Annotated in this window: 40 protein-coding genes, 1 tRNA gene, 1 pseudogene and 1 riboswitch (1 of these 43 cut by a window edge); of the genes and pseudogenes, 26 read left to right on the plus strand and 16 right to left on the minus strand. The window is 52.8% G+C overall.

What is annotated here, in order from left to right; translation table 11 throughout:
• Window positions 1–494, minus strand: partial view of a hypothetical protein gene (locus tag ON072_RS08030; RefSeq protein WP_025011259.1) — the 5' portion only. 1009 nt of this gene lie to the left of the window's left edge; 494 of the gene's 1503 nt are visible here — the first part of the coding sequence; its start codon is at window positions 492–494; its stop codon lies beyond the left edge, outside the window.
• A 222-nt stretch (window positions 495–716) separates the two neighbouring features.
• Window positions 717–4436, minus strand: a complete 3720-nt coding sequence (gene metH, locus ON072_RS08035; RefSeq protein WP_144380474.1) for a methionine synthase — start codon at window positions 4434–4436, stop codon at window positions 717–719.
• A 241-nt stretch (window positions 4437–4677) separates the two neighbouring features.
• On the opposite strand from metH, the gene ON072_RS08040 reads away from it, so the two are divergent.
• The 10 genes from ON072_RS08040 to ON072_RS08085 all read left to right on the plus strand — a co-directional run bounded on the left by ON072_RS08040 (window position 4678) and on the right by ON072_RS08085 (window position 14880).
• A complete protein-coding gene (locus ON072_RS08040) occupies window positions 4678–5421 on the plus strand; it encodes a histidine phosphatase family protein (protein WP_261753122.1) in 744 nt (247 codons plus the stop codon).
• Window positions 5422–5509: 88 nt separating this feature from the next.
• Window positions 5510–5646: riboswitch (cobalamin riboswitch) on the plus strand.
• Between the two features lie 99 nt (window positions 5647–5745).
• Complete coding sequence (locus ON072_RS08045; RefSeq protein ID WP_144380476.1) at window positions 5746–6654, plus strand: ABC transporter ATP-binding protein; 909 nt, start codon at window positions 5746–5748, stop codon at window positions 6652–6654.
• Window positions 6651–7721, plus strand: coding sequence for a FecCD family ABC transporter permease (locus ON072_RS08050; RefSeq protein WP_234519380.1), 1071 nt, complete (start codon window positions 6651–6653; stop codon window positions 7719–7721). The genes ON072_RS08045 and ON072_RS08050 overlap by 4 nt, the downstream gene beginning before the upstream one ends.
• A gap of 17 nt (window positions 7722–7738) precedes the next feature.
• Window positions 7739–8803 carry a nicotinate-nucleotide--dimethylbenzimidazole phosphoribosyltransferase gene (gene cobT / locus ON072_RS08055; RefSeq protein ID WP_071237202.1) on the plus strand — a complete coding sequence of 355 codons (1065 nt, stop codon included), beginning with the start codon at window positions 7739–7741 and terminating at the stop codon, window positions 8801–8803.
• A complete protein-coding gene (locus ON072_RS08060; RefSeq protein WP_101060117.1) occupies window positions 8803–9579 on the plus strand; it encodes an adenosylcobinamide-GDP ribazoletransferase in 777 nt (258 codons plus the stop codon). The genes cobT and ON072_RS08060 overlap by 1 nt, the downstream gene beginning before the upstream one ends.
• Entirely contained in the window at window positions 9576–10172 is a 597-nt protein-coding gene (gene cobU, locus ON072_RS08065; protein WP_101060116.1) for a bifunctional adenosylcobinamide kinase/adenosylcobinamide-phosphate guanylyltransferase, read from the plus strand. The genes ON072_RS08060 and cobU overlap by 4 nt, the downstream gene beginning before the upstream one ends.
• Before the next feature lie 74 nt (window positions 10173–10246).
• Entirely contained in the window at window positions 10247–11893 is a 1647-nt protein-coding gene (locus tag ON072_RS08070; RefSeq protein WP_261753126.1) for a cobyric acid synthase, read from the plus strand.
• Window positions 11883–12497, plus strand: coding sequence for a cob(I)yrinic acid a,c-diamide adenosyltransferase (cobO, locus tag ON072_RS08075; protein WP_144158712.1), 615 nt, complete (start codon window positions 11883–11885; stop codon window positions 12495–12497). The genes ON072_RS08070 and cobO overlap by 11 nt, the downstream gene beginning before the upstream one ends.
• A 908-nt stretch (window positions 12498–13405) precedes the next feature.
• Window positions 13406–13834: a GFA family protein gene (locus ON072_RS08080; RefSeq protein ID WP_208125513.1), complete on the plus strand. Its 429-nt coding sequence runs from the start codon at window positions 13406–13408 to the stop codon at window positions 13832–13834.
• 431 nt (window positions 13835–14265) lie between these two features.
• Window positions 14266–14880, plus strand: a complete 615-nt coding sequence (locus tag ON072_RS08085; protein WP_144380478.1) for an imm11 family protein — start codon at window positions 14266–14268, stop codon at window positions 14878–14880.
• Window positions 14881–15329: 449 nt separating this feature from the next.
• Here ON072_RS08085 and ON072_RS08090 read toward each other — a convergent pair whose 3' ends face one another.
• Window positions 15330–15773: a hypothetical protein gene (locus tag ON072_RS08090; protein ID WP_221054764.1), complete on the minus strand. Its 444-nt coding sequence runs from the start codon at window positions 15771–15773 to the stop codon at window positions 15330–15332.
• Between the two features lie 345 nt (window positions 15774–16118).
• On the opposite strand from ON072_RS08090, the gene ON072_RS08095 reads away from it, so the two are divergent.
• A complete protein-coding gene (locus ON072_RS08095) occupies window positions 16119–17108 on the plus strand; it encodes a transposase (protein WP_221054765.1) in 990 nt (329 codons plus the stop codon).
• Between the two features lie 203 nt (window positions 17109–17311).
• Here ON072_RS08095 and ON072_RS08100 read toward each other — a convergent pair whose 3' ends face one another.
• Window positions 17312–18271 (minus strand): GGDEF domain-containing protein, encoded by a 960-nt coding sequence (locus ON072_RS08100; RefSeq protein ID WP_261753123.1) that lies wholly within the window; start codon window positions 18269–18271, stop codon window positions 17312–17314.
• A 16-nt stretch (window positions 18272–18287) separates the two neighbouring features.
• Window positions 18288–19283 carry a response regulator gene (locus tag ON072_RS08105; protein ID WP_025888766.1) on the minus strand — a complete coding sequence of 332 codons (996 nt, stop codon included), beginning with the start codon at window positions 19281–19283 and terminating at the stop codon, window positions 18288–18290.
• Between the two features lie 365 nt (window positions 19284–19648).
• Here ON072_RS08105 and ON072_RS08110 point away from each other — a divergent pair, with 365 nt between their 5' ends.
• Together ON072_RS08110 and ON072_RS08115 are read left to right on the plus strand one after the other, a co-directional pair.
• Complete coding sequence (locus ON072_RS08110) at window positions 19649–20452, plus strand: crotonase/enoyl-CoA hydratase family protein (RefSeq protein WP_044733709.1); 804 nt, start codon at window positions 19649–19651, stop codon at window positions 20450–20452.
• Between the two features lie 90 nt (window positions 20453–20542).
• On the plus strand, window positions 20543–21046 hold the full coding sequence (locus ON072_RS08115) for a YqhA family protein (protein WP_025010320.1): 504 nt from the start codon (window positions 20543–20545) through the stop codon (window positions 21044–21046).
• Between the two features lie 76 nt (window positions 21047–21122).
• Here the strand turns inward: ON072_RS08115 and ON072_RS08120 are convergent, their stop codons facing one another.
• Together ON072_RS08120 and rapA are read right to left on the minus strand one after the other, a co-directional pair.
• Window positions 21123–22115 (minus strand): DUF3530 family protein, encoded by a 993-nt coding sequence (locus ON072_RS08120; protein WP_144224918.1) that lies wholly within the window; start codon window positions 22113–22115, stop codon window positions 21123–21125.
• A 228-nt stretch (window positions 22116–22343) separates the two neighbouring features.
• The gene (gene rapA / locus ON072_RS08125; RefSeq protein WP_261753124.1) at window positions 22344–25250 is read right to left on the minus strand and encodes an RNA polymerase-associated protein RapA; all 2907 of its coding nucleotides are present in this window, start codon (window positions 25248–25250) and stop codon (window positions 22344–22346) included.
• Between the two features lie 354 nt (window positions 25251–25604).
• On the opposite strand from rapA, the gene ON072_RS08130 reads away from it, so the two are divergent.
• From ON072_RS08130 to ON072_RS08145, 4 genes are all read left to right on the plus strand, one after another.
• Window positions 25605–26999 (plus strand): PhoH family protein, encoded by a 1395-nt coding sequence (locus ON072_RS08130; protein WP_025010322.1) that lies wholly within the window; start codon window positions 25605–25607, stop codon window positions 26997–26999.
• A gap of 146 nt (window positions 27000–27145) precedes the next feature.
• A complete protein-coding gene (locus ON072_RS08135; RefSeq protein ID WP_025888772.1) occupies window positions 27146–30838 on the plus strand; it encodes a response regulator in 3693 nt (1230 codons plus the stop codon).
• A gap of 60 nt (window positions 30839–30898) precedes the next feature.
• Window positions 30899–33304 (plus strand): zinc-dependent metalloprotease, encoded by a 2406-nt coding sequence (locus ON072_RS08140; protein ID WP_144224916.1) that lies wholly within the window; start codon window positions 30899–30901, stop codon window positions 33302–33304.
• A gap of 119 nt (window positions 33305–33423) precedes the next feature.
• Window positions 33424–36207: a M16 family metallopeptidase gene (locus ON072_RS08145; protein ID WP_274626020.1), complete on the plus strand. Its 2784-nt coding sequence runs from the start codon at window positions 33424–33426 to the stop codon at window positions 36205–36207.
• Here ON072_RS08145 and ON072_RS08150 read toward each other — a convergent pair.
• A complete protein-coding gene (locus ON072_RS08150; RefSeq protein ID WP_028780500.1) occupies window positions 36204–38012 on the minus strand; it encodes a protein kinase domain-containing protein in 1809 nt (602 codons plus the stop codon). The two genes, ON072_RS08145 and ON072_RS08150, sit on opposite strands and share 4 nt — an antisense overlap.
• A gap of 228 nt (window positions 38013–38240) precedes the next feature.
• Here ON072_RS08150 and ON072_RS08155 point away from each other — a divergent pair, with 228 nt between their 5' ends.
• A complete protein-coding gene (locus ON072_RS08155) occupies window positions 38241–38588 on the plus strand; it encodes a hypothetical protein (RefSeq protein ID WP_025010325.1) in 348 nt (115 codons plus the stop codon).
• 141 nt (window positions 38589–38729) lie between these two features.
• Entirely contained in the window at window positions 38730–39386 is a 657-nt protein-coding gene (locus ON072_RS08160; protein ID WP_107005546.1) for a thiopurine S-methyltransferase, read from the plus strand.
• Between the two features lie 117 nt (window positions 39387–39503).
• On the opposite strand, the gene ON072_RS08165 is transcribed toward ON072_RS08160, so the two are convergent.
• Window positions 39504–40562 carry a porin gene (locus tag ON072_RS08165; RefSeq protein WP_107005547.1) on the minus strand — a complete coding sequence of 353 codons (1059 nt, stop codon included), beginning with the start codon at window positions 40560–40562 and terminating at the stop codon, window positions 39504–39506.
• Between the two features lie 638 nt (window positions 40563–41200).
• Between ON072_RS08165 and tcdA the strand changes: the two genes are divergently transcribed.
• On the plus strand, window positions 41201–42034 hold the full coding sequence (gene tcdA, locus ON072_RS08170) for a tRNA cyclic N6-threonylcarbamoyladenosine(37) synthase TcdA (protein WP_037436925.1): 834 nt from the start codon (window positions 41201–41203) through the stop codon (window positions 42032–42034).
• A gap of 86 nt (window positions 42035–42120) precedes the next feature.
• Window positions 42121–43350, plus strand: a complete 1230-nt coding sequence (gene pepT, locus ON072_RS08175; RefSeq protein WP_071237150.1) for a peptidase T — start codon at window positions 42121–42123, stop codon at window positions 43348–43350.
• 1 nt (window position 43351) lies between these two features.
• On the opposite strand, the gene ON072_RS08180 is transcribed toward pepT, so the two are convergent.
• Window positions 43352–44983 carry a sensor histidine kinase gene (locus ON072_RS08180; RefSeq protein ID WP_044733716.1) on the minus strand — a complete coding sequence of 544 codons (1632 nt, stop codon included), beginning with the start codon at window positions 44981–44983 and terminating at the stop codon, window positions 43352–43354.
• Between the two features lie 167 nt (window positions 44984–45150).
• Here ON072_RS08180 and ON072_RS08185 point away from each other — a divergent pair, with 167 nt between their 5' ends.
• Window positions 45151–45762 (plus strand): superinfection exclusion B family protein, encoded by a 612-nt coding sequence (locus ON072_RS08185; protein ID WP_044735654.1) that lies wholly within the window; start codon window positions 45151–45153, stop codon window positions 45760–45762.
• 84 nt (window positions 45763–45846) lie between these two features.
• Here ON072_RS08185 and ON072_RS08190 read toward each other — a convergent pair whose 3' ends face one another.
• The gene (locus ON072_RS08190; protein ID WP_071237139.1) at window positions 45847–45975 is read right to left on the minus strand and encodes a DUF3149 domain-containing protein; all 129 of its coding nucleotides are present in this window, start codon (window positions 45973–45975) and stop codon (window positions 45847–45849) included.
• A 271-nt stretch (window positions 45976–46246) separates the two neighbouring features.
• On the opposite strand from ON072_RS08190, the gene ON072_RS08195 reads away from it, so the two are divergent.
• Window positions 46247–47836, plus strand: coding sequence for a bacteriohemerythrin (locus tag ON072_RS08195; RefSeq protein ID WP_025888780.1), 1590 nt, complete (start codon window positions 46247–46249; stop codon window positions 47834–47836).
• A gap of 130 nt (window positions 47837–47966) precedes the next feature.
• Window positions 47967–48053: transfer RNA gene (locus tag ON072_RS08200), tRNA-Leu, on the plus strand.
• Window positions 48054–48398: 345 nt separating this feature from the next.
• Here ON072_RS08200 and ON072_RS08205 read toward each other — a convergent pair.
• Window positions 48399–48753 (minus strand): annotated as a pseudogene (locus ON072_RS08205) (transposase); the annotation flags it as partial.
• Between the two features lie 911 nt (window positions 48754–49664).
• Window positions 49665–50483: an AraC family transcriptional regulator gene (locus ON072_RS08210; protein ID WP_186305345.1), complete on the minus strand. Its 819-nt coding sequence runs from the start codon at window positions 50481–50483 to the stop codon at window positions 49665–49667.
• 254 nt (window positions 50484–50737) lie between these two features.
• Here ON072_RS08210 and ON072_RS08215 point away from each other — a divergent pair, with 254 nt between their 5' ends.
• Together ON072_RS08215 and ON072_RS08220 are read left to right on the plus strand one after the other, a co-directional pair.
• Window positions 50738–51811 carry a redoxin domain-containing protein gene (locus ON072_RS08215; protein ID WP_144377730.1) on the plus strand — a complete coding sequence of 358 codons (1074 nt, stop codon included), beginning with the start codon at window positions 50738–50740 and terminating at the stop codon, window positions 51809–51811.
• A gap of 87 nt (window positions 51812–51898) precedes the next feature.
• Complete coding sequence (locus ON072_RS08220) at window positions 51899–53920, plus strand: protein-disulfide reductase DsbD family protein (RefSeq protein ID WP_274626021.1); 2022 nt, start codon at window positions 51899–51901, stop codon at window positions 53918–53920.
• 164 nt (window positions 53921–54084) lie between these two features.
• On the opposite strand, the gene ON072_RS08225 is transcribed toward ON072_RS08220, so the two are convergent.
• From ON072_RS08225 to ON072_RS08235, 3 genes are all read right to left on the minus strand, one after another.
• Window positions 54085–54732, minus strand: coding sequence for a CatB-related O-acetyltransferase (locus ON072_RS08225; protein ID WP_044733724.1), 648 nt, complete (start codon window positions 54730–54732; stop codon window positions 54085–54087).
• Between the two features lie 297 nt (window positions 54733–55029).
• Window positions 55030–56190: a class C beta-lactamase gene (gene ampC, locus ON072_RS08230; protein WP_101059234.1), complete on the minus strand. Its 1161-nt coding sequence runs from the start codon at window positions 56188–56190 to the stop codon at window positions 55030–55032.
• Window positions 56191–56401: 211 nt separating this feature from the next.
• Window positions 56402–57018: IS3 family transposase (locus ON072_RS08235; RefSeq protein WP_274626022.1), on the minus strand; the 617-nt coding region annotated here is incomplete at its 5' end.

Here is a 57018-nt window from a genome sequence, read left to right on the forward strand (position 1 = left end):
CCCTGGTTGTTTTTATCGCTTGGAGGGAGAGAAGCTGAACCAATCGATATAGGAATTCCCTGTGAAATGGCGGCAATGTTGGCTACGGTTTTTATCGCCGCCATGCCCAACTCTATGGATTTGTCGTCAGCATGGGTGGAAAAGGATTTAAGCAAACCATTGGGATGCATCACCACGTTCATGCCCCAGGCTTTGGAGAAAGCATGTAACTCTGAAGGGTTAATCACGAATACTTTGGTTAGATCAGGATGCCCTGTTTGTTTGACTGTTGCGGTAGTGTTGAAATCAAACTCCAGGGTATCATTGACCACACGACAAAAGACCAATTTATGAGTCAGCGTTACTGTTTGCGATGAAGCCGGCAAATGGTAAACCAAACCTTGCTTGGCCGATGTTGCACCGGGATCGTCATTACTTTTAATGACCGTTGTGGTGAGTGTACTGGTACATCCAGATAGGCAAAGCAAGGCCGCGGCCAAATGCACTGTTCGCATAGTGAATTCCTTTTCAATGAAGTGATGGAGACAACCTCATTAAAAGTAATCCCAGTTTCAGGTTCTTGCAAAAAGCACCAGCTTACGGGCGAAGGAGAGATACAGTAAGTGTTTGATGAGTATGGCTGTTATCAAAAATGTGGAACGGTCTTGAATTCAGGGACCCTCACCCGAATAGGCGAGAGCCCCTGAACAGCTCAGTTGTTCGCTTAAGAGCCTCTTTTACTCAGGATCATAATCCAATACGGGGGCCAGCCATTTTTCGGCTTCGGCGACTGTCATCCCTTTGCGGCGGGCGTAGTCTTCCACCTGATCTCGGCCTATGTTGCTTACCCCAAAATAGCGTGATTGCGGGTGCGCAAAGTACCAGCCGCTGACCGCCGCCGTGGGGTACATGGCAAAGCTCTCGGTAATCTTGAGGTCGATACACTCATCTGGCTTAAGAAGCTGCCAAAGCAGGCCTTTTTCCGTGTGGTCCGGGCAGGCAGGGTAGCCAGGAGCCGGGCGTATGCCCTTGTACTTTTCACGAATAAGCGCCTCGTTATCCAGGTTTTCTTCGCTGGCATAACCCCAGAACTCCTTACGCACCCGCTCGTGCATCCGCTCGGCGAAGGCTTCGGCCAGGCGGTCGGCCAGACACTTGAGCATGATGGCGCTGTAGTCATCGTGGGCCGCCTCGAAACGGGCAATATGGGCATCGATGCCATGGCCGGCGGTGACCGCAAATCCCCCCATATAGTCGGCCACGCCGCTCTCTTTGGGAGCAACAAAGTCAGAGAGACAGAAGTTGTGGTTGCCCACCCGCTCCAGCTGCATCCGTAGATGATGGGTGGTCAGCAACACTTGGCTGCGAGAGTCATCTGTGTAGATCTCTATATCATCGAAGTTGACGCTGTTGGCGGGAAAGAGGCCGATAACGCCCTTGGCGGTGAGCCACTTCTCTTGGATGATTTGCTCCAGCATCGCCTTGCCGTCGGCATAGACTTTACGGGCCTCAGTACCAACGACTTCGTCATCCAGTATTTGCGGGAAATGACCGTGCAACTCCCAGGCGCGGAAAAACGGCGTCCAGTCGATGCGATCGAGTAAGTCCTCCAGCGGATAGTCATCAAACACCTGGATCCCCGGGGTGTTGGGCTTCACCGCTTGATAGTTGGCCCAGTCGTGGCTGCAGCGGTTATCCCGTGCGACCTGCAAGGGCACAATCTGCTTGCGCTTGGTCTGCGACAGGCGCTTTTGGCGCATCATTTCATATTCGCGATAGGTTTCGTCTATGGTGGCCTGGCGGGTTTCATTGTTGATGAGCTTGCTGACCATGGGCACGGCGCGCGAGGCATCGGCGATATAGATGGCGCCGTGGGGGTAATGGGGCGCTATCTTTACTGCGGTATGGATCTTGGAGCAGGTGGCACCACCGATAATCGCCGGCAGGGTCAGACCTTCGCGCTCGAAGGTTTTAACGTTGTGCACCATCTCATCCAGGCTCGGGGTAATGAGCCCGGACATGCCTATGATGTCGACCTTCTCGGCCTTGGCGACTTCGATGATTTTCTCCACCGGCACCATGACACCGAGATCTATCACTTCGTAGCCGTTACAGGCCAGCACCACCCCGACTATGTTCTTGCCTATGTCGTGAACATCGCCCTTGACCGTGACCATCAGCACCTTACCGTTGCTCTGGCCTTCTACTTTTTCGGCTTCGATATAGGGGTTGAGATAGGCGACTGCCTTTTTCATCACCCGGGCGGACTTGACCACTTGCGGCAGAAACATCTTACCGGCGCCAAAGAGATCGCCCACCACGTTCATGCCGTCCATCAGCGGGCCTTCAATCACATCCAGCGGCCGCTTGGCCTGCAGGCGCGCTTCTTCGGTGTCGGCGTCTATGTATTCGGTGATCCCTTTCACCAGCGCGTGTTCCAGGCGTTTGTTGACCGGCAACTTGCGCCATTCGAGATCTTCTTTCTTGCCTGCGCCGCCCGGGCCACCGCGATACTTCTCGGCGACTTCGAGCAGCTGCTCTGTGTTACTGGAGTCGGCAACCGGGCAGGGCAGGTTGAGCACCACGGCCTCTACCTTCTGCTTCAGCTCAGGGTCGATATCGTCATAGATGGCCAACTGACCGGCGTTGACTATGCCCATATCCATACCCGCCTTGATGGCGTGATAGAGGAACACGGCATGAATGGCTTCCCGCACCGGGTTGTTGCCGCGGAAAGAGAAAGAAACGTTGGACACCCCGCCGGAAATCATCGCATGGGGCAGGTTGGCCTTGATATCTGCAATGGCGCCGATAAAGTCCACCGCATAGTTATCATGCTCCTCTATGCCGGTGGCGATGGCGAAGATATTGGGGTCGAAGATAATATCTTCCGGCGGGAAGCCCACCTTATCCACCAGCACCCGGTAGGCGCGGGTACAGATTTCGGTTTTGCGCTCCCGGGTATCGGCCTGGCCCTGTTCATCGAAGGCCATGATGATGGCGGCGGCGCCGTAGCGCTTCACCAGTTTGGCCTGTTCAATAAACTTGGCCTCGCCCTCTTTGAGGGAGATGGAGTTGACTATTCCCTTGCCCTGAATGCACTTGAGCCCGGCCTCAATCACCTCCCACTTGGAGGAGTCTATCATCACAGGCACCTTGCTGATATCCGGCTCGGAGGCGATAAGGTTGAGGAATTTCTGCATCATCTCGACCCCGTTGAGCATGCCCTCATCCATGTTGATATCTATGATCTGGGCGCCGTTTTCTACCTGGTCACGGGCCACCTCCAGCGCGGTTTCGTACTGGCCTTCTTTGATTAACTTGAGAAACCGGGCCGAGCCGGTGACATTGGTGCGCTCGCCCACATTCACAAACAGGCTGTTTGCATCTATGGTCAGGGGTTCCAGTCCGGAGAGGCGACATGCCACCGGCAGCTCAGGCAGCGGCCTTGGTGCATGAAGGCTAACGGCTTCAGAAATCGCCTTGATATGCGCAGGCGTGGTGCCGCAGCAGCCGCCGACAATATTGAGCAGTCCCTCTTCGGCCCAGGGGCCTATCACGCTTGCCATCTCCGCCGGAGTCTCGTCATAGCCGCCGAATTCATTGGGCAGACCGGCATTGGGGTGCGCCGAGACAAAGCACTCGCTGATACGGGAAAGCTCCTCGACATAGGGCCGCAGTTCTTTCGGGCCCAGGGCGCAGTTGAGGCCTATGCTCAGCGGCTTGATATGTCTGAGAGAATGGTAAAAGGCCTCTGTGGTTTGCCCTGTCAGGGTGCGGCCCGAGGCATCGGTAATGGTGCCGGAAATCATCACCGGCAACCTTTGGTCCAGTTTCTCGAACACATTTTCGATGGCAAACAGCGCCGCCTTGGCATTGAGGGTATCGAAGATGGTTTCCACCAGGATGATGTCGGCGCCACCGGCGATCAGCGCCTCGGTGGATTCGCTGTAGGCCAACACAAGATCGTCGAAATGTATGTTGCGAAAGCCGGGGTCATTCACATCCGGGCTGATGGAACAGGTGCGGTTGGTGGGGCCGAGCACCCCGGCCACATAGCGGGGAATACCGCTGGCGGCAGCCACTTCATCGGCCACTTCTCGGGCGATTCTGGCGCCTTGATAATTGATCTCCGCCGCCAGGCTCTGCATCTCGTAGTCGGCCATGGCAATGGTGGTGGCGTTGAAGGTGTTGGATTCTATGATGTCGGCACCGGCCAGCAGGTATTCCCTGTGAATGGTCTTGATGATCTCGCTCTGGGTCAGTACCAGCAGATCATTGTTGCCTTTGACATCGCAATGCCAATCTTTGAAGCGCTCGCCGCGGTAATCGGCTTCTTCCAGCTTGTAGTCCTGGATCATGGTGCCCATGGCGCCATCTAAAATCAGGATCCGCTCTTCGAGGGTCTGTTTGAGCTTGAGCTCTGTCTGGCCTGGGGAGTGCTGGGAAGTCGCCATAGGGTTACCTTTCATACCTGTCTTATTGCTGTTTTACATTCGCGGCGCTTGGCATCCGCGACATCATCTCTGCCAACCTGACGCCCGGGACACTATCTGGCATGATAGCCAAAGGCGTGTGTGGGCGCGGAAAGTTATTTTGGACATTTATACGTATAGACGTCCATAATATACGGATTCCGGCGGCCTGCGGCAAGGTTAAATTGGCCCGGTAACCACCGGACTCTGACGGGAGAAGTGTGTGGCTGAACATAGGCAACTGAATATCTATCTGCTGCGGCACGGCGAATGTGAAGGCGGCGAGATTATCCGCGGCCGCAGTGATGTGGCCCTGAGCGATGAGGGCAGAGCGCAGATGTGGCGCAGCTGGCGGGCTATCAGTAGTGCGCTGGAGCAGTTGCCGAGCCAGCCCGAACGCCTGACGCTGCTGAGTTCTCCGGCCCTGCGTTGCCAGGCTTTTGCCACCGAGCTCAAGGCCGATATGCCTGACTATTTCCCGGCGCCGCTGCAGCAGCATGACTGGCTCTGGGAGCTGGACTTCGGTGACTGGGACGGCATGAAGGTGGCGAGTGTCTATCAGCAGCATAGCGAGGCGGCTGAAGCCTTCTGGCGTGACCCCGTGGCCAATACTCCGCCGGGCGGGGAATCGCTGCCAGCCTTTCGTAGCCGGGTGTTGGATGGCTGGCAGACTATGGTGCAGCGCTGGCTTGCTAGAGAGGTTAGTTCTTCCGAAAGCTCTGTTTCAGGAGATTCTGGTTCTTCAGCAAGCGCCGATGCGGCACTGATCCTGACTCACAGCGGGGTTATCCGGTTGCTACTGGCCGAGATTTTGCTGCCGGGGCAGATGCCGCCTGCGGCAGTGTTCAACGCCTTGGAGCTACCTTATGCGGCCTGGGTCAGAATAACCCTCTATGCCAGCCGTGATGCCAGCGGTGAAAGTGACCAAGAATGGCAGTGTTTCAGCAAGCTCCACTGGCCGCAATAGTACGGGCCTTAGCCTAACGCCCGGCGGTGATTGCGCCAGGCAATTGTGCCGGGCGATAAAACCGGGATAATAACCCCAAATGGCCGCCAAGTGCGGCAGCAGCCAGGGTGTTGGCACCTTTGCAGGTGAACCAACCCAGGGAACCGGGAAAGCCCGGACTGTGCCCGCAACTGTGAGTCGTCTTTGGCGACGAGTCAGGAGACCTGCCCAGGCTGATAAACCAAACCAGAAACCCGGGCGGGTAAACCGGGGGAGCGAATAGATGATTCTTCCACTGCAGCCTGAGCCTTCTGCCGGTCACAGGCTCAATGTCGGGGGGCGGTTATGAGCCTGGCACTCAAGGTGCAACAGCTTAGCTGGCTTCCCGGTGGCCACAGCGTATTGGCCGATGTGGGCTTTGAGCTGCCAAGCGGCAAGATGCTCGGGCTCATAGGCCCCAATGGTGCCGGGAAGTCGAGCCTGCTGCGCTGCCTCTATCGTTATATCCGCCCGGACCGCGGCCAGATCCAGCTGTTTGGGCAGGATATCAATAGTTTGTCAGCCAAAGCCTTCGCCAAAGAGGTGGCCGTGGTGCTGCAGGATACCCCAGCCCAGTTGGCACTGGATCTGACTCAATTAGTGGCCATGGGACTGACTCCCCACAAGGGGTTGTTTGATATGCCATCGGCGGCCGACAAGGCCCAGGTGCAGGCGGCATTGGCGCAGGTCGGGTTGCAGCACAAGGCCGCAGAGCCCTTCGCGCAGCTTTCCGGCGGAGAGAAGCAAAGGGCCTTGATTGCCCGCGCCATAGTGCAGCGCCCCAAGCTTTTGATCCTGGACGAGCCCACCAATCATCTGGATATCCGCTATCAGATCCAGATCCTCGAGCTGGTGCGCAGCCTGGGGGTCACAGTGATCGCCTCGATTCACGATCTCAATCTGGCCTCGGCCCTGTGTGACGAACTCTTGCTGCTGGATAACGGCCGCCGTATTGCCCACGGCTCGCCCCAGAGCGTATTGACCGAAGACAGAATTGCCGGTGTCTTCGGCGTCTGCTGCCAGGTGGGGACGCATCCGCAGTTGGGACGGCCGCTGATCCACTACTTTTACGGCTATCAGTCGCCAGAGCCTGGTCACGGCAAGGCTCACGGCGCTGCGATAGTCGAGCCAATGGCAGGGCCTGCCTCGGCCGAAACCTGTGTTGCCCACAAGGAAACTGACCGGCGCCCAGGCTCGGTGGGAGGTGGCGCATGACTACTTCCATGGTCGCACCGGGGCGCTCGCTTATCGGCTGGTTTCTCAAGCCCTTGCCCAGACTTTACTGGTGCTGGCTGCTGTTGCTGCTCGGCACTGTGTTGACACCCTTGGCCGCCGCCGGTTTTGGCGCCGCCGATATCAGTCTCTTCGATGTGGCAAGAGTGATTGGCAAACACCTGCTGGGCGTGGGTGAGCCTTCTGCCATCAGCGAGCGTATCGTCTGGGATCTGCGCCTGCCGCGTATCTTGCTGGCCTTTATCGCCGGCAGCGGTCTGGCATTGTCGGGTTATGTATTGCAGGCGGTGACCCGCAACCCGCTGGCCGATCCTTACCTGTTCGGTATCAGCTCGGGCGCCAGCTTCGGCGCCGTGGTCTCGGTCGCCTTAGCGACCGGCCTTGGCCTGAGTTCGGCCATCTCCGGGGTATCGCTGCCGCTGGGAGCCTTTATCGGTGCCAGTTTGGCTGTGCTTATGGTACTGCTGCTCGCGGGCAGGAATATCGGCAACCAGATAGAGAGAATGTTACTCTCCGGGGTCGCCATCTCCTTTATGTTCAGCGCCCTCACCAGCTTGATCTTGTATTTTTCCACCCCGCAGGCCACCACCTCCTTGCTGTTTTGGAGTCTGGGCAGTTTTGCCCGTGCCAGTTGGGATGGGCTTGGACTGCCCACTCTGGTGGTGCTGGCGGCCTTGCTGGTGATCCTGGCCTTCAAGCGCCAGGTGCTGGCGATGCTTGCCGGTGATGAAACCGCCCACACTCTGGGAATCAGGGTGCAAAGGCTCAGGGTTTCCATGCTGCTGTTATGCTCGCTTATTACCGCCACTTTGGTGGCCCACTGCGGCGGGATAGGTTTTGTGGGGCTGATGGTGCCTCATATTGTCAGGTTGTTGCTGCCGGGGCAGCATCCCATGGTGCTGACGGCACTGGCGGGCGGCCTGTTTATGGTTTGGGTCGATGTGCTGGCTCGCAGCATACTGCCCACCCAAGAGCTGCCGGTGGGGGTGATCACCTCGGCCATCGGCAGTCTGTTTTTCCTGATGGTGCTGCGTAAACGCGGCCAATAACGATAAGAGAGGGAAGGATGTACCAGGTTGCAGCAATCAATCACGCGCTGGATGACGCGATTCAGGCCCGCATAGACAACAAGACCAAACCCCTGGGCGCTTTGGGTGAGTTGGAGGCTTTGGCGCTGCAGTTGGGGCGCATTCAGCTCGGTTCCGCCACTGATGAGTTGGTCATCCGCCGTCCCGTGATGCTGGTGTTTGCCGCCGACCATGGTATTGCCGCGGCCGGGGTGTCGATTGCCCCCAGCGAGGTGACCACCCAAATGGTGCTCAACTTTGTTGCCGGCGGCGCCGCCATCAATGTGTTTTGTCGCCAGACCGGCTTCGAGCTGGAGGTGATTGACTGCGGCATTCTCAGCCCCTTGGGGATCCCCGAGGTTACAGAGCAGCGTCTGGGCGCCGGTACCGGGCCTATCCACAAACGCGCCGCCATGACTCTGGGCGCTGTGCATCAAGGGTTTGCCATGGCGCGCACCTTGGTAAAACGCCATATCGATGCCGGCAGCAACCTGCTGGCGCTGGGGGAGATGGGAATAGGCAACACCTCTTCTGCCGCCGCCGTGATGGCCGCCCTGACCGGCCTGCCTGTGAGTGAATGTGTCGGCCGCGGCACCGGTATAGATGCCGCGACGCTTAAGCGCAAATGCCTGCTGATAGAGCAGGCACTGCTGCTGCACCACTGCGAGCTGACCGAGCCGCTCAGTATCCTCGCCTGCCTGGGTGGCTTTGAAATAGTGCAGATGACAGGAGCCATGTTGGCGGCGGCCGAATTTGGCGTGCCCGTGCTGGTGGACGGTTTTATCGCGTCGACAGCGGCGCTGGCGGCTGTGCGTTTGGCGCCGGGGGTGAGGGATTATCTTATTTTTGCCCATGAGTCTGAAGAGCGCGGCCACAAGTTGCTGCTAGAGGCCATGTCCGCCAAGCCTTTGCTGCGGCTTGGGCTCAGGTTGGGCGAAGGCTCGGGCGCGGCGCTGGCGCTGCCTTTGGTGCAGGCGGCGGCCAACTTCTACAACCAGATGGCCAGCTTTGGTGAAGCCGGGGTCGACAAGGTGGTAGAGCCAGCTACCCAAGAGGTGTTCTGATGGGATTCTGGCTCGGGCAGCTGCGGCTGTTTTTGATCGCAATAGGTTTTTTCACCCGTATTCCTGTGCCCAGCGCCCTGACGGTGGACAGCGACAGCCTCAACAAGGCCAGCCGCTACTTTGGCCTGGTGGGCGTGGTGGTGGGCTTGGTCTCCGCCTTGGTGTTACTGCTGGCCGCCGGGATATTGCCAAGCTCTATCGCCATAGTGCTGGCGATGATTAGCAGTGTGCTGGTTACCGGCGGTTTTCATGAAGATGGCCTGGCCGATACCGCAGATGGTTTCGGCGGCGGTTGGCGGGTAGAAGATAAACTGAAAATCATGAAAGACAGCCGCCTTGGCAGCTATGGCGCCTTGGCATTGGTGTTGGTGTTGCTGCTCAAGTACCAGTTACTGCTGGAGTTGGCACTTTACGACATCAACCAGGCAGCGCTGGCCCTGGTATTGGCGCACTGTGTCAGCCGGGTGACGGCGGCCAGCATTATCTTCAGCGAAACCTATGTTCGCGACGAGGGCAAGAGCAAACCTTTGGCGCAGCAGCAGGGGCTCAATGAGTTGGGTATTTTGCTGCTGACTGGAATTGTGCTGACGGCAGTGCTGTCCACCACGCTGCTGTTCTGGCTACTGCCGACCATGTTGCTGCTGCGTTGGGCCCTGGTGTTTTGGTTCCGGCGCCAGATTGGCGGTTACACCGGCGATACCCTGGGAGCGGCGCAGCAGGTGAGTGAGCTGGCGGTTTATATGCTGTTGCTGGCATTGGGGGGCAGCCCTGCATGATCCATCTAATTCTGGGCGGTGCCCGCAGCGGCAAGAGTGGTTACGCCGAGCGGCAACTGGCCGACTTGTGCCCGGCCAATGTCCGACCCTGGTATCTGGCAACGGCCGAGGCCGCCGATGAGGAGATGGCCCGGCGTATCGCCCACCATCAAACTGCGCGCCAAGGTGGCAGCCTCGAATGGCAGTTGGCCGAGGTGCCGCTCGATTTGGCCAAGGCGCTTGTGCAGCGCTCAGGCTCTGGAGCGCCGGTATTGGTAGACTGCCTGACGTTTTGGCTCAGTAACCAGCTCTGCTTTGGTGCCGATATGGCTAGCGAACGCGAGGCCTTGCTGCAGGCGGTAGCCGGATTTGACGGCGATCTGCTGCTGGTGAGCAACGAAGTCGGCTCCGGCATAGTGCCGCTTGGGGAGCTGAGTCGGCGTTTTGTCGATGAGGCTGGTTGGCTCAATCAGGCGCTTGCCGCCAAGGCCGATAGAGTCACTCTGGTTGTCGCCGGTTTACCTCTGGCGTTAAAGCCTGTGAGCTCTGATAGCAGTGGCTCCCTGGGCTTGAGTGCTTCGGGTACAAGCCCGGATCCGCGGGGCAAGGCATGAGTAACCCAGTACCCCATAATGGCGCAGAACTTAAAGCTGAATTTTCGGCTCTGGCCCGGCCTGGCCGCAGCCTTATGGTGCAGGGCACCACTTCGGATGCCGGTAAGAGCACCTTGGTAGCCGGACTCTGCCGGGTGTTTCATCGTCATGGTCAGCGAGTGGCCCCCTTCAAGCCGCAAAATATGGCACTCAACAGCGCCGTCACCCGGGATGGCGGTGAAATTGGCCGGGCCCAGGCGCTGCAGGCGGTGGCCGCCGGTCTTGAGCCGAGAATCGACTTCAACCCGGTATTGCTTAAACCCAGCTCGGATACCAAGGCGCAGGTGATTATTCAGGGCAAGGCGCTGACCAGCCTGGAAGCCGCCGCCTTTTTCGGCCCCGAGAGTCGTGACTATAAAGCCGCTGCCATGCGGGCGGTGTTGGCATCCTGGCACAGGTTGCAGCAGGAGTTTGACTGGCTGCTGGTAGAAGGCGCCGGTAGCCCGGCCGAAATCAATTTGCGCCAGGGCGATATTGCCAATATGGGCTTTGCCGAAGCGGTGGACTGCCCGGTGATCCTCATCGCCGATATCGACAAGGGCGGGGTATTTGCCCACCTGGTCGGTACCTTGGTCCTGCTGTCCGAGAGTGAGCAGGCTAGGGTAAAGGGCTTTGTGATCAATCGTTTTCGCGGTGATATCTCATTGCTGCAGTCCGGGCTGGATTGGCTCGAGGCTCACACCGGCAAGCCGGTATTGGGCGTACTGCCCTACCTCGATGCCCTGCATCTGGACGCCGAAGATGCACTGGTGCAAACAACTGCTCAGTCTCAGGGGGCTGCTACCGATCAGCCGGTAACAGCTCAATCAGCACGAGCTCAATCTGAAACAGCTCAAGCTGGGATGCGACTGAGAGTCGGCGTCTTGGTGTACCCCAGGATCAGCAACCATACCGACTTTGACCCGCTGCGGCTGCATCTGGATATCGAGTTTTGTTATATAGGGCCGACCCATCAGGGCGAACTTCCAGGGCTGGATCTCCTGCTGCTGCCCGGCAGCAAGAATGTGCGCGCCGACCTGGCTTTTATCCGCCAACAGGGCTGGGATAAGGGCATAGCTCGCCATCTGCGTTACGGCGGCAAGCTTATCGGTATCTGTGGCGGCTTTCAGATGCTGGGGCAGACCATTGCCGACCCTTTGGGGCTGGAAGACTTGCCCGGTACCAGCCAAGGGCTGGGCTACCTGCCGCTCACTACCGAGCTGCAAGTCGAAAAACAGCTGCTCAATGTCAGCGGTACCCTGAGGCTTGGGCAATCATCGGCATCAGTCTTCGGCTATGAGATCCACTGCGGAGTGTCGCGGATCCTGGACCGATGCATGCAGCCACTGTTGCTTAATGAGCGAGGCAGTGACACCAACTGTGCCAGTGCTACTGAGCCCGCAAAAATCACTGAGCCTGCAAAAACCACAGCACCTACACAAATCACAGCACCCCGCAGCGAAGGTCTGCTGTCGGAGGATAATCAAATTCTCGGCAGTTATTTGCATGGCCTGTTTGACAGCCCTGAGGCCTGTGAGCTGCTGCTCGCCTGGGCTGGGATGACGGCGCCACAGGGCCATGCCGTGGATATCAATCAGCAGCGGCAACAACAGCTGGATCGTTTGGCCGATGTGCTGGAGCAACATCTGGATTTCAATAAAATAATCAACATATTCAAAGAGGAAGACCCGGGTGACCGATAATAATCAAACCGATATCAAGGCAGAGCGTCATAAACAGCGGCAGCAGAAAGTAAAAGCGGCGGTGGATGCCAAAATCGCGGCCGCCACCGAAGAGAAGGGCATACTCCTGGTCGTGACAGGTAACGGCAAGGGTAAGTCCACTTCCGGCTTTGGCACTCTGGCCCGCGCGGTCGGTCATGGCAAGCAGGGTGCCGCAGTGCAGTTTATCAAGGGCACCTGGGAGTGCGGTGAGCGCAAGTTACTGGAAGGCGCCGGGGTCAAGTTCGAAGTCATGGGCACAGGCTTTACTTGGGACACCCAGGACAAAGCCAAGGATATCGCCGCCGCCGAAAAGGCCTGGGCGGCCGCCGAAAAATGGCTTCAGGATGCCAGCATAGACATACTCCTGCTCGATGAACTCACCTACATGGTCAGTTACCATTATCTGGATCTGCAGCGAGTGATAAATGCGTTGCAAAATCGTCCCCCCATGCAGCATGTGATCATCACCGGCCGTAACTGCCACAGGCAACTGATTGAATTAGCAGATACTGTCAGTGAGGTGAATAGCGTGAAGCATGCGTTTGAGGCGGGGGTTAAAGCGCAGCCTGGTTTCGACTACTGATATTTCTTCTATTTCTTCCTGTTTGCGACCGTGGCGTTATTGTCTGCGTCGGCTCACCCAATCACATACTCATTGTATGCTCATGGGCTGAGCTTCCTTGACGGCTTAGCCACAGCCGCAAACAGTTTGAAATAGGTGCATTGGTTTAGGGGCTGAAGTGACTAGTCGGCTTTGTCAGCCCTCGATCAGACTGCAGTGCTGTAATTTTGTGGACGATCGTGGCGTTATTGTCTGCGTCGGCTCACCCAATCACATACTCATTGTATGCTCATGTGGGCTGAGCCTCCTTGACGGCTTAGCCACAGCCGCAAACCGTTTGAAATAGGTGCATTGGTTTTAGGGGCTGAAGTGACCCCGCGGCTTGTATCGCTCTTTTTTATTGGCGGTTATCTTTGGTGCTACTGGATGAGTGATTTCACTCAGGCACAGATTGAAGAACTGGCCAAAAGGTAGCAAATTTATCGCTTGCCTAATGTTGTTAATCTCTGACAAGATGCTGATACAGAAAGATAAAATTTAGGTTGAGGGAAGAGGCAGAACACTTAATCCCCCTGCGGTAGCCACGCTGCTTGTCTATTAAAGTTTTGACAAAATGCCTGGCAATTTGAAGATAAATTTGCGCATTATTTCTGTAATATCACAGAAAATAGATTTAAATTCAAAAAGATATAAAACATTGTTGGTAGATAATAGATTTGGAAACCGTGAATGCGCGTTTAGCTGCAAAGGATATTAGGACTGAAACCTGTTTTAACCAATCAATACAAATGCATAGCGAGATGTACTGTTGTAATTAGATGGTGTTTCAGCCACCGAAAAAAACATAACAAAATCAAGGCTACAGGACACCAGCGAAGCTTGCGCCTCTGTTTGGGGGTATGCGTACTAATTAACAAGGAATAATTCAATTGAAAGGAAACTGTTTGTGCGGAGAGATCTCGTTTGAGTTGTCAGGTGAATTACCACTCATTTATCAATGTCATTGTTCATTGTGTCGCAAAGTGTCGGGTTCTTCATCAAATTCAGCTTTGATAGTCAAGGCATCAAATTTTAAGTGGTGCACTGGCGAACATCAGATTCGGTCATTTTCTACTAGCTCTGGCTTTAAATCTGAGTTTTGTTGCCAATGTGGTAGTCCGGTACCTAATATCAGCTCAAACGGTGATTCATATTGGGTACCTGCTGGTTTGCTTTCCGAGCCTGTTGATACAAAAGTTTCTGCTCATGTCTATGTCGGATCTCACGCAAGTTGGGATGTGGGTTTCATGAATGACGGTATACCACAATTTGATACGATGCCAACTGAACAAGATTGGTTAAAGATATGCGAAAAATAAAGAAAACAATAGAGACACCCAACATTAACTGAGTGAGAAATCTAGTTTCCTGGATTGCAGAAACACAGATGTTTCCACAGGGAGAAAGCTATCTTTCAAGCCATAGCCATTTGAGGGCCATTCGGCTATTGAAGTTAGTGCAAGGGACCAATTTCAGGCATTATTGAAATCGAACAAAGTTCGACTTGGCTGATGGGTTGGGTTATGGGGATTCAGCGAGACAATGTCTGGCAATTCGCAGTTCCTTGCCAGCGTCGTCGTTGCAGGTGAGTACAGTAGTCCGTAGGTGACTCCAATTCGCCAACCAGCCTTTGAATAAACAGCTGGATTCCGTATGAGTCACCATAAATGTCCTCGCAACAGGTTTTAATACTGTATAAGAGCAAAGATTGTGTTTGTGTAGGATGAAATAACTTTTAGTCAGGTAGAAAATGAGTCAGTACGAAGATCAATACTTTATAATGAAACGCGTAGTTTTTCGCGATAAATATCTATCTTTGCGAGCGACGTTAGATACTGGAAGAAGAAATCATACATATGCAAAGTTAGATTATGGTGATGGCCCTGTATTTTTTGAAAATGGGTATAAAGGAGAGGTTCCTTTTAATCTTAATAACGCTCAAATGGACAGTATATACCCAGTGGTATCTGTGGATATTGCTTCAGTAGTGAACCAATACGAAATAAATGGCTTTCAGTTGTTTCCTGCTGTCATTATAGGTGATGATGGGACGTGGTACGAGGACTTTTATTTCTTCAATTTTTACTCCACCTTGGATTGTGTTGACTTTGAAAGTAGTAATGTAGATGAGTATGAACCCAATGCTAAATACAATGAGGTTATAAAATACAAACTACTCGAGAATATTTTGAATGATATACCAGAAGAAAGTCGCTTAATTATCAAGTTGGCTCGAGTGGAGGGTGGCGCAATTATCGTTCATGAAAAAATAGTAAAAGCGCTAGCCAAATTCAATATTGAAGCATTTCAGTTTTTCAAACTCAGTGAATACATTCTTGGAATGGAGTTTAATAGAGTGAATTAGTTTCTAGATGACATTAAATCAAGGTGGACGAGTTTTTGAAATAGCTGTGCATTAGGTTGTTAGTGCAACAGTTATTTCAGCAATAGCTCGTAGTTCGATACTAAGTATACTTTTTACGCCTCGGGCTAGATATTTTCTGGGGATTAACTAACCTCAGGTATTGTACAAGAAATAGATTTGTTTTGTGGTAGCTCTGAACGCTCAAACTGGACTGATTTCCCTTACAGTGTTCTACTTATTTGGGAAAGTTATTTAGTTTACCTTTCTTGAAAGGTTAATTATATCCCCCTAAGCCACTTTTCTCATTTTGATGTCGAGTAGGTACATAGATTTTTTTAAGAAAATTAGTGGAGTACCAATCGCGGGTATTGCTAACTCTTTTGAAAAGACGTTTAGGTAAATATCGCCAATAAAGTTTAGATAACTCTTTATATCAGCTACCTTTTCTACTAACTCATTGAGAACCTTATATCTACTATCTGAGCTTGATCAACATGAGATAAGCTGAATGTTAGTTTGTATTGTTCTGATAAGTTATATTGAACCCAGCCATTTTTAACTGACCCAGGTAGCTTTCTCGGACCAACCGATTTTTCTGGTTCCCCAAATACTGATTTTATCGAAGTCAAACTCATTTTTTCAGTCAATGGTATATCTTTTGTTGAAAGCATGCTCAATAGCGCTTCATCAAGAGGGTATTCCACGATGAAAAACTTGAGACGTTTATCTTGATCGAAAATCATATTTATCTTGTCGTCGTAACATACCAAGTCAAATCGATCATCAAGTGTTGGCTCAAACTTAAGCGTATTTTCTCCAACTAGATATGTAAAATAACTATCTTTTACAAGTTCTTCGTAACGACTGTTTAGCCATTTGATTACGTTATTCATAAATTTCAGAGTCTTAATTTATTTCGTGCTGTTCATTAACAAATTTTATTTCTTTATGAGAGTGATATGTTATTTAAGGCTGGTAATGATGTCTATGTTTTTTGAGCAGTTTTTTCAAATGTTTTGAGTCGGCTAAGCTTTGTGCTGGCTGATTTCGACCACCATAAGTTCTAGAGCAATCTTTTGTGATCGGCTCTAAATAGCTTATATGGACACCTCTCCGATGCAAGCACCGGCAGGTCTCTTTCTGACAAAGGAAAAGATAGGACAGCCATATCTTTTTGATGTTTCGCCAAGCCTTGACTAGGCTTTGAAATACCCATCAAAGCTCAGTCGAGGTTGGTTATGACCACAGCCCGTCGTCAGTTGATAGATGCTGAAAGTACGCCCTTTTACCACGTGATTAACCGTTGCGTGAGAAGGGCATTTTTGTGTGGTGAAGATGCACTGTCGGGGCGCAGTTACGAGCATAGACGTGGCTGGATAGTGGATAAAATCAGGCAGTTGTCGTCAGTATTCTGCATCGACGTTTGCGCTTATGCGGTCATGAGTAATCACTACCATTTGGTGCTCAAAATCGACCTTGCTGCACAACAATCGTTGTCGCCATTTGAAGTCATTGAACGTTGGACAGGGCTCTTTAGTGGCAATCCTGTGGCGGCAAAGTTCCTCAAGGGCGATAGTCTCTCAGAAGGTGAGCGAATACTGTTGGATACGCTGATTAGCGATTGGCAGGAACGCCTTGGCAGTATCAGTTGGTTTATGCGCTGTTTAAACGAAGATATCGCCCGCAAGGCCAATCGAGAAGATGGTTGCAAGGGCGTATTCTGGGAAGGGCGCTTTAAGTCGCAGGCGCTGCTCGATGAACAGGCGCTGCTGGCCTGCATGATGTATGTGGATTTAAATCCCATTCGCGCCGGTATTGCAGATTCGCTGCAAGCTTCTGATTACACATCCATTCAGGAGCGTATAGAGGAAGTTGACGAACCTACAACTGCCAACACTTCACTTAAGCCACTGCTGCAATTTGATGGTGCAGCAACTACCGCCGAACAAAGCGGTATCCCGTTTCACTTTGCCGACTATCTGGAGCTGATTGATTGGACAGGCCGGGCGGTGCGGGAAGACAAGCGTGGCTTTATTGCCTCTTCCAGACCCAAACTACTGCTTGAGCTTGGTATCAGTGACGATGCCTGGATAACTTCCGCCAAGGAGTTTCGCCGTCAGTACAGTGGCATGAGTGGCCGATGGGATGCGATGTGTGCCATGAAGGCCAAATGTGGCGGTAAATGGTGCCGGGGTAAGCAACAAAGCCAAGCAATACATCCCCATTAACCTTAATCCGTTGGTGATTTTGCAGAAACAGGCTTAAGCCTGCTGCAGGCATGCCTGGCAACCGCAGTTTTTGTATGAAGCACGCAGATTACTCGTCTCAGAGAATTTACTTCGAATAATTCATCTTCACTTATAAGCGATTGAGACCGAATGATGTGCTTCCTGTATGCCTCTTAGGTTTTTTATTGGCCGTCATCTGTGGATCAATCACTGAAAATACTGACACAGTTGCGGCCGGAAACCTTGGCCTGGTAGAGGGCCTGATCGGCATTGGCCAGCCATTGATCGCTGTTTTCCACCTCATCACTCAGATCGCAGATCCCCAGGCTGATGGTAAAGGGCACCGGCTGACCATTGAAACTGAAGCGGCTGTTTTCCACCTGAGAGCGCAGCCGCTCGGCAAAGGAGCGGGCATCCTCGGCGCTGGTGTGGGACAAGACCACAGCAAACTCTTCGCCCCCGTAGCGCCCGGCGCAATCGGTTTCCCTGAGGTTTTGGCTGAGAATATGGGACAGATGCTGAATAACCCTGTCTCCGGCGATATGCCCCAGGCTGTCGTTGATCCGCTTAAAGTGATCTATATCGAACATCACCAGACTGGCAGGATCGCCATAGCGGGAATGGCGATCAAATTCCCGCTGCATGCATAGTTGCCAGTGTCTGCGGTTATGCAGCTGGGTCAGGCCATCGGTTTGGCTCAGGTGTTCCAGGCGCTCGTTGGCACTCTTGAGCTGCAGCTTGTTGATGGCAATATCCGTCACATCATAGATGATGATGCTGATATGGGAGATCTGCCCGGTCAGAGAGGCCAGCGGCAACAGGGTGACATTCTGGAACATGAACTCGGCGCGGCCTGTGATGGGCCGGTAGTTCTTGAATTTGAATACATAGGGCCTCTGCTCCCAACTGATGAAGGCGCGGTTCTTCAGCAGAAACACAGACTCCATCTTCTGTTTGAGCCAGCTGGCCGGCAGATCCGGGAAACGTTCAAACAGGTTGTCGCCCTTGATATCGTTGGGAGAAACGCCGCTGTGGTTCTCCATAAAGCCGTTCCACAGCTGAATATTGTACTCTCTGTCCAGCACCACCAGGCCGACCTCTATGGTTTGTACCATATCGATCAGCCAGTGCAGTTCATTCATTGCATCCAAATCCTTTGCCATGGCAAACCTGTTTTTGTCAGTTCATCAGATAGCCGAGCTTGAAATTCAGCGTCGGCAAGGAGTCTTCGGTAAAGAGCAGCAAGAGATCGCACTGCACATTGTGATCTTCGATACGATAATTGATCTCCATCGCCAGCGTGCGTTGCCAGCGATCTGAGTTATCGTGGATCAGATCGTTTACTGTGCAATGTCGACCGAGCACCACAGGGTGCGCCTGGCTGAATTGCATGTCCAGTTGCTCCGAGATACCGCTGAGGAAGGCGCCGATCAACACGTTGGCTGTGTCGATCATCACCTCGATTTCTGTGTTGGCATCTTCGGGATCCGACAGGCCCATCAACTTGGCCATATCCTTAAAGCTGGAGTCGTGAAACAGCAGCAGAGCCTCACCGGCAATCCCGGCACCGATAAAGCCTTGGCACAGCGCCGAAATTTTGGGGCTTTCCTCTGTGGCCTTGAGTGCCATGGTCAATTCGCTGACCTCCAGCACATTGACGTTGGGAATAGGCAAGAGCACAAACACATCCAACAGCTTGGCCAGCAGATCGGCGGCGCGGCCCATGGCAACGTTGGCAACCTCCTGGCAGGCATCGCGCATATCCACCTGGATCATTGGCTCTTCATTGCTTTCGCCGCCTTCGGCCAACTGCAAAATGCCATATTCCTGCAGTATGCTGCTGATGGCATCTGCGCTGACGGGTTTTTGAATAAAATCCAGCGCGCCCAAGGCCTTGACTCGCTGATGAGCCTTAATTTGTATATCGCCCGAGACGACTATCACCATGGCCGGCAGGTCTTGCTGCTGAATCGTTTGCAGCACTTCGTAGCCGTCCATGACCGGCATGTTGAGATCCAAAAAGACAATCTCGCCCTTGCCGGCGCGAATTGCCTCCAGTCCTTCGGCGCCATTGGCGGCAAAGCTGATGTCTACCTCCCAATCTTTGGGAAGAGTACGGGCCATCTGCTTTCGCGCCAGCGCAGAGTCGTCGCATATGAGTACCGGAATCGCCATAGAGATTTCCTGTTCTACTGCATTACTTGAAGATAACACCTACAGCGGCATTTTTGTGATTATCCTCTGATTATGCCGCTGGATCAGTGAGGACTGGGCCGATAGTCAGTTATCGGCGAGCTCGGGCTTGATGCCCGTTTCTCATACATTTGGCAGGAGAAAATCTTATTATAGTGCAATGGCTTGCCTGTTGAGGGTCGATATTGTGAACACTTGTTGTCACTAAGTCAAAGCTAATGTCAGATTGTTGACGTTAGTCAAAATTTAGACTGCCCTGTGTTGTTGAAACGGGACGCTTTTTGCTCTGGCCTGACCAGTGTGATGGTGATACCGTTAACATAACTTCAACTTTCAAGGACCTGCAGATGCAGTGGCAGACACTCAGCCTGGAATGGCAACAACAGCTGGCTATCGTTAGCTTGAATCGGCCGGATAAGCTCAATGCCATTAATTACACCATGTTCAGTGAACTCAAGGCGATGGCGCGTCATTTGCGCCGTCAACGACATTTGCGGGCGGTGATCCTCAGAGGTGAGGGCGGCCAATTCAGTTCAGGCCTGGATATCAAGAGTGTGGCCAACTCTCCATGGCAAGCGCTGAAACTGCTGTTCAAGCTGTTACCGGGCAATGCCAATCTGGCGCAGCAGGTGTCTGTCGCCTGGCGTGAGTTGCCGGTTCCTGTCATTGCCGTCTTGGATGGCCGTTGTTATGGCGGCGGTTTGCAAATTGCTCTCGGCGCCGATTTTCGCATTGCCGCCAATGACGCCGAGTTGTCAATAATGGAAGCCAAGTGGGGCCTGGTTCCCGACATGGGCGGCCTGGTGAGTTTGCGAGAAATTCTGGCAAAAGATCAGGCATTGAAACTCAGCATGACGGCGGAATTAATCCCGGCTTCCAAGGCATTGGAGCTTGGGCTGGTGACCGAGTGCTGCAGTGATCCCCTGGCCCGGGCACAAGAACTGGCAGCTGAGCTCAATGAGCGCTCTCCCGATGCGTTGGCGGCGATAAAGCTGAGTATTAACCGCAGCTGGAACGGGTCCCGTAGGCGCCTGTTGGCGCGTGAGTCCTGGAGCCAGGTGCGTCTGCTTTTGGGGCGCAACAGAGCCATTGCCGCCGTGCGTCAGGGCAAGGATCCCGAGCGGGCCTTTGAACCGCGGCGAAACTGGTGAGATACCTATCACGTATGATGGGATAATAACTTGACCTCAATAGCAAAACTGCCTGAAAATCCGTCACTTTATTTTTAGACGGAAATTGGGATGCGGATTTTTTTTGAACGCCTGCTCTGGGGCAGTCGCTTGTCTGTCATGGTCGGAGTCTTCTCCTGTGTGCTGGCGGCCTTGGTCACTTTTGTCATGGGAGTCAAGGACGTGCTGCATATGTTTGCCCTGCTGTGGGAATACCTGCTCAGTGGCAGCTATGATGTGCGTAACGATCTTGTGATGGTACTGGTGGAGATACTGGATACCTTCCTGCTCGGGGCTGTGCTGCTGATCTTCGCTTTCGGCCTCTATGAGCTCTTTATCCGTAACCTGGAGCCGGCCGGTAACTCGGATACCGGCGGCAAGATATTGATCATCTCCAGCATAGATGCGCTCAAGAGCAAGTTGGGCAAAGTGATATTGATGATGCTGATCATCAAGGTGTTTTCCTTCTTTGCCGATATCAAACCCAGCTCGGCATTGGACTTGCTGTTCATGGGCGGCACTGTGGTGCTCATCTCCCTGGCGTTGATGTTCTCCAAGGGCGGCAAGAAAGAGTAATCGCACTGCCGATATTTGCTCTACAGGAAGCTTGGTCCGCCGGCCGGTTTTGGCAGCAACTTCTGCAATTAGGCGGTCACTGATGGGTTTCAGTGGCCGCCTTCTCGTTTGGCGCCTGCTGTTTCAGCACCTTTCTGGCCATGCCTTCTATCATCAGCAAGGTGTTTTCAAAGGCAACATCCTGGCGTAGATCCAGCGCCAGCAACTGCTGCCGATATTGATTGTCCGGCTTGCTTGACGCCAGGGTTTTGCGACTTTCCACTGTAGCCTGCGAGGCCTGGTGACCGTCGGGAGATTGGATATCGAGTATCGCCAACTCCAACCCGGCCAGTTTCTTTGGCAGTGCCAAATTGGCATAGGGATCGTCGAGGTAGGGATTGATCACCACCAACAAGTCCGGCTTGGCCAACTCCTGTGCCGCCAACAACTCAATCACCAAGGCGGCGGACTGATCCTGGGCTATCAGCAAGCGCTTGCCGGGAAAGGGCTCACCCAAGGCGTCCAATTGCGCCAGACTCTTTTGGATAAAGGTCAGTTGCTGCTTTCTGAGTTTCTGCCACTCCTCCGCCGCTCTGCGGCTTGTTGCCTGGTTACTCTTGCCCTGCACCTTGCCATCGCCGGCCTTGCTTATTTCCTGGGCCTCAGTGGTGAAGTTGGGCTGCTCAGGAAAGGGCGGTGGTGTCATGCTGAGACTGGCCCAGCCTGCCGGATTGATGCTGCGGCGCAAGAAGGCGTTGAGCCCGGGGGCATCGGCATGGGTGCCGGGGGGCGGCAGCAACAGCGCTGCGCCCAATTGTTTTGGGCCACTCCAAGGGCGCACCAGAACGGCTTGCTCCTCGCCATCTACTTGGATCTTTTGCAGTTCTGAGGCGGCGACATGCTCCAACGCCCGGCTATTGTCTCTGGGTTTCATAGGGGCTGTTTCAGGTGTTTGCTTGGCAGGCTTCTGCACCGGTTGCGGTTGAGTCTGCTCCTGGTTGGCCATGTCTTTGTTGGCTGGTTCGTCGGCTGCCAGTGCCATCAAGGGGAAAAAGCACAGCATAGCTATCGTCCTGGATATCAGCGCCAAGTGAACTCCTTAAACTTTTCATAGGCTGGAATAGCATGATTCTGCAGCCTTTATTGACTCAATGCCAAAATTATAAGCCGCAAATTTGTGCACTAGTAGCTGTTGTATCGAAAGTTTGTGTGTCGATCCAATGCTTGAAGGCGTGGTGCACCAGGGCTTCTGAACTTTAGCGCAAAAAACAAGACCCGCAGTTAGCGGGTCTTGGGGGGATGATATTTGAGTGGATTATCAGGCGTGGCTGACCAGCACCAGGCGCACGGCATCGAGCTGCAGCTGGCATTGATCCAAATAGCCGCGTAGTTCGGCTATCTGATTTTGCAGATACTCAAGCTCGGCATCGCGGATATTGGGGTTCACCGCCTTGAGGGCTTCCAGACGTTCCAGCTCGGCGCCCAATTGGCGCTCCATCTGCTGCTGGGCTTCGACCTGCAGGTTGGACATAGCCTCCATAGCGTGGGCTTCGCCCTTGGCCAGCAGTGGATGCAATATCGCCTGCGAGGCATTGACCAGCTTGCTGCCGATATGGCGGTTAACCGCGCTGAGCTGGCGATCAAAATGCTCGTAACTCACCTTGTCAGACAGATTGTTGCCATCCTTATCCAGCAGAATGCGCAGCGGTGTCGGCGGCAGATAGCGATACAGCTGGCTGGACTTGGGGGCCGAGGCCTGTGCCAGGTAGATAAGCTCCAGGAATACGGTACCTGCCGGTAGCGCCTTGTTCTTGAGGATGGCAACACTTGTGGTGCCTGTCTCAGAACCTGTGATCAGATCCAACCCGGTTTGCACCAGCGGGTGCTCCTGGGTTATCAGGGCGATATCATCGCGGGACAGGGCGGTATCCCGGTCGAAGGTCACGGTAATGCCATCTTCCGGCAGACCGGGATAAGTGGGGAACATCATGTGCTCACTCGGGCGCAGCACTATGGTGTTTTCACCTCTATCGTCCTGATCCAGACCTATGATGTCCCACAGACGGATCACTGAACCGATAAGCTGGGTGTCGTTATCCATCTGCGCCAGTCTCTCGGCCAATGCCAATGACCTGTCGCCGCCGTGGGAGTTGAGCTCCAGCAGCTTGTCGCGGCCCTGCTCCATAGCCTGCTTGAGCTCTTTATATCGGCTGCGGGTGTCGCGCAGCAACTTGGCCATCTCTTCTTCGTTTTCTTCCACCAGCAGTGGCAGCAACTGGGCGCCAAACTCCTTGAACAGAATATGGCCGCCGGGGCAGGTGAGTTCGAAGGCATTGAGGCCTTCATGGTACCAGGCCAACAGACGCTCCTGCGCTGTGTCGGTGAGGAAGGGCAGGTGGATCTCTACATCATGGTTCTGACCTATGCGATCCAGGCGACCTATGCGCTGCTCCAGCAGATCCGGGTTCAGCGGCAGATCGAACAGCACCAACTGGCTGGCGAACTGGAAGTTACGCCCTTCGGAACCGATTTCCGAGCAGATCAGCGCCTGGGCACCACCTTCTTCCTGGGCGAAGAAGGCACCGGCCTTGTCACGTTCTATGATGGACATGCCCTCATGGAACACAGTGGCGAGGATCCCTTCACGGGTACGCAGCGCTTCTTCCAGACTCAGCGCCGTGGCTGCCTGACTGGCGATGATCAGCACTTTCTTGCTGCGGTTTTGCTTGAGGAAGTCGATGAGCCAGTCGACCCTGGGGTCGAACTTCCACCAGGCGGCGGAGTTTTCATCAAACTCCTGATACATTTTTTCCGGCGCCAGCGCGTAGGCGGCCTTCATTTCCAGGGTGCGGTGACCATTCATCATGGCACTGACTCGGGCCGCAGTGAGGTACTGCTCCGGCATGGCCTGTGGATAGGCGTTGAAAATGCGTTTCGGGAAGCCTTTGACCGAGGCGCGGCTGTTACGGTACAGCACCCGACCCGTGCCGTGTCTATCGAGCAGCTCCTGCAGCAGCTCGTCACGGGCGGCTTGCTGCTGCTCAGAATCGACGCCTTCAGCCTGGATAAGGCGAATGGCGGGGGCGATATCTTTCTCAGACAAGAGCTCGGTCAGGCTGTTGATGGCAATGTCGGGCAGCTTGTTGCCACTGGCCAGCGCCTCGGCGGCGAGGGCCACCTCTTTGTAGCCTTCTTCCTCTTTGATAAAGGCTTGATAGTCGTAGAAACGATCAGGATCCAGCAGTCGCAGTCGGGCAAAGTGACTCTCATGGCCCAACTGATCCGGGGTCGCGGTCAGCAGCAGTACGCCGGGCACCACTTCCGCCAGAGCTTCAACCACTTGATAGGCGCGGCTCGGAGTCTCTTCGGTCCACTCCAGGTGATGGGCCTCATCGACCACCATAAGATCCCAGTCGGCATCCAGCGCCTGGTCGAGACGGCGCTTCTTGCGCAGCAGCTCCAGCGAGCAGATCACCAACTGTTCTGTGTAGAAGGGGTTGTCATGGTCGGCAAAGGCCTCGATGCAGCGGTCTTCATCGAATACGGCAAACCGCAGGTTAAAGCGGCGCAGCGTCTCCACCAACCATTGATGGCGCAGGGTATCGGGCACTATCACAAGTACCCGCTCGGCGCGGCCTGTCATCAACTGTTGATGAATGATGAGGCCGGCTTCTATGGTCTTGCCCAGGCCCACTTCATCGGCCAGCAGCACCCGTGGCGCATAGCGGCGCCCGACTTCATGGGCAATCCACAGCTGATGAGGAATAAGGCCGACTCTGGGACCCTGCAGCCCCAGCAGATCTGAGGTGGCCAGGTTGTGGCGCAGCTGCTGGGCGGCGTAGCGCACCCCGAATCTGTCCAGTCTGTCTATTTGGCCGGCGAAGAGTCTGTCCTGCGGCTTGTTGAAGCGAATGTTGTGGTCCAGCAGGGTTTCCCTCAGCTGCACTTCTTCACCGGTTTCGCTGTGAATGCCGGTGTAGATCACCAGCCCGTCTTTTTCATCCAAAGAGTTGATGGTCAGTGTCCAGTCTTCATGGCTCTTGACCTGATCACCTGGGTTATAAATCACCCGGGTTAACGGGGCGTCGTTGCGGGAGAACATGCGGTTCTCTCCGGTGGCGGGGAACAGCAGTGAGACCATGCGGCCTTCCAGTTGTACTACTGTACCCAAACCAAGCTCTGATTCGGTATCACTGATCCAGCGTTGACCTAAGGCGAAGGGCATCTTTAACTCTCATCTCCGGGCGGATTCTCAAAGGGCGCGTATGTTATACCAATCCGAGTATAATACCAATCCTGCCCCCCTTATGACGCAGGCCTTTTCGCCCGCTTGTCATCCAATCGTCATCTTTAGCATCCTACACTCAAAAACGGATACCGCGCAGTGGCCATTGAACAGACTGCAAAGGGTATTTGTCATCCGCTGCTAAAGGTGCCAGTATTAGTTTAAGCCATGTCACAGTGGTGAAACCTACCCGCCATCTGTCAGAAACAGGAGTGCCATATACCCCAACCCCAGGCCTGCGCTGGCCCATGACAACAAAGCTGTGAGTAGCTCATTGACGCAAATGGAGGCGCCATGGAACAAGACGACAGAAAGTTGTTTGTACTTGATACCAATGTGTTATTACATGAACCCTTAGCGATTTACTCCTTTAAAGAACATGATGTTGTGGTCCCAATGACGGTACTGGAGGAATTGGACCAGATAAAAGACAGAAAGCGGGATGTCAGCCGCGATGCCAGGGTCGCCATTCGGGCACTGGAAGATATCCTCGGCGGCAAGACTACTCCGGAACAGATAATCAAAGGGGTTCCCCTTCCAAGCCGCGAAGGGCACACAGATGCCACAGGTACTCTGGCCATCTTCCCCGACCACCAGATTGAATTCACCATAGGCTCGCTGCCCGGCGACAACAACGACAACCGCATCATCAACACAGCCCTGCATCTGCAAAATCAATACGAGCCCCGTACCGTGGTGCTGGTCACCAAAGACATCAATATGCGTCTCAAGGCCAAAGGTGCCGGGATACTCCTGGTAGAAGACTACCGCACAGATCAGCTGATCGATGACATACGTTTTCTATCCAAGGGTTTTCATCAATTTGAAGGCAACTTCTGGGAGCATCTGCACAAGGTGGCCACCGAGCGTCATGGCCGTCATACGGTGCATGATGTGCCGCTCAAGGACCTGGGCGACGATCTCTTTTACATCAACCAATATCTGCTGGATGAGGAATCCGAGTTTTGTGGCCGGGTGGTCGGCCGCAGTGAAACCAGTCTCAATGTGCTGGATCTCGGTCGCGAGCGCCTGATGAATATGGAGGCCTGGGGCGTGAGGCCGAAGAATATCTATCAGGGCATGGCGCTGCAGGCCTTGATGGACCCTGATATCGATTTGGTTATTCTCACCGGTCCAGCAGGGTGCGGCAAGACCTTGCTGGCGATGGCGGCGGCACTGGAGCTGGTGGTGGAGCGTAATCTCTACGACAAGGTGATAGTCACCCGGAATACTCCGGAAATCGCCGAATCGATAGGCTTCCTGCCGGGCACGGAAGAGGAGAAGATGGCCCCTTGGTTGGCGGCAATTACCGATACCCTGGAGGTGTTGCACAAGCATGACGTTAATCCCAGTGGTTCACTCAACTACATAATGGAAAAGGCCAATATCCAGTTTAAGTCGATCAATTTCATGCGTGGGCGTTCGATTCAGAACTCAGTGGTATTGCTGGATGAGTGTCAAAACCTGACCGCCTCACAGCTGAAAACCATGATCACCCGTATGGGAGAAGGCACCAAGCTTATCTGCTGTGGCAACCTGGCGCAGATAGACTCCAACTATCTGACCGCGGTCACCTCGGGTTTGACCTATATGGTTGAACGCTTTAAAAATTTTGAAGGCAGCGCCAACATCTACCTCAACGGCGTAGTGCGCTCACGGCTGGCGGAGTTTGCCGAAGAGCAGCTCTGATAACCCCTGCTACTGAAAAAGGCCCCATTTCGGGGCCTTTGCTTTGTGCGGGGTACTGCATATTCGACCAAATTAAGTATATGATATTGGCTTTGTTCTTCTTCCTTCCCGCCGCTTGGGGATGGGACGTGATGCAAGGGTAATGGATGAAATCGAGTGAGCCGGATCTGCAGCTGAAATCTCCGATCCAGAAAAATTACAATCGCGCAGTGTTTTACACCTATATGGGGGTAATTGTACTGGCGTTGCTCACCGCCTGGGTGTTTTTTGAGCGCCAGAAGACCCAACAGATGGAGCTCAGAGAAGAACAGGTCGATCGCCATGTGATGCAGATTGATCTCTTGCTGGAATCCAGTATCCGTGCGGTCAAGAGCCTGCGCAATGTGGCCGTGGACCACTTGCGCCTGGCCGAGCAGGTACGCAAGGACAGACTGCCCCAGTACGAGAAATTCAACGAAAGCGGTCAGTTCTTTACCCTGGAGCCCAATTACGCCAAGAGTGGTGAGCCATTCACCAACATGGGGCGGATAACCGGTTCCGGTTCTCTCGATGGCCGCAGCGACAAGTTCTATCAGGAACTGGAGATGCTGTTCGAGCTGTCGTTGTCGTTCCCGGTCGCCAAGGAAGCCGCACCCAAGGCCTCGGCCATCTATTACCTGTCCAAGCGGCGAATGATGTCCTATTACCCTTGGCCTTCGGACGAGCAGCGTTTTCGCGATGAACTGCTGAACAAGAAACAGTTTCAACTGGCGACGCCGGCGATGAACCCCCAGCGCAGTGTGTTCTGGAGTGAGGCCTATGTGGACTCGGCCGGCAATGGTCTTTTGACCACGCTCGGGGTGCCCATCTATCTCGAAGATGAGTTTATCGGCTCCATTAATCTGGACATGACACTGGCATCGCTCGCCAAACAGATACGTCTCTATTTCAAGATGCCGGGCACAGTGATTTTGCTGGATCAAGGCAACAATATTCTCTCCCACAGCGATTTTGATACCTCCAGCATTAACCGGGTCTACCACATCAGTCAGCGGATCCCATCCGAGCTGCATTCACTGCCGGAGTCCGAGCTGTTCGATGCCCACGAGGGGATGATCCGTAACGGCTATTACATCCACTCAGTGGCGCTGCACAACGCCCCCTGGCGCCTGCTCTATCTGCAGGATGTCGATGACCTGTTTCTGGACTCGTTCGAGAAGCTGCAGCTGACCTTTATTCTTGTGGTACTGGCGCTGTCCGTGCTGGTGACCATAGTGCACTGGCAGACTCGTCGCTCTTTCGTCAGCCCGGCCTCGCGCCTGCTTTCGCACCTGGAAGACTGTTCCCGTGAGCCGATTCGGCCGCCGGAGAAGATCACCCAGGGCTGGGAGCCCTGGTTCCAGTTGGTCAGCCGCATTTTTGAAGAGAACCAGCAATATACCCGTCACCTGGCGGAGCAGAACAAGCGGCTGGATAAACTGGTGGCCCGGCGCACCGAACGGCTGAAAGAAACCACAGAGCGACGTGAGCGGGAATATGCCCTGCTGCGCTCTCTGCTGGACTCGATTCCTGAAGCCATTGTCTTCAAAGATAAAGAAGGCAAGTACCTCGGCTGCAATAAGTCGGCCGAGCGGGTGCTTGGCTACACAGAAGCCGAGATGATAGGCCTGAATTCAGACACACTTACCAGCCCGGAACAGGCCGCCAGAATTCGCGCCGAGGATGAACAGGTACTCAAAGACAGGGCGCCGCTGCGTTATCAGGAAAAGGTCGAGCTGGCCGGCAAGCCCGTGCTGCTCGACACCCTCAAGCTGCCGTTTTATAACCGCCGCGGCGAGATGCTGGGCTTGATTGCCGTTTGGCGTGATGTGACCCGCGAATATGAATCGGCCGAACAGCTGCGATTGTCGGAAGAACGTTATCACCTGGCGATGGACGCGGTGGAAGATGGCCTGTGGGACTGGTATCTGGATTCGGAGCAGATCATCTGCAACCCGGCTTACTACACCATGCTGGGTTACAAGACCAATGAGTTTCCGGCGCTGCTGTCGACCATAGACGAGCTGATCCATCCGGATGACAGGATCCGGGTCGAAGAGTATCGCGAGCAGTATCTGGCCGATCCTATTGGAGCCTACGAGATAGAGTTCAGGATGCGCGGCAAGAGTGGTCAGTATCACTGGGTGCTGTCCCGTGGCCGGGTGGTGGAATTTACCGCCAACAATGAGCCCAGGCGTATGCTGGGTACCCACAAAGACATTACCCGCAGCAAGAGCAATGAAGTGGCCTTGCTGGAGGCCAAGAAAGATGCCGAACTGGCCAACCTCTACAAGAGTGAATTCCTGGCCAATATGAGTCATGAGATCCGCACGCCGATGAATGCCATCATAGGCATGCTGCAGCTGGCGCAGCGCACCAACCTGACGGTGCAGCAGAAAGATTATCTGGAGAAGGCCGGCTTCTCGGCTCAGTCACTGCTGCGGATTATCAACGATATTCTCGACTTCTCCAAGATCGAAGCCGGTAAGCTGGAGCTGGAGCGGGTCTCCTTCCCGCTGGATAAGGTGCTGGAGCACGCCCTGGATATCAACTCACTCAAGGCACAGGAGAAAGGGGTCGAGCTGTTGTTGTATGCCCCTGTGACCGCCGGGCTGATCCTCAAGGGCGATCCGCTGCGTCTCGGTCAGGTGCTGGTGAATCTGTTGTCCAATGCAGTTAAGTTTACCTCCCAGGGGGAGATTGAACTCGGTTGTGAAGATGTCGGCGAACGCGATCATCGCATTACCCTCAAATTCTGGGTTCGGGACACCGGCATAGGTATCAGCAAGGAGCAACAGGAGATACTGTTTGACGCCTTTGCCCAGGCGGATGGCTCCACCACCCGCAAATATGGCGGCACCGGCCTTGGCTTGTCCATCAGTAAGCATCTGGTGTCCATGATGGGCGGCAAGATGCAGGTGCAGAGTGAGCCGGGTGTCGGCAGTGTGTTCAGCTTTACCATCAGCTTTGAGATCGCCGAAGAGGCCAAGATTGAACCTCTGGTGATGCCGGAGCAGCTCAATAGCCTGCGGGCGCTGGTGGTGGACGATAACTCCACGGCGCTGCAGATATATTCTACCCTGATGCGCGACTTCCACTTCGAGGTGGACACCGCCGCCAGCGGTGCCGAAGCCCTCTATAAGCTGGGCAAACAGGAAACCGACCTGCTGCTTATCGACTGGATGATGCCGGAAATGGATGGCCGCGAGGTGATCCGTACCCTGGACGAGATGGTGGCCGATGGCAGGATCAGCAAGCGCCCCGTGGTGATCATGATGACGGCCTATGCCGCCGAGCCGCTGGCGCAGGAGGTGGAAGATGCCAATGTGTTTGCGCTGCTGCAAAAGCCCTTCAAGGCCTCGACTCTGTTTGATGAGATAATCTCTGCCTTCGCCGAGAAACCCCATCCGGCGACCGTGGCTGAAATTACCGACAATCAGAGCGGTGGTCATAAAGGCTTGGTGCTGCTGGTAGAAGATAACCTGATCAACCAGCAGGTGGCCTCTGAACTGCTGCGCAGCGCCGGTTATGAGGTAGATCTGGCAGACAATGGTCAAATTGCCCTCGATATGGTGGAGCAGCGTCAATACGACGCGGTATTGATGGATATTCAGATGCCAGTGATGGATGGCCTGACGGCGACCCGGGAACTGCGCAAGAAATACGACAGGGAGACCTTGCCGATTATCGCCATGACGGCCCACGCCATGTCAGGCGATCGTGAGAAGAGCCTGGCGGCGGGAATGAACGCCCATATCACCAAGCCCATTATGCTCAATGAACTCTTTGATACCTTGAGTGAATGGGTGGGCAGGACTTGAGATAAACCGGCCGATCCCTTAACTTGAATGGCAACTTACAGATAACAATCAGGAGATGGGATGAAACCTCAAAGTTGGACCTTGTTGCTGGCGCTGATCGCGGTACCTGGATTGGCGCAGGCGGCACAGGAGAGGGAGGCCGCCGACGTCATCAGCGAAAGCACTCAGGCCGAAGGTTTTATCAATCTCTTTTATGATGCCAAAGCCGGGCAGCTGTATCTGGAACCGAGCAAACTCAACCAGCCTATGCTGCTGCTCTCCAGCTTGCCCCACGGCGCCGGTTCCAATGATATTGGGCTTGACCGTGGGCAACTGGGATATACCCGCATGGTGCAGTTTGAGCGTCAGGGGCCCTATATTCTGCTCAAACAGCTCAATACCCGTTTTCGTGCCGATACCGACGACCAAGCCGAGCAAAGAGCCGTGCATGAAGCCTTTGCCGAATCTGTGCTCTGGCGCGGTAAACTCCTGCCGGGAAAACGTCTGCTGGTGCCGGTCAATGACTTGATGTTGCAGGACCTGCACGGCATCAGCCAACAGTTGGCGGCCAGGGGCCAAGGGCATTATCGTCTGGACACCAGCCGCTCTGTGGTGTTGCCAGCCTCGGTCAAGTCGTTCGAGCGTAACTCGGATGTGGATGTGCAACTGACTTTCGCCAGTGATAAGGCCGGCGCCAGAGTTGCCGAGGTGACCCCGGATGGCCAGGCCCTGTCTCTGAGACTGCGCTATTCCTTTATCGCCTTGCCCGAGCCGGGTTATCAGGCGCGTCGTTATCATCCCATGAGTGGTTATCTGTCCGATGAATACAAGGACTATGCCACCGCCATAGATCAGGATATCAACCAGCGCTTCTTGCTGCGCCACCGGCTGCAGAAGGTTAATCCCGGCCCTGAGCCAAGCGAAGTGGTTGAGCCCATTACCTATTATCTGGATCCCGGTGTACCCGAGCCTATCCGTGGTGCCTTGCTTGAAGGCGGCCGCTGGTGGGAGCAGGCATTCAATGAGGCGGGGTTTATCAACGGTTTTAAGTTGGAGCTATTGCCGGAAGGCGCCGACCCTCAGGATGTGCGCTACAACGTGATCCAGTGGGTGCACAGGGCCAGCCGTGGCTGGTCCTACGGTGCGGCGGTGACAGATCCCCGCAGTGGTGAAATCATCAAGGGCCAGGTCACTCTGGGGAGTCTGCGAGTGCGTCAGGATCATCTGATTGCCCGTGGCCTTACCGCAGGTTGGGAAGACAGGCAAGCGGCCGATGAAGCCGCCATGGCCTTGTCTCTGGCGCGTATTCGCCAGTTATCGGCTCATGAAATCGGTCACACCCTGGGGCTGGACCATAACTTTGCCGCTTCCACCAATAACAACGCTTCTGTGATGGATTATCCCCATCCCTATGTGCGCCTCGATGGCAAGCGGGTGGATATCAGCCAGCCTTACGCCGAAGGGCTGGGGGCCTGGGATAAGTTTGCCATCAAGTACGGTTATGGTGACTTTGGTGATGAAGCCCAAACCCAGGCCGCGCTCAAGTCGCTGCTCAAAGAGGTGCAGCAGCAGGGGCTGAGATACATAGGCGAGGGGGACTCGCGAGCGACTTCAGCCGCCCATGCCTATGCCAGTCTTTGGGACAGAGGCGAGGATCCTGTCAAGGAGCTGGCCAGAATGCAGCTGGTCAGGCGCCAGGCGTTGGAGACCTTTTCCGCGAAGGCGCTGTTGCCGGGGCAACCCTTGGGTGAACTAAGTGATGCTCTGGTGCCTATCTATCTGTTGAATCGTTACCAGATCAGCGCTGCGGCCAAGTTTGTCGGCGGCATTGACTATAATTATCTGGCCGATGCCGATAGCGGTAATTGGCATTTTATTGCGCCGGAATTGCAGAAGCGGGCGCTCGATACCCTGTTGGCGACTCTGGATCCCAGAGAGCTTTATCTGCCAACCGAGCTCCTGGAGCAACTGGTGCCCAAGGCCGGCAACTATTACCGCAGCCGCGAGAGTTTCGGCTCATCTCTGGGGGTTGCCGTAGATCAGCTGGCCATGGCAGAAGTGCTCAGTCGCCACACAGTGTCGGCGCTGTTGAACCCTGAGCGGCTCAACCGTGTGGATCAGGCCTTTGCCAGAGACACAGAGCAGCTTTCGGTAGAGGATTTGCTGGACAGATTGCTGGGTAAGACACTGCTGAAATCCCTGCCTTCGGGAGATCAGACCAGTATTGCGATGCGGGTAAATGCGGTGGTTTTGGACGGCATGTTGCAGAGTCTGGAGAGTGACGCCAGCACCCCGGAAGTCAAAGCCATGGTGAGAATGAAGCTGGATTATCTGCTTAAGCAGTTGCCCAGAAAGGAAAAAAGAAGTTCAGGTTACAAGGCTGCCCACTATGGACAATTGCAAGCTGTGCTTGAACAGGCACTGAAACAAGCCGGGGTCAGAGTGATCAGCAAACCTGCGGAAATACCACCGGGGTCGCCGATTTAGTACGTCGTAAGGTATTGATTATGTGACATAATTAATGCCATATCTTATATTGGCATCTTTCATATTCCAGAGGTTCGGGCCCGTTTTGCACCGAACCTCTGTTTTTTGGGGGAATTCTTTTGCCAAAAATCCTGTTTCTCAGAGCCTGGCTCGGCAGCTTATTAGTACTTCTCTGCTTCATTGCCAAGGCCGATGGGCTCAGCGTCAGCCCTCGCATTCATCAGGGCCAACTGGACAACGGTCTTAAATATCAATTGGTAGACAACAAGACGCCGGCCAATACCGTCATAATGCGGATGCGGATCGCCTCCGGCTCACTGCTTGAGGCGGAAAATGAGCAGGGGCTGATGCACCTGCTGGAACATATGGCGTTCAAAGGCTCGGCCGCTGTGCCTGAAGGGGATATGATCCCAAGATTGCAGCGTCTCGGCTTGAGCTTTGGCGCCGATACCAATGCCGTGACTGAATTTACGCAAACAGTCTATAAGTTCAACATCACCCAAGGGGATGAGCAGAAGCTGGATACCGGGTTGATGTTGATGCGGGAGATTGCCGACAGACTCACTCTGGATCCCAAGGCGCTTGCCCAGGAAAAAGCCGTAGTGCTGGCCGAGCTCAAGGAGCGCACATCGGCCGGGCTGGAAAACTATCGCAACCAGTTGCATTTCTGGTACCCCTCCAGCCTGCTGCCCAGACGTTTCCCTATCGGTGAAGTAGCCAGCATCAAGGCGGCAGATGTCGCCAAGCTGCGCTCTTTGTACCAACGTTTCTATACCCCGGAGCGGACAACGCTGATCTTGGTCGGCGACCTGGACATCGCCCGTACCGAGGCTCAAATCAAGCAGTTGTTTGCCGATTGGAAGCCGCACCTTCAGGCGGTTGCCGCAGCTCAGGTGAAACTTTCTCCGCCTGTAGTCAGAAAGCAGCCTCAGGCGGACGCTTTCTTCGACCCCAGTTTGCCGACCCAAGTCTCTCTTGGGGTGCTGACGCCCATAAAGCCAAAGCCTGATGGTATTGAACGGCGTCGTCAGCTGATGCTTGAGTCGCTGCTGAGTAATATGCTCTATCAGAGGTTGCAACCGCACCTGTTTGCCGAAGAAGGTTTCACCGATGCCTCCGTTGAGATAGGGGAAGAGTTTGGCACTGCGGGAAGGGTGCAATTGGCTCTGGCGACCCTGGAAGACAACTGGCAGGATGGTGTGGTATTGCTGGAGCAGACCATACGCCAGGCCTTGCAATACGGTTTCAGCAATGAAGAGTTGCAGCAGGCACTGAAACGCCAACATAAGCAGTATCAGCTCAATCTGGCCGGCAGTAACACCATTCACAGCCTGAATATGGCCGAGGCTTTGGTATCAATGGATGCCGAGGACTTGATACCGATAGAACCAGCAGATGAGCTGGCCATTTTTGAGGCCTTGGCGCCGCAAATTACCCCGGCGCTTATCCAACAGACACTGACTGAGCTTTGGCAGGGGCAACCCTGGATCTATCTCTCCGGTGCCAAGGCGCCGGCCGCGGCGGAACAACAACTGCTGACGGCATATGAGAACAGCTTGCTGCAATCTGTTACCCCCTATAAGGCCAAACAAGCCAGCGAGTTTGCCTATCAAAGCTTTGGTGAACCCGGGAAGATAGTGGCCGATAAGCGGGATCCCGATACCGGAATACGCCAGTTACGTTTTGCCAATGGGACTCTACTCAATCTCAAACCTACCGAGCTTGAGCAGGGTAATGTGGCCGTCAGCTTGTCATTGGGATTCGGTGATTTGCCATTTCCGCGCCAAGAAGGTTTGGGCACTCTGTTCAATAATGCCTTTATTTACGGCGGGCTGGAGCAGCACTCCTGGCAACAGCTGGCGGATATCTTTGCCGGGCAGAACATCTCGGCAAATATTGGCGTCAGTACTGAAGGCTTTGGCGGCGTGACCAATACCAATGCCGATGAACTCAGAACCCAACTTGGGCTACAGGCCGCCTTTCTAACCGCCCCGGGTTGGCGACAGGAAGCCATCAACCTCTTCCGGCAACAAGTCAAGGCAGAGAGCCAGAGCCGTAATGCCAATCCGGAAGAGGCCTTCTGGGATGGTCTGAGCGGACTCTTGTTCCCCGGCGATCCCCGATATGGTTACGGTCGGGAAGAACAGGTATTACAGCGGGACTTTGCTGAAATTGCCAAGGTGTTGGCTTCGGCGCTGGATAAGGGAATGCTGGAAATCGCGCTGGTAGGTGATTTCGATGAGGCTCAGGGGATAAAAGCGGTCGCCGAGACATTCGCCGCCATCAAGCGGCATCCGGCCAAGGCCCCGGCCTTCGAGCGGCCGGTATTCCCCAAGGTGCCGGCACAGAGCCAAATCTTGCACCGCGGCGCCGAGAACTCGGCGGCACTGGCCTGGCTGTGGCCAACCACCGACATGCAGAATGTTCGACGCCACAGCGAACTGATGTTACTCGAGCAGGTGATGGGCATTCTGTTGAATGAAGAGGTCAGGGAAAAAGCCGGCGCCGGATATTCGCCTTATACCTTCAATCATTTCGATTGGCATCCAACAGGTTACGGTTATCTGGGGCTCTTTACTGTCACAGATGCCGCCAAGCTGAAGGCTGCCGAACAGGGTTTTGCCGCGGTCGTGGCCAGAGTCAAGGCCAAGGGTGGCATAGATGCCGATCTGCTGGAGCGCGCGCGCCAGCCCTTGTTGCAGTGGTTTGAAAGCGCCCCGGGAAGTAACGGTTTCTGGTTGGATCTGGCGGCAACGGCCCAAAGTCGGCCGGGCCGCTGGCAGGGATGGCAGCAGCGCAGGCAGATACTGGGGCAACTGGATGGAGAAGCCCTGGAAGCCGTGGCCCGTGAGTATCTTGAGAATGATCGCCGCTTGAGTGTGACCAGCAGTTACGGCGGCTAACCACCGCTCTTGGGGTTTCTCGGATAGAAGCGTTCCGGCTTGCGCTGCAGGTGTTCGAACCTGCGCGTATTTTTATAGGGCAGCTTCATAAACCCCGAAACCCCCTGGCCCTGGATCTTGTCGACATGACTGAGGATCCTGTCCAGACAGGCGCGAAACTGCGCCTGTTTTCTCGGGTTGAGCAGTCTCAGATAACTGTGGATCTTCATATGAGTTGGCAGGGCTTCGAAGATGATACAGCCTGTGTGATGTATCTGGTTGAGCCAGCCCAGCTCTGTCATGATTTCCGCGGGCAGCTCGAGGTTTTCATCCGGATCCCGGCCATCTTCAAAGTAAGAGTGCAGCCGGGATTGATCTTCGAGCGTCGGCACATCGCCCACCTCAAAGGGCAGCAGCTGATCCGCCTTGGCCTTGAACGGCTCTGAAGGAGCGCTGCGCTCAAGGTGCAGGGTATCTTTGGCGTTGAAGAAACAGGCCTTGAAGATACCTATGCGATGAATGCCCCGGGCCAGGGTCACCATGTTGTTGACCGCCTGAATCAATGCCGGCCTGAGTTCTTCATCATAAAGCGCCAGGTTGGAGTCGATATAGACGCCTGTCTCCTGCCAATGAATCGCCAAACCGCCCACTATTGGATACTGACCCAGGCGGCCGACAGCGGCGATAAAGCCCTTCTCTGTGTCTCCCATACCGGCGAGGAAGTTGCGGTAGTACTTCTCCAGTTGAATATCTTCGGCGCGAATAGCCTCGGCATCGGCGTCCGGATGATGGCTGCGCAGAAACGACTTACGCGAACTGTAGCTGACTGTTTCCACATCCCGGGCTCGCTTCTGTACCCAGACGGGGATCTCGGCATTCAGCTCCTGTGGCAGCGGCGGCAGTAAAAGATGCTGGCTGTATCTCATGCTGCGCAGGAAGTAGTCGCCGGCCTTGAGGCGGGTGAGAGGATCTGAGCCCAACATCCCCTCGAGGATCCTGGCCAGTTCCATCGGTAGACCTATGCTGGTAGGCGGGATCACCTGGGAACCGAAGCGGCTGGCCTGACCGGACGCCAGCGCATAGAGGGTGGCGGCAACCCCCTGTTCATCAAACCTGGGGCTGGAAAGCGCCCCCGAGAGTTGCTCATCGCCGATAAAGTAAACATCGCCCATGCGGGCGTTGGTATGCTGCTGATCGCTCGACATTAACTCCATCACATTGCCGCCAACCGGGCGGTTGTCGGCATCGCGCTGGGCAAATACCGCCGAGCCCCAGTCAATCAAAGACAACTTGTCTTCCTCTGGGTCATAAACCAGGTTGGAAGGTTTGATATCCCCGTGTACCAAGGGTCTGCCGCTGCGAAGATATTGCAATAGATCCGCCAACTGCCTGGCAATGCTCATGATTTCTGCCACCGGCAAGGCGCCTTGGCGGCGGCAGCGCTGATCCAGATCCTGGCCCTGAGCTCTGGCCATCACCAGGATCCCCTGGCGCCCGACTCTGTCGAACTTTATCAGTGGCGGCACATTGGGATGATTGACCTGAGACAGCATGAAAGCCTCTTCTTCCAATCTGTCCTGTACCTGCTGAGGCAGGGTGATGCGAGAGAACTTGAATACATGTTCCTGACCATGGCTGTTTCGTCCGGCGAACACAAAACCATAGGCGCCTTTGCCTATCAGTTGCGGGTCATCATAGCCCAACTTGATCAGTTGCTGGCGGCAGAGGCGGATCCAGGCCCTGTGTTTGCGGGCATCATCGGCCTTAAGCAGATAGACGGACTGCTCTTCAGAAATATAAAAGTGCTGCAGTTCAGGTGTTTGCAAGCGATTTCTCCATTGGCACAGGCAAGGATACAAAATAACAACAAGCAGAAGCTCATTAAAACAGCAAGGGATAACAGCGGCAAGTTGTGACTCTGGGATCCAGCTCAGAACCAGGCTTCCTAGCGTATCCTTTTGGGCGGCACTTTGACCTATATCAATTTCATTGCGCCCTCCCCAGAGTAACCTGTTTGCAACAAGCCGCAGTGGCAGAAGAGATTTGGAGGCCTTATGTCAGTGCCAGATAAGCAGGAGCTGATCGAACTGTTCGAGTATGCTCGTCCCAGGGTGATACAGTCGATGGAATTGCGTCATTGTCCCCATGCGGGTTTCTACAATCCGGTGGACGACCGCTGTAACTTTTGTCATCAGGGATTGGAGTGTATCTGGATGAACCAGAATGATGAACTGGTGGATCTGGAACAGAAATCACTCGAAGAGTTGAAGCAGCAGTTATTGATTGCCGTCGACTTTGTCGACTCCAGCCTGAGCCCGCACCATTTGTCACGACGCAAGTGCCAATGTGATAACTGTAATTGGTTGCGCAAGGTGCAGGAGACCCTGGCCAGACTGCCCTGAATAGCTTGAAAACTGATGCTGCCCGCCCCGGAGTCATTGCACGCTCCGCGGCGGGCTTTTTTGTCTGTTGCTGTTGGGCTCTTTGCAATCGGCGTCCAAGTCGATAGAGTATCAAGGTTTTCTGATACACAGGATGGATAGATGGAACCCGGATTCTGGCATGAACGCTGGCACAAGCAGCAGATAGGTTTTCACCAGCAGGATATTAACCCTTTTTTGGTGAAGTACTGGTCCACACTCGCACTCAGGGGGAATGAGCAGGTCTTTGTCCCGCTTTGCGGCAAGTCTTTGGATATGTGTTATCTGGCCGAGAAGGGCCATGATCTGCTTGGTTGCGAACTGAGCGAGTTGGCCGTCAGGCAGTTTTTTGAAGAGAACGGCCTTGAGTATCAACAGAAAGCCTTTGGCGAATTGCAGGCGTTTTCCAGCGAACAGATGACCTTGTTGCAGGGCGACTTGTTTGCGCTCAAGGCTGAGCAATTGGCGTCGGTAGGTGCCTTCTACGACAGGGCGGCACTAATCGCCTGGCCTGAGGAGATGCGTTTGCAATATGCCGCCAAGCTGGCCGCCTTGCTGCCAAGGGGTTGTTGCGGCTTGTTGGTTACTCTGGAATATCCGCAGGATATGCTCAAGGGGCCGCCATTCAGCGTGACTCAGGAGTGGATAAGGGAGCATATGAGCCAGTGGTTTGAGGTCACTTTGCTGGAGCAAGCCGATGTATTGGCCGACAACCCCAGGTTCATTGCCAAAGAGGTGCCTTGGCTCAATGAGAGTGCCTATCTGCTGAAACGTAAATAAGTTCCCCAGGAAATTATAATAATCCAAGGCGGAACAAGCGGTTAGTAGGAATACTGGCATACAAAAAGGCGACCCAGAGGTCGCCTTTAGTGTCTATAACCACTATCTCAACAGAGATTAGAAGTCGTAACGTACACCCACGGTGAATACGTTGTCGTCTTCCAGGTCAAACTTAGCACCAGCGTCTTTGTACTCGCCTTGGTAGTTTGCGTAGTGAGCAAACAGCAGAGTAGACTTGGCTACACGGTAGTCGGCACCAACAGTGATGTTGGTCACTTCGATGTCTGTGCCAGCATTGTCGCCCAGAGCCTTGTAGTACTTACCGAAACCGGCTTCGTCATAACCGTATTGCAGCTTCAGGTTAACGCCGTTCAGGTTGTAAACTACGTTCACGAAGTAAGTGTTGTTGTCGTCAGAACCGTCAACGATGCTTTCAGAGTTCTGGAACAGACCGCCCAGTTTGAAGTCACCCAGCTTAACTTGACCAACGGCGCGGTATGCATCGATACCACCGATAGCCTTGTTGTAGGCGATGGCAGCATAGTAGTTCTGAGCTTTCAGCTTCTTGTCACCGATAGTGGCGCTCAGAGCGTACATGTTGTCTTTGTCGATTTCTTTACCGTTCGCGTCGTAAGTCGCGTAGTTGTCTTCCATCAGGTAAGTGGCGTTCAGAGTGATCAGGTCAGCGATCTTTGGTGAGTAGTACCAAACACCGTCACCGCTACGAACTTGGCCACCCAGCATACGGTCGATATCCGCGTTGGTGTTACCGAATACGTCTACACCGCCTTCAGCTTGCTTGAATACTGTGTCGTTACGACCGGCCAGTACAGTACCGAAGTTGGTCTTGGCACCCAAGTAAGTGTTACGGGCTTTGAAAGTGTCGCCAGAACCAGAAGTGTTCTCTACTTGGAACTCCATCTGATAGATGATGTCTACACCATCAGAAATCTTCTCGGAACCTTTTACACCCAGGTGTGAGAAGTTGTTTTCGATGTAAGTACCGCTTTCACCTACTTCTACGCCGTTAGTACCAGTTTGCAGTGTGGCGCCTTGGTCAGAGTTGGTGATAGACAGATCCAGACGGCCATACAGAGTTGGGCCATCAGCCAGTGCACCGAAAGAGGCTGCGGCCAGAACTGTTGCTACTGACGCAGAGATAAGGGTCTTCTTCATGTGTTGTGCTCCCTAGAACCTGAGTTCTATTCCATGTATTTATGGTTATTTAACAAACGAGTGTTCCTGGATTTGTAGCGGACATCCTGTCCGTCACAAAGCTGCGCTGATTCTTACAGTTTTGTTTGCTCAAGATTGTGGCCTAGATCAAACTTTTTGCCCCATTCTTGTGGGAAAAGCCTTAATCTGTGACCAAAATGTCCATTTCGGTTAAAAACTATTCAACCGCCATTGTTCACAAAATCAGCATAATCATCTTTTCGCTATAAAAAGATAACTTTGCAGTATGAAGGACTGTATCAGCTGGTTATTTTTAATGGATCAAATTGTAAATTAGTGATAGATGAAATTTTAATAAAAGTGAAATTTTTCATCATAAAAATGATATTTATGTGCTCTGGTTCTCATTTAGGCACCCAATCCGGCCAGTGGCAAACTCTGCCTTATATAGCCAAGTAGCTGTCCTGGTTCACTCCATGGTGCCCTATCTATCCCTAAAAGAAGCTCTGTATTTACTAAGCCGTTTATATCCATAAGCCCAAGCAAAACATACCCGGGATATACACACTCTCTTACTCGGCTTGGGGATAGCCGGGTATTCGGCTAAAATGCCGCCGAAGATAATTGGGAACCAAGTTATGCAAGATACAGACACTGAACTGCTGGAGTCCGAAGCCTATCAACAGCGCTTTGGCGGCATTGCCCGTTTATATGGTGTTGCTGCACTGGCAGCCTTTTCCAAGGCTCATGTAATGGTGATAGGTATAGGTGGCGTCGGCACTTGGGTTGCAGAGGCTTTGGCCCGCAGTGGAATAGGGCACATCAGCCTGATGGACCTCGACGATGTGTGTGTGACCAATACCAACCGTCAGATCCATGCTTTGGCAGACACCATAGGCGAGTCCAAGGTCGCCGTGATGGCGCAGCGGATTAAGGCGATTAATCCTCTATGCCGGGTGGATGAAATAGAAGACTTTATTGCAGCAGATAATCTGAGTCAGTATCTGGCACAGGACAAGGGCATAGACTTTGTGGTGGACTGCATAGATGCGGTAAAGCCCAAGGCGGCCTTAATTGCCTGGTGCAAACGCAATAAGATTAAGTTGGTGACTATTGGCGGTGCCGGCGGTCAGACAGATCCAACCCAGATCCAGCAAACGGATCTGGCCAAGACTTTTCAGGATCCATTGCTGGCCAAGGTACGCAACTTGCTGCGTAAAGAGTATGGTTTCAGCAAGAATCCACAGCGGCGGTTTGCCGTTGATGCCGTGTTTTCCAGTGAACACCTCAAGTATCCCCAGACGGATGGCAGTGTCTGTTCCACCAAGGTTGGTGTCGAAGGTAGCATGAGAATGGATTGCTCCTCGGGATTTGGTGCCGTGACCATGGTGACCGGCAGCTTTGGCTTTGTGGCAGCCAGCCGGGTGTTGGCGCGCTTGGCGCAGGAAGCCAATAATCCCAAGCCTGAATAAACAGCACAAAACATGATCTGAGTCTAATGCAGCAGGTGTCTGGATTGTTAGAATCCAGACACTTTTTCGCTACAGATATTCAGCTTATGCGACAAGCGCTGCTCAATCGTTTCCTGCGGTATGTCAAACAGGATACACAAGCCGATCCGAACTCCCAGTCTATTCCCAGTTCCCAAGGTCAGGTGGCCTTTGCCAGGCAGTTACAGCAAGAACTGCTCGAGTTGGGATTTGATGATGTCTTCCTCAGTGAATCATGCTGCCTTTATGCCAAATTAGCGGCGAATACTGCCAAGGTGCCGGCAATCGGCTTTTTGGCTCATATGGATACGGCGGCAGATTACTCCGGCGCCGGGGTAAAACCTCGGGTGATAGATGACTACCAAGGGCAGATCATTGAACTGGAGCAGGGGGAAGCGCTTAGTCCTGAGCAGTTTCCTTCTTTGCTGAACTACCTCAATAAAACATTGATCACTGCCGATGGCACTACGCTATTGGGCGCGGATGATAAGGCAGGCATAGCCGAAATCATCACGGCGCTGCACTATCTATTGCAACACCCTGAAATTCCCCATGGAGAGATCAACCTCTGTTTTACGCCCGATGAGGAGATAGGCCGAGGTACTGATGGCTTGGAGCTCGAGCGTTTCGGCGCCGATTGGGCCTATACAGTCGATGGTGGCGCAGTTGGCGAACTTCAATATGAAAACTTCAATGCCGCCACTGCGGTGATCACCGCAAAAGGCAATAATTGTCATCCAGGCAGTGCCTATGGGGTGATGGTCAATGCCTTGACCATGGCTGCCAGATTTCACGCCAGAATGCCACTCAATGATGCACCCGAGACCAGCGAAGGTTATCAGGGCTTTTTCCATCTGTTATCCATGGAAGGCCAAACAGAAGAAGCCAGGTTGGTGTACCTGATAAGGGACTTTGATAGGGCTCAGTTTGAGCAGCGCAAGGCCTGGCTGCAGGAATCTGTGACCAAATGTAATGCCGAGCTGCAGGCCGGTAGCCTGGAGATTAGCATCAGCGACAGTTATTACAATATGAAGGACTGCATCTTGCCTGTGCCTCATGTGACAGATATTGCCTGTCAGGCGATGGAGATGGCCGGCATAACACCGGATATCAAACCTATCCGCGGCGGCACTGACGGTGCGCAACTGTCCTGGAAGGGGCTGCCTTGCCCCAACATCTTTGCCGGTGGCCACAATTTCCATGGCAAACATGAGTATGTTTGTCTTGAGTCAATGGAAAAGGCGGTAGAGGTGATCATCAATATCGCCAGGTTAACCACTCAAAGATACGCCGAGTAATCTAAATAAAGAGTTCCACCCTGTCGTCATCGGCGGGGCGGGACTCTATCACAGCCGGGAAGCGAACCCGAAAGTGTGCGCCGCCGAGGCTGGAGTCATTGAGAAGGGTGATATTGCCCTTCAGTAGTGTGACGGCATTGAAGGCCGCCGCCAATCCAAGCCCGGTGGCGCCGGTTCGTCTGCTGGTGGTAAAGAAGGGCTCAAAGATCTGGCCGGCAATCTCGGGGGCGATTCCCTTGCCATTGTCTTCGATATCCAGCTGTAGTTCTTGACCCTGCTGTTGTGCGCTGATGCTGATCTTATGGCCGGTATCACCCTCAAAGGCGTGAGCATAGGCATTGGAAAGTATGTTGGTCACTATCTGCTTCAGCAGGCTGTGGCTGCTGGTAAGCCAAAGATCGGCTTCGACCTGGATCTCCACATCTACCTGGAATTGCTTGAAAGATAGCGCTACAGCATCGGCAAATTCCTGCAATACCTGGGGTAGCAGCATCTGTTCGTGCACGTCATTGCCTTGCTCGGCAGCAATCGCCTTGAACTTCTGGATCAGGTTACTGGCGCGGGTAATGTTACTGATGATCAATTCACAGCTCTGTTGATATTCGTTGAGAATGGCATTGAGCTCTTCCAGCGTAGCGCCATCGTTTTGCAACAGTTCAACCAATTCATTGATATGCTGCAGCTGACTACTGGCAGCGGTGAGGCAGATACCTATCGGGGTGTTTATCTCATGGGCGATGCCGGATACCAGACCGCCGAGCGCGGCCATTTTCTGCTGTTCGACCATCACCTGTTGAGCCCGTTCCAACACCAACAGCGACTGTTCAAGTTCTTTGGTTTGTTCTTTGACCTGCCTTGCCAGCTCATCTTTATAACTGCGTTCCAGTTCCAACAGTCTTTCCCTGTCACTCAGAGCTTCTTGCAGTTCGTAGCGGGAGCGGTTCAACTGGGTGAAGGAGGCGCGCAGCTGTTGCTGCATCAAATTGATGGCCAGGGCAACCTGGGTAAATTCATCCTGTTTGTCCCGGCGCTTAAACTGCAGTGGTTGATAATCCTGCTCCAAATCGAGCTCTGAGCAGTACTCACTCAGTTGCAACAGGTGCCGGGTAATGGTGGCCCAAACCAGATAGAGAATGAAACCGGCCACCAGAAAGGTCTTGATACCATTGGCCAGTAGTATCAGTAAGGCCTTGTTCACCAATCTGTCGTAGATTTTGGAGAGATCGGCTTGAACTCTCAGCTCACCGACATTGAAATTCTGGCTGCTGGTCTTGTGCACCAGCGGAAAGCGCTTCTCTATTACACCTTGGTCTCTGTACTCGCCGGCGGTCCATTCTTTACCACTGTCATCTTCTATGACCACATAGCTGGTATCCGGCAGTTGGTTGAGACCGTTGAGTTGGGTCTTGATAAGCCTTTCATCTATTACCCAGATACTTGCCGCCAGCACATCCAGGTTGGCTTTTTCAATATTGGCAAACTCATCGTTGATTCGGCCAATGTCACCCTTGTAATCGGAAACCAACTGCAAACCTGTGGTCACCAGAGTGATCAGTGAGCTGAACAGGATAATAGCCAGAGTCAGCCTGCGGCCGATGGGACTACTGATGAGCTGCTGCATAAAACCGGGCATTAATTTCAACTATCTTAAGTGCTTGCTGTGGATAGCTTTAAGCATAGCTTCGCATCTGACTTTCGCGGCATTTTTTGTTGCCGCTGATGGCAAAGTTCACTGAGCAATCCTGGCACTGGTTTTGCTTGATTAGCGGTTGGAACAATTTTCTGACGCTGGATAGAGCCATGAAGAGACTGAAACTTGAGGTATTGAAAGAGGGCAAGTTCAAGGCCGCTGCATTGCAACTGACACTGTGGGTGCTGCTGATAACCACATTGCTGCTGTTTATGCCAAAGTCCTTGCTGGCCCTGTTGCATTTGGAATCCTGGGTAGACACCAATGCCCATTATATTGGCCTGACACTGCTGCTGGCCTTGGCCTATATTGGTGCGCTGGCCGTCAATCTGTTGTTGGATGAAGCGATAAGCCGTTTGAGTGAGCGCCGGATCAACGAAATGATTGAAGAGAAAGTCAGGTTACTGGATCCCGCCGAGCGTGCCCTGTTAAGGGAGTTCTTCCTGCAGGGAGCCAGTGTTTTGACTCTGCCGCAAAATGAAACGCCGGTGCAGGCACTGCTCAAGGCTCACATACTCGAGAGCCTGGGAAATGAACGCCATTACGCCATTCAAGGCCCCACAGCCGAGTACAAGATAGCCATGGCTGCCCGTAAGCATCTGAACCGCAAAGTATTGCGTTTACCATCCGGAGAGCCCAGCCAGGAAGAGCTGCAGCATCTTATCAAGGCAAGACCGCAATTTATCAATGGTATTGCCCAAGTGCGGAAACATGCCGCTTGAAGACGGCAAAAAAGAGGGCAGCCACAGGCTGCCCAAGCAATACTCAAAAACGTCATTGCATTTAAAAGAACATGGAAATCAAAGCTAAGGCTTTGCTGACTTTACAATAAACATCCACATAATGTAGGAGATGATCCCGATCGTACTGAAGATAACTATCATCGACAGTAAACCTATGGGGTTTCCGAACATTAGATCTAACCAGAATGCCATCACTGAAGTCCTCTTTCTTGTAAAGTCAAAGCTAAACTAACCAAATTTGCTTCGGCCGGAGCTGATCTCGATCAACAAATGTTGTCAGAGTTGTTAATCGGGTAAATCAGCTTGTTAAAACATGAGCTTTATCATGTTTTGCTTAAATTAGCCGGCTAAGGAGCAACGTAAGTGTTCCCTAAAGGGAATAGGATCAAAGGCTAATATTAATTACTACACTAAAGGAGTAGGGTGGCTTGGCCTGCGATTGTTCATTGGCAAGGAGCGTGCGATGCAAACATCCCGAGGTCTTTTAAAACTGATATTAAACCAGTGGCAGTTTTATCCGCTGTTGCTCTTGTTGCTTTTCCCCCTGTGGAGCCTGTTACACGGCGCCAGTTATCTCGCCTTTGCTTCTCTATTGGTCGCCTTGATAGTGCTGGCTTGGCTCGGTGCCAGACAACTGTCCAATCTCAAGCGCCTGGAAAACGCCGCCCGTCATCTGGGAGAAGGCGATCTCAGCTATCAGTTGTCGGAACAGGATGCCGGCATGTTCCATTCTGTGGTCCACGGTATCAACCGTATGGGAGAGGACGTTGGCCGCACCATTCTGTCTTTGGTCAATACCGCAGATGCGATGAAGAGTGTGGCCATGGATATCAAGTCCATCAGCGATGCCGCCCATATCGGAGTGGAGGAGCAGGAAAAACAAGCGGAATTGGCAGCGACCGCCATGACCCAGATGGTTTCTACTGTGCAGGAAGTCAGCCGCAATGCTGCCAGTGCCGCCAATGCCGCAGAAGAAGCCAGGCAGGCGGCCCGCAGTGGCGACCAAACTGTCAGGCAGGTGGTGCGGCAGATAGATGATATGTCGGCTCAGGTTGGGCAAACTCAGCAAGTTATTGCCCGCCTGGCGGAAGACAGCAACAACATAAGTACCATCATAGACACCATTTCCCAAGTGGCAGAGCAAACCAATCTGCTGGCGCTCAACGCCGCTATCGAGAGTGCCCGCGCCGGCGAGCATGGCCGAGGTTTTGCTGTGGTTGCCGATGAAGTCCGTAGCCTGGCACAGCGGACGTCTGCGGCTACAGTTGAGATCCAACAACAGATATTGCAATTGCAACAGGGCGCCGATGAAGGCGTGAAAGTGATGACCACCAGTGTCGAGCAGGCCAGTGCCACCCATGCTATGGCTCACCAGGCGCAGCAAGCATTGGGGCAAATTGTGGCTCAGATTGAAAGCATTACAGATATGTCGCATCAAATAGCGGCAGCTTCGGAACAACAACAGGCAGTTGCCGAAGAGATCAGCAGCAATATCTCATCAATGGCACAAGTGGCGGTGGAGAATGCCAAAGAGACCCACAGTACCAACCTCTCCAGCCTGAAGGTATTCAATATGTCGCAGGAGATCAGTTCCCTGCTTGGGCGCTTCCATGTCGACAAACGGGCGATGGAACAGTTGGAGAAACGCCATCGCTTTGTTGAGTGGGGGCCGCAGTTGGATCTCGGCATGGAAGAGATCAATCGTCAGCACCAACGTCTGGTATCCCTGATCAATGAACTGCACCGCACCTTGGAAGAAGCTTATGGCCTGGAAGCGATTAAACGCATAGTACAGGGCCTGGTGGATTACACCGCCAATCATTTCGCCTATGAAGAGGAGTTGTTTGCCCGTTTCGGTTATCCGCAGACCGAGCAGCACAAGCTTAAGCACCAGCAATTAGTGGCTAAGGTACTGGATTTCCAGAAACGAGTGGCCAGTGGTGAAGATGTTGCCGATGAATTGATGACCTTCCTCAAATCCTGGCTTATCAACCATATTCAGGGCAGTGACAAGGAGTACACAGGCTTCCTAATTGCCCGCGGAGCCCAGTAGTCAGACTGAATTTTGTCCAACCGATCAGGATTTTGGCAAACAGGCTCGTAAAGCGCTTGCCATTGAAGTGAGCACAGGTATAATGCCGTTCACTCGCCGATGAGACTTCATCGCGAAACAATCTATATGTGCCAGAGTGGTGAAATTGGTAGACACAGGGGATTCAAAATCCCCCGCCCTTAAAAGCGTGTCGGTTCGAGTCCGACCTCTGGTACCATCTCCCTGAGAGATAACAGAAACCGACCCTGAGTCGGTTTTTTTGTTTTCAGGTCAGATTCAGCCCCGAGTCAGGTCTGAGTCGGTCATTGCGCCACGCGCGCATCGGCTGGAAGGCCAGCCCCGTCGCTCCGACCTCTGCTACCATCTCTCATAGAGATAACAGAAACCTGCCTTGGGTCGTTTTTTGTTTTCAGGTGGTTATATCATCCGGCCCACAACCTTGACCCCATAGTTCTGCTTTAATTTCCCATAACCAAACGCTCACATTAGTAGGCTTTCTCACTTCACTATGCCGGCATTTTATTGGTCAACTAGCCTGTTAATCTGGCGCTGGAGGATCCCCTCATAATTCGGGTCTCCCAGAAGTGTTAACCCGTTTAAGAAATTCACCCTAGGGCCTGCGGAAATGTGATTGAGTATTCCGGACGTTGTCGCGTCTCCTTATCAAGCCAGAGCGATACATCAAAGCCTATCAACAGCAACACATCATAACGGTTTGGACAATGGTTGCAGTTTTGTCTGAGTCCATGTCGTTTGAGGTCGCGAAAGATTTCTTCTCCTTGCATCCGTCTGGCATAAAGCTTGACCACCTGGGTTGAAGAGAAAACCTCCATAGGCAAGTTGGTTGCCAGTAACCAAGGTTCTTTACTGCCAATACGGTAACTTTGGTGTGCCGTATGATTGCGTCCTTCGTTCGATAACCCTATGGTGTTATAACTGATATTTCAGCCGACGCGATAGAGCACGAACAGCTTAGTCTATTGTTTCCCCTTAAAGCATCATTGGTGACAGACGAAATTAATGTTGATGGCAAGTGGGTTAAGTTAAAGCCTGGCATGTCAGTCATGGTAGAGGTTAAAACGGGTACCCGCCGACTGATGGAGTTTTTGTATGCACCATTAATTCGAGGAGTAAGTAAAGGGGTGAACTGACTTAGTTTTTTGTAAAAATATCATTAATGTATGCTTTCTACGATTGAGATTCACAATAGAACCAGTTTTCATATTCTAACTTTTGGCAGAAATGATAAAACTCTTCAGTTTCATCTTTCACTGATTGTCTAACAGACTTAACTTGATATTCTTCAGTGTATCCGTCGGAGCTAAATAAGTAATAACGATAGGGCATTAACCAACTCGCCCACCCGCCAAAAGAATACCGTATAGATATCCTTTGGTTAATTTTACTAAAAGTAATTCGTTTAATGCTGTGTTTTTTCATTAAACTCCTTATGTAAGGTTCAGATGAGTTTCTTATATCAAAAAATATATCGCCATTCACTTTGTTTGAATCGATCAATTCATTGTTAATTTTGACAAGATCTTGCGAAACCGCATAAGTGTTGATGCCGGACTCTCTAATGAATAGGCATGATAATAGTATGATAAAAAACAAAAAGTACTTCCTTCATAGTCTTTTGAACAATTTTTGCATTTTGGCGACAGCTCAACTTTGAAGTGCCACACCCGCATATCCAGCATGACGGTGCTTCTGGAACACCATTTCAGGACGTCGACTGGAATATTAACATATAAACAGGGGAAATCTTATCGATGGAGATGTACAGTCTTGAGTTTATTAGTGCTATCAAAATGTGGTGGTTTCAGTGCTATCGCCCCTGTAGGGCCTTGCTTCTAAAACTTCCAGGGGTAATGCCTATCACCTGTTTGAATTCTCGAATGAAATGGGCTTGGTCATAAAAGCCGGCGTGATAGCCTATCTCTGTAAGAGACTTATCTGTTTCCTGCTTGAGTAGTTCCCGGGCGAAGGCTGTGCGCTGCAAGATACTGTAATTCTTGGGAGACATGCCTAAGTTTTGCTGGAACAAACGTTCGAGTTGGCGCTGGCTGATATCTATCTCGGTCAATAAGTTGCGGATCTCTCCCTGGCCTTTTTGGGCGATTATCCAGTGCAGTGCATATTTCATCCTCGGCTCCATTGCCTTGGCCAATGATTCATGACCTGCCAGATATTGCATCAGCCTGGTTTCCAGAAGCGCAATGCGTTCCGGCGCTGTCGGCAGTATGGCCAGGCGCTGCGCCAGTTCATCGCTGAGCAGCGCCAAAGACAGGTCGGCCGGTGTCAGGGTTTGCCCCAAGATTTCCGAAAGGGGGGATTTTAAAAATGCGCGTCCGCTGCCAGGCCAGAAGCGGATCCCCAAAGCATCTACCTGACCTGACAACTCCAATCTGGTGCTTTGCCTTGTGGGCCCTGTCACCAGGCACAGCGATTTATGCAGCAAGCCATCAAGGTGCATCGGGGCGCCAAAATTGAAGATGATGCCTGTGCCTCCCTCGGGATGCATAAATTCTGTCGATAGTGATTCAGGACCGGCTGGTCTATAAATCTGCCAGTAACAACTGATATAAGGCCGCAGTAGAGCACAGGGCTGATAACGCTGAAAACCAAGATGTGGCAATGTCGACATATTACTGTGCTCCATCAACTGGGGGCGGGTATATCAAAGCTCGGCTGGGCAAAAACACGGTAACCCTCACTGCATCTTAATGAAATGTCGAAAATCTACAATTCGCATTTCTCATCATTAGCTAATATTCCAGCAGCCGTGATACCTGGCATTTCATTGCGTAACCAATTCAAGGCGACTTTGTATCTCAGTCAGGTAAACCTCCTTGGTCCTCACGGCCTTCATTTAGCCATTACCTGATATGGGAATACAGCATGACGCATTTACCCCCTAAGCTATCCAAGTTATTGATTGTGGGTCTTTTAACCCCGCTTCTGTCTGTTGTGTTTGGAGGGCAGGCCTCGGCGGAGGATGATTTTGCCGCCGAGGGGGAAAGAAGGGCCAAACTCGCCGGTAGCGAACTCATTGGCACACCGGCGCCGCAGCGAGAGCTGACTACTCTGACCGGAGAAACGCTCAATCTACAACAGCTGTATGGCAGCAAGCCTGTATACATCAAGTTTTGGGCAACTTGGTGTGTTCCATGTCGCCAGCAGATGCCGGGGTTTGAAAAAATTTATCAGCAGTACGGTGAGAAGTTGCAAGTGATCGCCGTGAATACCGGTATCAGTGATGACATCAATTCCGTCGGGGCTTTTGTGAAACAGGCCGGTTTGAACATGCCGGTGACCATAGACGATGGCACTCTGGCCAGGGCGTTTAAGCTAAGGGTAACCCCGCAGCACTTTTTGGTTGATAGGAGTGGCCGTATTGCGTATGTGGGGCATCAGGATGACGAGGCGTTTCATCAGGCGTTGGAAGCGGTTATCGCAGACAAAGGTGAAAATAAGGCGCTGCTCAGCGGCACTGTTGCCGAAAAAGCTTCAGGCTACGAAGTTGGCGATAAGCTTGCCTCTTTGAGATTGAAGTCGATTGACAGCATTGACTACCCGTTGCCGTCCACAACCCGGCAGGGTAAAGCTACCGGGCTCGTGTTCTTTGCCCCCTGGTGTGAGTGGTACCTGGCTGAATCAGAGCCGGATACCGCCAAATCGTGTCGATTGGTGCGGCAAATGGTTGAGCAGTCCACCTCCAATGGCAAGTCTCAATGGTTGCATATTTCCACTAACCTCTGGTCATCCCGGACAGATTTGGTCGAGTACCAAACCAATTATCAAACTCGTTTGCCAATTGTTTTCGATGAGGAAGGCAGCCTGTTTGGGCAATTCGGTGTTACCCAGTTGCCGACCATAGTCTTTATCGATGAGAGCGGCAAAGTCACTGAAAAGGTTAGCCGTCAGACACCTGACTTTGCCGAACGCCTCCAGGTGTTACTCAGTGGTAAGTAAAGCGGTTGGAGCGCAGAACATACAATGAAAACCACCTCGTTATGGATGCAAATTATTACTGCTTGCCTGCTCATGGTGTGTTCTGCAATGTCAGCGCAAGCCTATGAAGATGAAGGTCAAAAGATAGCGGCCTCACTTTTACTTGAGTCCCGCATGCCAGCGGCCGGAACCGAAACCACCTTGGCAATACGTATGTCTCCCCAGGCGGGCTGGCATGGCTACTGGTTAAACCCTGGGGACGCCGGGTTCCCGCAGCAGCTGCAATGGCATCTGCCTGAAGGGGTAACGGTTGGCGAGCTGCAATATCCCGCTCCCGAGCAGTTGCTGGCAAGTGACCTGATGAATTACATCTATCACGGCGACTATGCCTTATTGGCACCATTGGTTATTGCTGATGATATTGCGGCGGGCACACCTATCACCCTCGCCGTGGATATTCGCTATCTGGTGTGCAGTCCCAAGTTGTGCGTGCCCGAGCAGCAGCGGTTACAAACCCGGTTCAAAGTTGGGGAAAAGGGAGCGTCCAAGAAATATCTTGAGACCTTTAATACATGGCGACAGTTGATACCAAGGCCTGCCGCGGCGTCGGCAGATTTTACTGTTCACAAGGATCAGTTTGTATTGTCGCTGCCGTTACCTGAATCTATCACTCTGGCCGAGGAGCCGCACTTTTACCCCGAGGTGAACGGGGTGCTATCCAACACGGCATCACAATCCTTTGTTCGAAAGGGCGATCGCCTCTTTATGCAAACCGTTGCCACTGAGGGCAATGTCAGCGACTTTTACGGGGTGCTTTCCTTGAATGAGACGCTGGCAATCAGAGTCAAGGCTGTCCGGCAACCGGAGGGCGACTTGGTGTTTCCAACCCAGGTGAGTTTGCCGCCCGAGCAACCCGGCAATTTGCTCGTCACCTCTCTGATTGCCGTACTCGGGGCGGTACTGGGTGGATTCTTGCTGAATTTGATGCCCTGCGTATTTCCCATTCTGAGTTTGAAAGTGCTGAGCCTTGCCAATTTGAGTGATGAGCGTGTGGCCAGAACCGGGGCAGTGGCTTACACCCTTGGGGCTGTGCTGGCGTGCCTTCTCCTCGGTGCCTTCATCTTAATGTTGCGGGAGTTTGGCCATCAAGTGGGCTGGGCGTTTCAATTGCAGCGACCGGAAATCATAGTAGCGCTTATTCTGTTGATGATGGCCATAGGGCTGAATTTGGCCGGTTTGTTTGAACTGGGTACCCTGAGTTCGGGTAGTCGGTTGCAGCATAAGCCTGGGGCGGTGGGAGATTTTTGGACCGGAGTGCTGGCTGCATTCGTGGCAACCCCTTGTACCGGGCCCTTTATGGCCACCGCGCTGGGCGCCGCCCTGGTGTTGCCGACGAGCATAGGGGTGATGGTGTTTGCCGGATTGGGGTTGGGCATGGCTTTGCCCTTTTTACTGGTGGGGTTTGTTCCGGCATTGCGTCAACGTATGCCCAGACCCGGCGCCTGGATGGTGACGACAAAACGTTTATTTGCTGTGCCCATGTTCTTAACGGCTCTGGGATTGGTTTGGGTATTGATGCAACAGTCTAACAGCCAATATGTGTTTACTGCGTTGCTGTTGGTGTTGTTACTGAGTTTGGGATTATGGCTTACTGGATTGTTCCAACAGACCGGGCGTCAAAAACCTTGGTGGCCACTGGTTTTGGTGTTAGTCATTAGCGGCGGCTCCCTGACGACAGTTGCTCCCGGAAGTGGCACCAAGGCAACTGTCACAGATGCAGAGAGCACCATGGCGTTCGATGAAGAAACTCTCTCGGCCTTGGTAAAAGATCAGGATGTCTTTGTCTATTTCAGTGCCGACTGGTGTTTAACCTGTAAAGTGAATGAGAAGACAGCCATTGAGCGGCAGGAAACCCAAGCGGCTTTTTCCCGTGCCAATACGGCGGTGATGTTGGGGGACTGGACAAATGGTGACCCAGAGATCACTGGCTTTCTGGCAAAACATCACCGCTCTGGTGTGCCCTTATATCTTTGGTATCAAAGAGGGAACCTGCAGCCACAAGTATTGCCGCAATTGTTAACTTCCTCAATGCTGATTGAAAAAGCCGCAGGAAGGGCAACAAATTTGTGACGGTAAGTCATAGCCGTTCGCCTTTTGGCAAAGTCGCCAGCTCAAACATAAGCGCCGAGCTGGCGATAACTCGAATACCCTGACTGAGATAGAACGAATCCGGGGCTTCAGTATGGCTTGCTGAGCCACTAGGCAAGCTTCAGTCGGCAACTTGAGATAACCGCTTAATCAGCTTCCAGAATGTCGTTATCGTAAAGAGCACTGGCTTGCTTCAGGGCGTCAATATCATTTGCGCAAAGATATTGTTTAAGGTGATTAAACTTGTCTTCGGGCCAGTCATAAATCTTTAGAGCCAGAAGTTCTTCAATAATGGCTTTATCAAAGCGATATTTCACCGTTTTGGCAGGCGAGCCAGCCACAAAGCTGTACGGCTCAACGTCGTGAGTGACAACACTGTTTGCAGCAACAATAGCACCTTCGCCAATGGTGACACCAGGCATGATCATGGATCTCATGCCCAGCCATACCCCATCATGAATATGCGTATCACCTTTGCCGACATAGGCATCTTCGATAAAGTCCATAAATGGGTATAAACAAAACCAATCGGCTCTGTGAGTGCTGTTTCCACCCATCAAGATAACTACTTCCGGGGCGATGCAAACATAGTCACCTATATGGAGTTTATCGATTGTCCATGCCAACTCCCAATCGCGGCTGATCTCATCCCCTTGAAGATATCGTACGACGGATTGTTCAAAGCCCGAGTCCCAGCAGTCACTGTAATAACTGTGTTTACCCTTGATAGTGATGTTGGGGTTGGTGACCGCTTCATGCAGTAAGGTCACTTTTGACCAATGTTTGTTACTCATAATAGATACTCTGGAATTCTGTTTAACTGAATGAAAGCCCGCTGATTTCAAATCTCCATTTACCTTGGAGTTACATTTGCATCTAACAAGCCATATATTTTTTAATGTCGATTCTGGATTTGTAATAACAATATTTATTCAATGGTTAATACTGTCTTGTGTTAAATTTAATGGCGCATCTTTGGCTTTTTGTTGCCTGCGAAAGCAAGTGCCAGCTTGGAAATTAATAATTTTTACGCTTCATAGCCGCCGGCATGAGATACGAACCTTCTCTGTATGGAAATATTAAAATGCTCATCATTCCTGTGCTGCTGCAAGTATTTTATAGGCAGCTTCAACCCGTGCGCTAATGGGATAACTCTTATTTGCCAACATCACTATGGCCAGTTTTTTGGCCGGAATAAAAGCTACATAAGCACCAAAACCGCCGGTGGAGCCGGTTTTGTTTATCCAGACTTCCCCCGTTTTTTCAACGATATCGTCGCTGGCCTTCACTTTTGTTGGTTGCGATGCCATTTCTCTTGAGTTTCCTTCAAGTAATTTACTCAAGGTCAGTGGATATTCGTATATCTCCCAGCCCAACGCCTGGGTGAAGCTGGCTGTGTCATAATAGCCCTTGTGAGTCTCTTTGATGGCTGCAGCTATTTGAGGTGACAAAGGCTTGAGCCCCATGTTGGCCTCGAGGTAATGTAGCATATCGGCACTGGTGGATTTGACGCCATAACCCTCGGCATCAAGCATGCCTGGTGACACTCGTACGGGCTCATTTTTTGCATTATAACCAAAGGCATATTGCGCCACTCTGTTATCGGGTACCTTGACGAAGGTGTTGTTCATTGCCAACTGAGGCAAGACAGTTTGCTCCATCAACTCAGAAAACTCACGTTTCATGCTCAGCGCAGCAAGATAGCCATACAAACCTATGCTGGGGTTTGAATACAGTCTATGGGTTCCGGCGGCAAATTCAGGTTGCCAGGCTTTGTAGTAAGCCAGCATCTCATCATTGGTGGTGACTTCATTGGGAAACTGCAGCGGCAACCCTCCCGCTGTATAAGTGGCGAGATTGATAAGTTTGGTATTACCAATCGGAGTCCCTTCCCATACTTTCACATACTTGGCTGCATTATCTTCCAGGCTAAATGCTCCAAGGTTTTGTGCATAGCTACCCAATATGGCGGTAAAGGTTTTGCTGATAGAGCCCAATTCAAATAAGGTGTGCTGAGATACCTTAATGCCGGCATTCACATCGGCCATGCCATAGTGATAAAAATGCTGTTCTCCACCAATACTAATGGCGATAGCCATGCCGGGGATATGGTACTTTTCCATCAACATATCGGCTTGTTGGTCTACTTCATCCGTTATCGACTGGATATTTGCAGCAGGTGTTTCTGCCATAGCAAAATGAACGGAGAATCCGAGTACCATAGCCAGAAGTTTTGTCACTCTATTTATCATTTTATTTCCTTTCTAATCAGTGGTCGTTGAAACTATGTGGATAGCTTAATTTTCTTTTAAATACTATATAAGCTTCGTTAGGAAAGGTGCAAACAAGTCCCATGCGTGCTCTGCGTCGCTTTACAGCAATTGGCTTTCTGTGTTATCCGGCTTTGATAGGCCCTGACCTTTCCCCGAGATTAGTACCAATCTCTTGATGAGATTTTCCAGCTTATGCTGCTTGCTTGGCATACGCAACAGGCGGCATATAGTTCAGTGAACTATGAGGGCGAACATGGTTGTAGTGTTCACGCCATAGCTCGATTTCGTATCTGGCTTCGTCTAAGGTTCTGAACCAGTGCTGGTTCAGACATTCGTTCCTGAATTTGCCATTCAGGCTTTCCACAAAGGCATTTTGCGTCGGCTTTCCTGGCTGGATAAAGCCAAGTGTGACGCCCGTTTCCTTACTCCAGAAGAACATTGCCTTGCTGGTAAATTCTGTCCCATTGTCGCAAGTAACCTTCTTGGGTTTGCCTCGCTCTTCCATCAATTGGTCCAAGAATCTGGCGACCTGCCTACCACTAATGGCCACAGAGACTAATTGACCAACCATTTCCCGCGAATAATCATCCACGACATTCAGTACCCGAAAGCGACGACCATTGCTGAGTTGGTCTGACACAAAGTCCATAGACCAACGTTGATTGGGGGCTGGTGGCACCTCCATGGGCTGCCTTGGCCGGGTTAGCTTCTTGCGTTTCTTCGTCCTGACCTGCAAGCCTTCCTCCGTATAAAGCCGATAGGTTCGTTTGCGGTTTTTGACCCAGCCTTCACCCCTGAGCAAACCAT

The organism is Shewanella sp. K8 (assembly GCF_028823715.1).
Lineage (GTDB): Bacteria > Pseudomonadota > Gammaproteobacteria > Enterobacterales > Shewanellaceae > Shewanella > Shewanella algae.

Bases quoted from the DNA above. Each gene is read 5' to 3' on its own strand.
- ON072_RS08180 (WP_044733716.1), bottom strand. From the start codon at position 44,983: ATGCCCGGTTTTATGCAGCAGCTCATCAGTAGTCCCATCGGCCGCAGG.
- ON072_RS08085 (WP_144380478.1), top strand. From the start codon at position 14,266: ATGAGTCAGTACGAAGATCAATACTTTATAATGAAACGCGTAGTTTTT.
- ON072_RS08155 (WP_025010325.1), top strand. From the start codon at position 38,241: ATGTCAGTGCCAGATAAGCAGGAGCTGATCGAACTGTTCGAGTATGCT.
- ON072_RS08050 (WP_234519380.1), top strand. From the start codon at position 6,651: ATGACTACTTCCATGGTCGCACCGGGGCGCTCGCTTATCGGCTGGTTT.
- ON072_RS08095 (WP_221054765.1), top strand. From the start codon at position 16,119: ATGACCACAGCCCGTCGTCAGTTGATAGATGCTGAAAGTACGCCCTTT.
- ON072_RS08185 (WP_044735654.1), top strand. From the start codon at position 45,151: ATGAAGAGACTGAAACTTGAGGTATTGAAAGAGGGCAAGTTCAAGGCC.
- ON072_RS08130 (WP_025010322.1), top strand. From the start codon at position 25,605: ATGGAACAAGACGACAGAAAGTTGTTTGTACTTGATACCAATGTGTTA.
- ON072_RS08110 (WP_044733709.1), top strand. From the start codon at position 19,649: ATGCAGTGGCAGACACTCAGCCTGGAATGGCAACAACAGCTGGCTATC.
- ON072_RS08070 (WP_261753126.1), top strand. From the start codon at position 10,247: ATGGTGCAGGGCACCACTTCGGATGCCGGTAAGAGCACCTTGGTAGCC.
- ON072_RS08160 (WP_107005546.1), top strand. From the start codon at position 38,730: ATGGAACCCGGATTCTGGCATGAACGCTGGCACAAGCAGCAGATAGGT.
- cobT (WP_071237202.1), top strand. From the start codon at position 7,739: ATGTACCAGGTTGCAGCAATCAATCACGCGCTGGATGACGCGATTCAG.
- ON072_RS08165 (WP_107005547.1), bottom strand. From the start codon at position 40,562: ATGAAGAAGACCCTTATCTCTGCGTCAGTAGCAACAGTTCTGGCCGCA.
- ON072_RS08195 (WP_025888780.1), top strand. From the start codon at position 46,247: ATGCAAACATCCCGAGGTCTTTTAAAACTGATATTAAACCAGTGGCAG.
- ON072_RS08090 (WP_221054764.1), bottom strand. From the start codon at position 15,773: ATGAATAACGTAATCAAATGGCTAAACAGTCGTTACGAAGAACTTGTA.
- ON072_RS08060 (WP_101060117.1), top strand. From the start codon at position 8,803: ATGGGATTCTGGCTCGGGCAGCTGCGGCTGTTTTTGATCGCAATAGGT.
- ON072_RS08225 (WP_044733724.1), bottom strand. From the start codon at position 54,732: ATGAGTAACAAACATTGGTCAAAAGTGACCTTACTGCATGAAGCGGTC.
- ON072_RS08220 (WP_274626021.1), top strand. From the start codon at position 51,899: ATGTCAGCGCAAGCCTATGAAGATGAAGGTCAAAAGATAGCGGCCTCA.
- pepT (WP_071237150.1), top strand. From the start codon at position 42,121: ATGCGACAAGCGCTGCTCAATCGTTTCCTGCGGTATGTCAAACAGGAT.
- ON072_RS08190 (WP_071237139.1), bottom strand. From the start codon at position 45,975: ATGGCATTCTGGTTAGATCTAATGTTCGGAAACCCCATAGGTTTACTG.
- ampC (WP_101059234.1), bottom strand. From the start codon at position 56,190: ATGATAAATAGAGTGACAAAACTTCTGGCTATGGTACTCGGATTCTCC.
- rapA (WP_261753124.1), bottom strand. From the start codon at position 25,250: ATGCCCTTCGCCTTAGGTCAACGCTGGATCAGTGATACCGAATCAGAG.
- metH (WP_144380474.1), bottom strand. From the start codon at position 4,436: ATGGCGACTTCCCAGCACTCCCCAGGCCAGACAGAGCTCAAGCTCAAA.
- cobU (WP_101060116.1), top strand. From the start codon at position 9,576: ATGATCCATCTAATTCTGGGCGGTGCCCGCAGCGGCAAGAGTGGTTAC.
- ON072_RS08210 (WP_186305345.1), bottom strand. From the start codon at position 50,483: ATGTCGACATTGCCACATCTTGGTTTTCAGCGTTATCAGCCCTGTGCT.
- ON072_RS08045 (WP_144380476.1), top strand. From the start codon at position 5,746: ATGAGCCTGGCACTCAAGGTGCAACAGCTTAGCTGGCTTCCCGGTGGC.
- ON072_RS08140 (WP_144224916.1), top strand. From the start codon at position 30,899: ATGAAACCTCAAAGTTGGACCTTGTTGCTGGCGCTGATCGCGGTACCT.
- ON072_RS08100 (WP_261753123.1), bottom strand. From the start codon at position 18,271: ATGGCAAAGGATTTGGATGCAATGAATGAACTGCACTGGCTGATCGAT.
- ON072_RS08105 (WP_025888766.1), bottom strand. From the start codon at position 19,283: ATGGCGATTCCGGTACTCATATGCGACGACTCTGCGCTGGCGCGAAAG.
- ON072_RS08215 (WP_144377730.1), top strand. From the start codon at position 50,738: ATGACGCATTTACCCCCTAAGCTATCCAAGTTATTGATTGTGGGTCTT.
- tcdA (WP_037436925.1), top strand. From the start codon at position 41,201: ATGCAAGATACAGACACTGAACTGCTGGAGTCCGAAGCCTATCAACAG.
- ON072_RS08115 (WP_025010320.1), top strand. From the start codon at position 20,543: ATGCGGATTTTTTTTGAACGCCTGCTCTGGGGCAGTCGCTTGTCTGTC.
- ON072_RS08135 (WP_025888772.1), top strand. From the start codon at position 27,146: ATGAAATCGAGTGAGCCGGATCTGCAGCTGAAATCTCCGATCCAGAAA.